This is a genomic window from Tropicimonas sp. IMCC6043 (genome assembly GCF_004146235.1).
Taxonomy (GTDB): Bacteria; Pseudomonadota; Alphaproteobacteria; order Rhodobacterales; family Rhodobacteraceae; genus Tropicimonas.
The window spans coordinates 1-46,227 of sequence record NZ_SELO01000031.1 but is presented as its reverse complement, the minus strand read 5'-3'; the positions used below and the strand labels follow the sequence as shown (position 1 = coordinate 46,227).

At 66.2% G+C, this 46,227-nt stretch carries 48 protein-coding genes and 2 pseudogenes; 29 read left to right on the top strand and 21 right to left on the bottom strand.

Features of this window, described 5'->3' with window-relative positions; translation table 11 throughout:
• Window positions 1-126 (top strand): annotated as a pseudogene (locus EU800_RS20165) (IS481 family transposase); the annotation flags it as partial.
• Between the two features lie 72 nt (window positions 127-198).
• Here the strand turns inward: EU800_RS20165 and EU800_RS20160 are convergent.
• The 6 genes from EU800_RS20160 to EU800_RS20135 form a co-directional block, all read right to left on the bottom strand.
• A complete protein-coding gene (locus EU800_RS20160) occupies window positions 199-618 on the bottom strand; it encodes a lasso peptide biosynthesis B2 protein (protein ID WP_129635121.1) in 420 nt (139 codons plus the stop codon).
• A 12-nt stretch (window positions 619-630) separates the two neighbouring features.
• Complete coding sequence (locus EU800_RS20155) at window positions 631-924, bottom strand: PqqD family protein (RefSeq protein WP_129635119.1); 294 nt, start codon at window positions 922-924, stop codon at window positions 631-633.
• Between the two features lie 63 nt (window positions 925-987).
• A complete protein-coding gene (locus EU800_RS20150) occupies window positions 988-2,127 on the bottom strand; it encodes a 50S ribosomal protein L11 methyltransferase (protein WP_165354763.1) in 1,140 nt (379 codons plus the stop codon).
• Between the two features lie 10 nt (window positions 2,128-2,137).
• Complete coding sequence (locus tag EU800_RS20145) at window positions 2,138-3,043, bottom strand: hypothetical protein (RefSeq protein ID WP_129635115.1); 906 nt, start codon at window positions 3,041-3,043, stop codon at window positions 2,138-2,140.
• A 92-nt stretch (window positions 3,044-3,135) separates the two neighbouring features.
• Entirely contained in the window at window positions 3,136-3,318 is a 183-nt protein-coding gene (locus tag EU800_RS20140) for a lasso RiPP family leader peptide-containing protein (protein WP_129635113.1), read from the bottom strand.
• A 194-nt stretch (window positions 3,319-3,512) separates the two neighbouring features.
• Window positions 3,513-5,312, bottom strand: a complete 1,800-nt coding sequence (locus EU800_RS20135; protein ID WP_242500646.1) for an asparagine synthetase B — start codon at window positions 5,310-5,312, stop codon at window positions 3,513-3,515.
• Between the two features lie 414 nt (window positions 5,313-5,726).
• Between EU800_RS20135 and flhA the strand changes: the two genes are divergently transcribed.
• Genes flhA through EU800_RS20115 form a run of 4 tightly spaced genes read left to right on the top strand, consistent with a single transcriptional unit; the run spans window position 5,727 to window position 10,051 of the window.
• A complete protein-coding gene (flhA, locus tag EU800_RS20130; protein WP_129635109.1) occupies window positions 5,727-7,820 on the top strand; it encodes a flagellar biosynthesis protein FlhA in 2,094 nt (697 codons plus the stop codon).
• Window positions 7,817-8,587: a flagellar biosynthetic protein FliR gene (locus tag EU800_RS20125; RefSeq protein WP_129635107.1), complete on the top strand. Its 771-nt coding sequence runs from the start codon at window positions 7,817-7,819 to the stop codon at window positions 8,585-8,587. Before flhA ends, EU800_RS20125 begins: the two co-directional genes overlap by 4 nt.
• Complete coding sequence (locus tag EU800_RS20120) at window positions 8,587-9,672, top strand: flagellar biosynthesis protein FlhB (RefSeq protein ID WP_129635105.1); 1,086 nt, start codon at window positions 8,587-8,589, stop codon at window positions 9,670-9,672. The genes EU800_RS20125 and EU800_RS20120 overlap by 1 nt, the downstream gene beginning before the upstream one ends.
• A gap of 7 nt (window positions 9,673-9,679) precedes the next feature.
• The gene (locus tag EU800_RS20115; RefSeq protein ID WP_129635103.1) at window positions 9,680-10,051 is read left to right on the top strand and encodes a hypothetical protein; all 372 of its coding nucleotides are present in this window, start codon (window positions 9,680-9,682) and stop codon (window positions 10,049-10,051) included.
• A 36-nt stretch (window positions 10,052-10,087) separates the two neighbouring features.
• Here EU800_RS20115 and EU800_RS20110 read toward each other — a convergent pair whose 3' ends face one another.
• On the bottom strand, window positions 10,088-11,422 hold the full coding sequence (locus EU800_RS20110; RefSeq protein ID WP_129635101.1) for a FliI/YscN family ATPase: 1,335 nt from the start codon (window positions 11,420-11,422) through the stop codon (window positions 10,088-10,090).
• A gap of 82 nt (window positions 11,423-11,504) precedes the next feature.
• On the opposite strand from EU800_RS20110, the gene EU800_RS20105 reads away from it, so the two are divergent.
• From EU800_RS20105 to EU800_RS20040, 14 genes are all read left to right on the top strand, one after another.
• On the top strand, window positions 11,505-11,888 hold the full coding sequence (locus EU800_RS20105; RefSeq protein ID WP_129635099.1) for a FlgB family protein: 384 nt from the start codon (window positions 11,505-11,507) through the stop codon (window positions 11,886-11,888).
• Window positions 11,889-11,900: 12 nt separating this feature from the next.
• Complete coding sequence (gene flgC, locus EU800_RS20100; RefSeq protein WP_129635097.1) at window positions 11,901-12,293, top strand: flagellar basal body rod protein FlgC; 393 nt, start codon at window positions 11,901-11,903, stop codon at window positions 12,291-12,293.
• A gap of 12 nt (window positions 12,294-12,305) precedes the next feature.
• Window positions 12,306-12,596, top strand: a complete 291-nt coding sequence (gene fliE, locus EU800_RS20095; RefSeq protein WP_129635095.1) for a flagellar hook-basal body complex protein FliE — start codon at window positions 12,306-12,308, stop codon at window positions 12,594-12,596.
• A 4-nt stretch (window positions 12,597-12,600) separates the two neighbouring features.
• On the top strand, window positions 12,601-12,867 hold the full coding sequence (locus EU800_RS20090) for a flagellar biosynthetic protein FliQ (protein ID WP_129635093.1): 267 nt from the start codon (window positions 12,601-12,603) through the stop codon (window positions 12,865-12,867).
• A 4-nt stretch (window positions 12,868-12,871) separates the two neighbouring features.
• Complete coding sequence (locus EU800_RS20085) at window positions 12,872-13,585, top strand: flagellar hook-basal body complex protein (protein WP_129635091.1); 714 nt, start codon at window positions 12,872-12,874, stop codon at window positions 13,583-13,585.
• A gap of 12 nt (window positions 13,586-13,597) precedes the next feature.
• Window positions 13,598-14,383: a flagellar basal-body rod protein FlgG gene (flgG, locus tag EU800_RS20080; RefSeq protein WP_129635089.1), complete on the top strand. Its 786-nt coding sequence runs from the start codon at window positions 13,598-13,600 to the stop codon at window positions 14,381-14,383.
• Entirely contained in the window at window positions 14,380-14,838 is a 459-nt protein-coding gene (gene flgA / locus EU800_RS20075) for a flagellar basal body P-ring formation chaperone FlgA (RefSeq protein ID WP_129635087.1), read from the top strand. The genes flgG and flgA overlap by 4 nt, the downstream gene beginning before the upstream one ends.
• Window positions 14,838-15,566 (top strand): flagellar basal body L-ring protein FlgH, encoded by a 729-nt coding sequence (flgH, locus tag EU800_RS20070; protein WP_129635085.1) that lies wholly within the window; start codon window positions 14,838-14,840, stop codon window positions 15,564-15,566. The genes flgA and flgH overlap by 1 nt, the downstream gene beginning before the upstream one ends.
• A gap of 10 nt (window positions 15,567-15,576) precedes the next feature.
• On the top strand, window positions 15,577-16,146 hold the full coding sequence (locus EU800_RS20065) for a flagellar basal body-associated FliL family protein (protein WP_129635083.1): 570 nt from the start codon (window positions 15,577-15,579) through the stop codon (window positions 16,144-16,146).
• A gap of 119 nt (window positions 16,147-16,265) precedes the next feature.
• Entirely contained in the window at window positions 16,266-17,327 is a 1,062-nt protein-coding gene (locus EU800_RS20060) for a LacI family DNA-binding transcriptional regulator (protein ID WP_129635081.1), read from the top strand.
• A gap of 88 nt (window positions 17,328-17,415) precedes the next feature.
• Window positions 17,416-18,165, top strand: coding sequence for a glycosyltransferase family 2 protein (locus tag EU800_RS20055; protein ID WP_129635079.1), 750 nt, complete (start codon window positions 17,416-17,418; stop codon window positions 18,163-18,165).
• A complete protein-coding gene (locus EU800_RS20050) occupies window positions 18,158-18,466 on the top strand; it encodes a lipid-A-disaccharide synthase N-terminal domain-containing protein (protein WP_129635077.1) in 309 nt (102 codons plus the stop codon). The genes EU800_RS20055 and EU800_RS20050 overlap by 8 nt, the downstream gene beginning before the upstream one ends.
• A complete protein-coding gene (locus tag EU800_RS20045) occupies window positions 18,441-19,922 on the top strand; it encodes a glycosyltransferase family 39 protein (protein WP_165354762.1) in 1,482 nt (493 codons plus the stop codon). Before EU800_RS20050 ends, EU800_RS20045 begins: the two co-directional genes overlap by 26 nt.
• A gap of 117 nt (window positions 19,923-20,039) precedes the next feature.
• Window positions 20,040-21,344, top strand: coding sequence for a UDP-glucose/GDP-mannose dehydrogenase family protein (locus tag EU800_RS20040; RefSeq protein WP_129635073.1), 1,305 nt, complete (start codon window positions 20,040-20,042; stop codon window positions 21,342-21,344).
• 115 nt (window positions 21,345-21,459) lie between these two features.
• Here the strand turns inward: EU800_RS20040 and glpK are convergent, their stop codons facing one another.
• Both glpK and glpD read right to left on the bottom strand, forming a co-directional pair.
• The gene (gene glpK / locus EU800_RS20035) at window positions 21,460-22,947 is read right to left on the bottom strand and encodes a glycerol kinase GlpK (protein WP_129635070.1); all 1,488 of its coding nucleotides are present in this window, start codon (window positions 22,945-22,947) and stop codon (window positions 21,460-21,462) included.
• A gap of 104 nt (window positions 22,948-23,051) precedes the next feature.
• A complete protein-coding gene (glpD, locus tag EU800_RS20030; RefSeq protein ID WP_129635068.1) occupies window positions 23,052-24,647 on the bottom strand; it encodes a glycerol-3-phosphate dehydrogenase in 1,596 nt (531 codons plus the stop codon).
• A gap of 180 nt (window positions 24,648-24,827) precedes the next feature.
• On the opposite strand from glpD, the gene EU800_RS20025 reads away from it, so the two are divergent.
• The 7 genes from EU800_RS20025 (at window position 24,828) to EU800_RS19995 (ending at window position 32,014) form a co-directional block, all read left to right on the top strand.
• The gene (locus EU800_RS20025) at window positions 24,828-25,586 is read left to right on the top strand and encodes a DeoR/GlpR family DNA-binding transcription regulator (RefSeq protein WP_129635066.1); all 759 of its coding nucleotides are present in this window, start codon (window positions 24,828-24,830) and stop codon (window positions 25,584-25,586) included.
• A gap of 102 nt (window positions 25,587-25,688) precedes the next feature.
• The gene (locus tag EU800_RS20020) at window positions 25,689-26,897 is read left to right on the top strand and encodes a hypothetical protein (RefSeq protein ID WP_129635064.1); all 1,209 of its coding nucleotides are present in this window, start codon (window positions 25,689-25,691) and stop codon (window positions 26,895-26,897) included.
• Between the two features lie 161 nt (window positions 26,898-27,058).
• The gene (locus tag EU800_RS20015) at window positions 27,059-28,138 is read left to right on the top strand and encodes a glycosyltransferase (protein ID WP_165354761.1); all 1,080 of its coding nucleotides are present in this window, start codon (window positions 27,059-27,061) and stop codon (window positions 28,136-28,138) included.
• Entirely contained in the window at window positions 28,135-29,325 is a 1,191-nt protein-coding gene (locus EU800_RS20010) for a glycosyltransferase family 4 protein (RefSeq protein WP_129635060.1), read from the top strand. The genes EU800_RS20015 and EU800_RS20010 overlap by 4 nt, the downstream gene beginning before the upstream one ends.
• Before the next feature lie 37 nt (window positions 29,326-29,362).
• Window positions 29,363-30,010 carry a hypothetical protein gene (locus EU800_RS20005; protein WP_129635058.1) on the top strand — a complete coding sequence of 216 codons (648 nt, stop codon included), beginning with the start codon at window positions 29,363-29,365 and terminating at the stop codon, window positions 30,008-30,010.
• Window positions 30,007-30,738, top strand: a complete 732-nt coding sequence (locus tag EU800_RS20000) for a hypothetical protein (RefSeq protein WP_129635056.1) — start codon at window positions 30,007-30,009, stop codon at window positions 30,736-30,738. Before EU800_RS20005 ends, EU800_RS20000 begins: the two co-directional genes overlap by 4 nt.
• A gap of 37 nt (window positions 30,739-30,775) precedes the next feature.
• A complete protein-coding gene (locus EU800_RS19995; protein WP_129635054.1) occupies window positions 30,776-32,014 on the top strand; it encodes a lipopolysaccharide biosynthesis protein in 1,239 nt (412 codons plus the stop codon).
• Between the two features lie 68 nt (window positions 32,015-32,082).
• Here the strand turns inward: EU800_RS19995 and EU800_RS19990 are convergent, their stop codons facing one another.
• Window positions 32,083-32,379 (bottom strand): DUF6477 family protein, encoded by a 297-nt coding sequence (locus EU800_RS19990; RefSeq protein ID WP_129635052.1) that lies wholly within the window; start codon window positions 32,377-32,379, stop codon window positions 32,083-32,085.
• Window positions 32,380-32,587: 208 nt separating this feature from the next.
• Between EU800_RS19990 and EU800_RS19985 the strand changes: the two are divergent.
• Together EU800_RS19985 and EU800_RS19980 are read left to right on the top strand one after the other, a co-directional pair.
• Window positions 32,588-33,733 (top strand): annotated as a pseudogene (locus EU800_RS19985) (DUF6456 domain-containing protein).
• Window positions 33,734-33,896: 163 nt separating this feature from the next.
• Window positions 33,897-35,225, top strand: coding sequence for an aspartate aminotransferase family protein (locus EU800_RS19980; RefSeq protein WP_129635050.1), 1,329 nt, complete (start codon window positions 33,897-33,899; stop codon window positions 35,223-35,225).
• A 15-nt stretch (window positions 35,226-35,240) separates the two neighbouring features.
• On the opposite strand, the gene EU800_RS19975 is transcribed toward EU800_RS19980, so the two are convergent.
• The 10 genes from EU800_RS19975 to EU800_RS19930 form a co-directional block, all read right to left on the bottom strand.
• Window positions 35,241-37,160 (bottom strand): PAS domain-containing hybrid sensor histidine kinase/response regulator, encoded by a 1,920-nt coding sequence (locus EU800_RS19975; RefSeq protein ID WP_129635048.1) that lies wholly within the window; start codon window positions 37,158-37,160, stop codon window positions 35,241-35,243.
• Window positions 37,161-37,280: 120 nt separating this feature from the next.
• Window positions 37,281-37,832, bottom strand: coding sequence for a biotin transporter BioY (locus tag EU800_RS19970; RefSeq protein WP_129635046.1), 552 nt, complete (start codon window positions 37,830-37,832; stop codon window positions 37,281-37,283).
• Window positions 37,833-38,462 (bottom strand): energy-coupling factor transporter transmembrane protein EcfT, encoded by a 630-nt coding sequence (locus tag EU800_RS19965; protein WP_129635044.1) that lies wholly within the window; start codon window positions 38,460-38,462, stop codon window positions 37,833-37,835. It lies immediately after the preceding gene.
• Entirely contained in the window at window positions 38,443-39,198 is a 756-nt protein-coding gene (locus EU800_RS19960) for an energy-coupling factor ABC transporter ATP-binding protein (RefSeq protein ID WP_129635123.1), read from the bottom strand. The genes EU800_RS19965 and EU800_RS19960 overlap by 20 nt, the downstream gene beginning before the upstream one ends.
• A gap of 79 nt (window positions 39,199-39,277) precedes the next feature.
• Window positions 39,278-40,729, bottom strand: coding sequence for an aldehyde dehydrogenase family protein (locus EU800_RS19955; protein WP_129635042.1), 1,452 nt, complete (start codon window positions 40,727-40,729; stop codon window positions 39,278-39,280).
• Between the two features lie 631 nt (window positions 40,730-41,360).
• Window positions 41,361-41,648 (bottom strand): 50S ribosomal protein L28, encoded by a 288-nt coding sequence (gene rpmB, locus EU800_RS19950; RefSeq protein WP_129635040.1) that lies wholly within the window; start codon window positions 41,646-41,648, stop codon window positions 41,361-41,363.
• Between the two features lie 147 nt (window positions 41,649-41,795).
• A complete protein-coding gene (locus EU800_RS19945) occupies window positions 41,796-42,383 on the bottom strand; it encodes an NTP transferase domain-containing protein (RefSeq protein WP_129635038.1) in 588 nt (195 codons plus the stop codon).
• Window positions 42,380-43,321 carry an XdhC family protein gene (locus EU800_RS19940; RefSeq protein WP_129635036.1) on the bottom strand — a complete coding sequence of 314 codons (942 nt, stop codon included), beginning with the start codon at window positions 43,319-43,321 and terminating at the stop codon, window positions 42,380-42,382. Before EU800_RS19940 ends, EU800_RS19945 begins: the two co-directional genes overlap by 4 nt.
• Window positions 43,322-43,381: 60 nt before the next feature.
• On the bottom strand, window positions 43,382-44,869 hold the full coding sequence (locus EU800_RS19935; protein WP_129635034.1) for a type VI secretion system contractile sheath domain-containing protein: 1,488 nt from the start codon (window positions 44,867-44,869) through the stop codon (window positions 43,382-43,384).
• A gap of 114 nt (window positions 44,870-44,983) precedes the next feature.
• On the bottom strand, window positions 44,984-45,379 hold the full coding sequence (locus EU800_RS19930; protein ID WP_129635032.1) for a VOC family protein: 396 nt from the start codon (window positions 45,377-45,379) through the stop codon (window positions 44,984-44,986).
• Between the two features lie 162 nt (window positions 45,380-45,541).
• Here EU800_RS19930 and EU800_RS19925 point away from each other — a divergent pair, with 162 nt between their 5' ends.
• Entirely contained in the window at window positions 45,542-46,033 is a 492-nt protein-coding gene (locus EU800_RS19925) for a cupin domain-containing protein (RefSeq protein ID WP_129635030.1), read from the top strand.
• Between the two features lie 93 nt (window positions 46,034-46,126).
• Here EU800_RS19925 and EU800_RS19920 read toward each other — a convergent pair.
• Window positions 46,127-46,227: hypothetical protein (locus EU800_RS19920; RefSeq protein WP_129635028.1), on the bottom strand; the 101-nt coding region annotated here is incomplete at its 5' end.

The following is a 46,227-nucleotide window of genomic DNA, read 5'->3' as shown; positions in this document are numbered from 1 at the left end:
TTCGCCCGAAGGCTCAAGACCCTCAGCGGTCTCACGCCATACGAATACATCTGCAAGATCTGGACTTCAGAGCCAGACAGATTCAATGTCGATCCGATCCACCAAATGCCGGGACTGAACACCTAGGGATGACGGGAATTTCCCGCAAGACTGCGCTGAACCCGGTTGAGCCTCTGGAGTCCGAAGCGCAGTCCGCCGCTATGGGCCGATGCGCTCCGCGCCCGCCTCTACAGTCACCAGAGACTCCATCGGTCCGCCAACGAGGCTCGTCCCGTCGCATTCGATCCAGGCATGGGCCTCGAAGGCCCCGGAGGGCAGGCGCCCGACCTGGAGATGGGTCCGGAACGGCAGGCCGCGGCGGCGCAGGATGCGGCCCCCGGCGGCACTCCGGACAAGGCAGTCGGTTCGGAAGGGCAACCATTTCGCGCAGCCGCCGAGCGCCCAGCGAAGGCCCTCGAGCCAGGCGCGCTCGGCGGGCTCAAGCGGCGTTGCGCCCGGGCCGGTGTCAAGCAGCGTCAATGCCACCCGTCCGGGCCGCAGCGCCAGCAACACCCGAGCCCGCAGCAGTTCCGCCGCGGCGATCGGAACGAGCCGGATATCACGGGTGACACGCGCCATCGACCGGCCGGTTCAACTGGTCTCGAGCAGCTTGTGCGCCGCCAGCTTGTCAAGGAAATCGCGGATGTCACGCTCGGCGACCATCGGCTCGACCTCAAAGGTGCCACAGACCTCAGTTGTCAGCGCATCGAGCGTCGCACCCTCGCCGGCCATCGCCTCCCAGATCACCGCGCCCACCGCGTCAAGCCCGAAATACATGCCCTCGTCGAGATGCAGCAGTACCGTTTCTGCGCCGACCTCTGTCGAGACACAGCGCGTCGTCTGCACGTAACGGGCTGGAACTGCGTGGTCCTCGGGCTCGGTCATGGGCTGTCCTCCTGGCGATATCTTCGGCCATGCCGGTGGCGGCTGCAAGCCGACGCTGCGTCGTCAACCCAGCAATGCCGTCATATCGCGGACGAAAGCGGCGGCTGCGTCGCTCGTTGCGAAAAGCCGCGTGTGGCGGGCCGCGAGAATGTCTGCGATCTCCGTCTCCGCCCGCCCCGCCTCGAGCAGGTCGAGAACCATGCGCGCGGCGTCCCGCCGCCCTGCGCCTGCGCCGCCCAGCATGGACGGCGTCAGCACTTCGCCTTGAGCCGACGCCTGCCGGAACCGCGCAAAGGCCGTCGCCTCGTTCCGCCGGAAAGCAGCGGTCTCCCAGGTGAAATTGTAGCTCCCCGCGCGCAGGCTGGCGGCGAAGGCGAGTTCGACCCGATCGCCATCCGCGAGGTCGAGCGCCCGCTCCAGCGGGAAGAAGATCTGTCGATAGACGAGGGGTGCGGCCCCGGGGCGGTTGGAGATTTCGATACCCGGTGCGATCTCCATGTCGAACCAGAGCGCCAGCCCGGCCGCGCGGCCGGGGCGCGACACGGTGAGTTCGGCTGTGCAGCGGAAATCGGCGCTGTCGATGCACGCATAGTCCAGCACCGCCAGGCACGCGGGATCGCCGAGGAGACTGCCCTCATCGATGCGCGCCGTCCGAAAGGAGTTGACCGCGAAGGGGTGACCAGCGGTGAGATCGATGCCGACAGCATTTTCCAGCCAGGGCACCTCACCGTCTCCCGACAGCCCGTCATCCTCGACCAGCGCCGCAAAGAGCCTGTCTCGTTGCGGAAGGAGCCGACCGCCGGGGGCAAGCAGGCGGTCGCGGGCGTCGATGATCGACGGGATATGGTTGCCGTAGAACGGCAGCGCGCCGCGCAGGTCTGACAGGATGACGTTGGCGGGCCTATCGGGCACATGGTCCGTCGATATCGCCTCGACGAAGCGGATCCGGTCCGCAACGCCATTCGCCTGCGCCGCGCGTCGGGCGATCTCGATCGCCGGATTCGGCTCGAGCGCGACCACCGAGCCCGCTCCGTATCGCGCGGCGAGGATCGCGAAGGCGCCGACGCCGGTGCCAATCTCCAGCACATGGCAGCCGGGAAAGACAACGGCCTCCAATGCGCGCCGGAAGGCATCGAAGCGCGGTGCGCAGGCGATCATCCAGCCGAATTCCGCGACGGAGTATTTCCTGCCGAAGCCGCTCATCCCGGTCCCCCTAGCCGGACGCCGCAGCATTCGGCAGCGGCGCGATCCCGTCGATAGTGTCCAGCACCGCCGCGCGGACCTCGCCGAGCCGGGCGAACTCACGCGGATAGTCCAGGCGGAAACAGGGAATCTCGGCAACCAGCCGCGAGATCCGCGTCATCTGGCGCGTCAGGGCGTCCGGGGCCACGACATCGATCTGGAAGCTCGCCCGGACCCATTCGACAAAGGCTTCGGCCCCTGCAAGGGGTGTAATCCGGACCGCCTCGGCGCCAAGATGCCCGAGAAAGAATGCCGCCCGGAGCGGGCGGGCGGAACTGCAAAACGGAAAATCGCGAGACGGCTGAATCCGCATCTTGCCGAGCAAAGTGTCGGCGCCGACGAGCGTACCCGACTGCGCACCGACGAGCGCCGCGACGCTCTCAGGCCGGAGCCTGAGCGAGGGCTCGACCGGCTCCTGCACATGGACACCATTCCCACGGCGCGTGAGGCAGATGAAATCGTCCGACAGGTAATCTTGGCCGTTGCGGCTGAACGAGGCCGCGAGCGTGGACTTGCCGAGACCGGATGCGCCGAGAAAGGCCACGCTCGCGCCCCCGACCTCGACCGAGCTGCCGTGATAGACCTGCCAGCCGGCCAGTCCGAGCATTAGCGGCCGGACCTGCGAGATGAAGAAATGGCGAACCAGGCGCTCCATGCCCTGCGCACAAGGATGAGCGATGCATCGCCGCCCACCATGCGCGACCACGATGTCCGCGATCCCGGGATAGCGAAGGAGAAAGCCGGATGGGTCGCGGTAGAACGCGACCAGCACCTGGTTGTCGGCGCCGACGACCCAGGTATGGAACGGATCCCCGTCGATCGGTTCCTGGCGGCGCAGTGTCGATATCTCGAAATCGAAAGCCGGTCTTTGGGTCATGCCATTTCCGTCCCCCAACCGCTCGCCAGGGCCACCGGACCGCAGGTCGGGAACCTACTGGAAGACGGACCTTCCGCTGAGGCGTCGGACGCCTAGAACCCCCTCCCGTTCTTGGAGCTTCCGTCACCGCCGCTGTTGCCCTGGCCGTGGGTGAGCTCGCGCACCGAACCGAACACGGTCAGTGTCGGCGGCGTGTAGGGCCGCTTGTCTGCCGGTGTCTGCATCTCTGTCTCGCCGGCACCGGATCTCTCGCGGAACACCGATCCATCAATCATTTCCAAATCTCCAAAGCCTTCCCGAAGACCACGAGGTCACTCTCCTCCATCCGGCCAAGCAGTTCCACCCCGGAAAAGCTGGGGACCGGGCGTTCTTTGTCCGGGTATACTCTCGCCCACGGGTGTCCGTCCACCATAGCGAGATCGCTGCCCCGGCTATCCGAGAGGTTTCTGGAAAACCACGACACCCTGTCTCACCCATACTGACCGCCGTCCTGAAGCGATGCACAGAAATACGCGTTCCAGATGATCCACGGCGCCAGCGATACGGTGTCCAGATCCGCAGCATCTGTCTTGAGTGCCGCGACATTGGCATGGGTCAGCCAGCCCATTCTCGAGCAGGTCTCGACCCATTCGGACCGGTGCTCGATTTCGGGTAGGTAAGAGCCGAAGGTCAGGTCGAAGACCGCCTTGCTCTGACGTTCGAGGAGTTTGTCAGGCAACAGCCCTTTCATGGCCTCGCGATGCAGTAGCTTGTCGCCTCGGCCACAGGCAAACAGAGCCGGGTCCGCAGCGAACGAGAACTCCACGATCTCTCGGGCGAAGAACGGGATACGGAGTTCGAGCCCCTCGGTCGCCGGATAGAGTTCCCAGTTATCGCCGCCGACACCGAGCATGGACCGCTCCAGGCAGTCCATCTTTTCGGCAAGCAGCGGCGCGCGCCGGAGCCGAGGGTCTGGTTGCGCCTCGTCCGGCACCCGCGCGCGCCGGATGATCGCCTCCGACAGGTAACGCTGGCGGGCCGAGAGGTGGAGCGGACGCCCGGTGAGGCGTCGGGGTATGTTGCGGAGTCCCTGCGGAAAGAACGGTCGGATCCCGTTCCAGAAGAGGCCCTTCAGCGCCTCCCCGAAACCGTCCCGGGCAGTTTCCAGCCGGAGGTAACGCAACAGCGCCGGCAGGTCGGCCCGGGAAATGGCCTGGGCGTAATAGCCACGCGAGCCGCTCAGCCATTCGTCGCCGCCGACGCCGCTCACGCAGGCCCGAGCGCCGACAGAGCGGGCGAAGTCGAAGGTGCCATGCTGGAAGATCCCGTTCGGATAGGGCGGCGGCAGGCGGTGACGCTGCGCATATGCTTCGCATTGCTCGAGGGACCAGGTGGCCCAGGGCAGTGGCCGAATAGGGCGGCCCACATGCTCCGCAACCGCCTCGACATAGTCCCATTCATAAGCCTTGGTGCCGGGCTCGAACCGCGCACAGACGCCGTGGATCTCGGGCGCCAGCAAGCGGCCCTCGGCCGCCAATTGGTCGGCAACCGCGAAAAGCGCCGAGGAATCGAGCCCACCCGAAACCTCGAAGACCAGCGGATGATCGCTGCGCGACATCCGTCGAACAGCGTCAAAGAGCAGCGCGCGATAGTGGTCGACATAGGAGCGCCGGTCCCGGTATCGGATCTCGGGCGCGTCAAGCGGGGTCCAGTATCGCGTGCTGGACGTCTCTCCCTGTGCAACGACCATCCGATGCGCCGGCCGCACCCGCCGGACACCCGCCCAGAGCGTCCCGTCGCTCGCCGGCCAGATAAGACGCAGATACTCGGCGATCGATTCCTCGTCGATCTCCTGCGGCACCCAGGGCAGCGCGTGCAGGGCTGCAATGTCGGAGGCGAAGGCGATGCAGCCATCGCCGACATGGTAATAAAGCGGCTTCGCGCCGATCCGGTCGCGCGCGAGAAGAAGGCGGCGGGCGCGACCGTCCCAGACCGCAAGCGCGAATTCGCCGTCGATCCGCGCCAGGCTCTCTTCGCCCCAGCGTTGCCAGGCAGCCCGGACAAGCGCCGTGTCGCTCGCCGCACCCGCCCCCTCGCCGAGCGCTGCTTCCAGCGCCTCGCGGTTGTCGACGCGCCCATGCATCAGCAACGCGGAGTCCGGGGTTTCGAGCGGCTGCACTCCTTCGGCCGCCGCCGGAACCGGATGTGCGTGACACCAGGCCAACAGGGCCGGTCCCGACCGCCAGCGGCGGCACCCGCCGGCCGCACGATGCGGCATCGCCGCGATCATTGCGTCCAACGCGCCGCCTTCCGGCGGTCGCGCATCGAATCTGACTATTCCGGCCAGACCTTCCAAGACATGCCTTTCATCGGGCTGCGGGTCGCCCTCCCGGAGACAGAGCGCGTCGGGTCCCCCCCGGCGGAATGTATCAGGTACCCGGGCGGTTGCCACCGCCCCAGGCGGCACCCTGGTCTGGCTTCAGGCGCGTGGATTCGCACACCCGGTAACTGCTCGTAAAGGCTGAGCCTGTAGCCAGAAGCGGGATGAACCAGAAAGGCGCTCCCCGATGTTGGAATCGTGTGACCAGCGGTGTCTCGAGACCACGCAATTTCGTTCCGGTTTGGTTGTGCTTCCGGCGGCACACGTCCGGGTCGCCAGCGTCCCGGGCGGCCCCGTACATGCTGACTGGCGGGACGGCGGGTGATGGATCAGCTCTCGTTCCGCAACGTCTTCAACCCGACCGTTCTGCTGGCGCTGGCGCTGATGGCGGTGATCGTCATGATGGTTCTGCCGATGCCGGCATGGGTGCTCGACATCGGCCTGGCAACGTCCTTCGCACTGGCTATCCTGATCTTTACCGTCACCCTCTTCATCGAGCGGCCACTGGATTTCTCGGCCTTCCCGACGATCCTCCTGGCCTCGCTGATGCTCCGGCTCTCGCTCAACGTCTCTTCGACGAAGCTGATCATCGGCCAGGGACATACCGGGGCCGCGGCGGCTGGCGACGTGATCCAGGGCTTCGCGATGTTCGTTATGAGCGGTAGCGTCTTCCTCGGGCTTGTCGTCTTCTGCGTGCTGCTGATCGTCAATTTCATCGTCATCACCAAGGGTGCGACGCGGATGGCCGAGGTCGGCGCCCGCTTCGCGCTGGACGGGATGCCGGGCAAGCAGCTTGCGATCGACAGTGACGTCGCCTCCGGCGCGATCAATCACGAGGAAGCCCGCGCCCGGCGCGAACGCGAACAGGCCGAGACGACCTTCTTCGGCTCGCTCGACGGCGCCTCGAAATTCGTCAAGGGCGATGCCATCGCCGGCCTGCTGATCACGCTCCTGAACCTTGTCATGGGTCTGGTGATGGGCCTCGCGATCCACGGCATGCCTCTCGCACAGGCGCTCGAGACCTATGCGATCCTGACTGTGGGCGACGGGCTCGTCTCGCAGATCCCCGCGGTCATCATCTCGGTGGCCTCCGCGCTGCTGCTCGCCCGGGGAGGTGACAAAGGCGCGACCGATCTCGCGGTCTTCGCCCAGCTCGGCGGCCACCCGTCTGCATTGATGACGGTCAGCGCGCTCATGTTTCTCTTCGCCCTGGTGCCCGGCTTCCCCTTCCTGCCCTTCGTCATCGGCTCGGCGGTTCTGCTTTTTGCCGGCCTCTCTCGTCTCCGGCGGGAGCGCGAGGCCGTTGCCGCAGCAGCAACACCGACCGAGGCAGCCGGGAAGCAGGCCCTTGCCGACAGGCCCATCGGCGACTTGCTCGACCTCGACGATATCCACCTCGAATTCGCGCCTGACCTCGTGTCGCTGGTGCTGGACCCCGGCACTGGACTGGACGCGCGGATCGCCAACATGCGCACCCATGTCGCCTCGCAATTCGGGCTGATCCTCCCGGAAATTCGCCTGACCGACAATGCCGCGCTGCCGCCCGGATCCTATCTGCTGCGCATCCAGGGGGTCGAACAGGCCCGCGACCGTCTGCGCCCGGACTGTGTCCTGGCCCTGCTGTCCGACCCGTCGGACCCTGCTCCGGCCGGCGAAAATGTCGCCGAGCCGGTCTACGGCGCGCCCGCGCGCTGGATCCCCCTCGACAGGCGCGAGGAGGTAGCGCTCGACGGCATGACGATCGTAACGCCCACGGAGGTGCTCGCCACCCACCTGCTCGAGATCATCAAGCGGAACTTCCCGCGGCTGATGACTCTCAAGGCGCTGCGACGCCTTCTCCGAGAGATGACCAATCTCTCCGACGCCGCCCGCGCCGACGCGAACCGAAAGCTGATCGACGAACTCGTCCCCGACCGTGTCCCGGTGGACCTGCTGCTGGCAGTGCTGCGGCTGTTGCTCGAGGAACAAGTCTCGATCCGAAACATGCCGCTCATTCTCGAATCGATCGCCGAGGCCCGCGGCAGTTTCAACTCGCCCGAGGCGATCTGCGAGTATGTCCGCCAGCGCCTCGGCTTCCAGATCGTCTCCGGTCTGCGGCGCGAGGACGGAACGCTGCCCCTCTTGCAGCTCGCACCGGAATGGGAGGACCGGTTCGCATCCTACCAGATCGACGGCCCGGGCGGCACGAACGAGGTCGCGCTGCCGCCGGAGGATTTCAGCCGCCTCGCCTCCGGCGTCTCCGAAAAGCTCGCCCGTGCCGCCGAGAACGGCATTTACCCGGCCCTCGTCACTTCCTCCCGCCGACGGCGTTTCCTCAACAGCGTGTTGACAGCCAAGGGTGTGAGTTCGACCGTGCTCTCCTTCGAGGAGATCGGCATGGACGCCCGGCCCTCGATGGTCGGAATGGTGCCGGCATGATCGCCCTGCCACCGGAGCTGCTGGCGGCGAGCCAACTGGCGCTCTTCAACGCCTTCGTGGTTTTCCTTCGTGTCGGCGGCGCGGTCGCTTTCCTGCCGGCTTTCGGGGAACGGCTGGTGCCGCTCCGGGTGAAGCTCGCCACAGCCTTCGCCTTCACCGCGATCGTCCTGCCGGCCGCGCCTAGTGCCTCCCTGCCGGCGAACGGAGTCGGTCTGGCGGCGCTCATCGGAACCGAGATCCTGATCGGCATACTGCTCGGCGTGTCGCTCCGCCTGATGACGGTGGCCCTGCAGATCGCCGCCTCGATGGCCGCACAGTCGACCTCTCTCGCACAGCTCTTTGGAGGGTCCGCAACCGAACCGATGCCCGCCATCGGCCATCTGCTCGTCTTCGGCGGCCTGGCGCTTGCCGTCATGGCGAATCTTCACCTGCGCTCCGCCGCCGCCATGATCGACAGCTACCGCCTGTTCCCGGTCGGCAGCCTGGTCGACTCGTCGCAACTTGCCGAGTTCGGCATGGCGCATGTCTCCTTCTGTTTCCGCCTCGCCTTCTGCCTCGCCGCCCCCTTTGTGCTCGCGGCGTTCATCTACAATCTCGCCCTCGGCGCAATCAATCGCGCCATGCCGCAGCTGATGGTCGTGCTGGTCGGAGCGCCCGCGATCACCGGCGCCGGCATGGTCATGCTGGCCCTGCTTGCGCCCTTCCTGCTGCAGGTCTGGCGCGACGCTTTTCTGGCCGTGCTCGCCGATCCGTTCGGGATGCGCTGATGGCCGAAGACGACGACGACAAGCAACACGAACCGAGTCGGAAGAAACTCGACGACGCGCGCAGAAAGGGCGACGTGCCGCGGTCACAGGACCTGAGCAGCGCGATTTCCTATGCAACGATCCTTATCGCTTTCATTGTCGCGGGCCCTTGGGTCACGATGCATTTTGGCGATCTCGGCATCTCGATCCTCTCCCGGATCGGCCACGCTTCGGCGACCCGCGCCCATCTCGGGTTGCCGCTGGACGCGCTGTCTCTCGGTCGCGAGCTTGGTCGAGGTCTGTTGCCGCTTCTGTTTCCACCGGGACTCGTGGTCATCGCCAGCTTGCTGGCCCAGCGCAGCCTCGTCTTTGCCCCGAGCAAGCTCGCGCCCAAGATCTCCCGGATCTCGCCGCTCTCCAATGCGAAGAACAAGTTTGGCCGCTCGGGCCTTTTCGAGTTCCTCAAGAGCCTGATGAAACTGCTGATCGTCTCCGGCGTTCTCGCGCTGTTTCTGTCCTCGCGCATGGACCGCATCGCCGCGGCGATGCGTGCCACCCCCGGCGGTGTGGCGCAGTTGATGGGCGCGCTCGCGATCGACTTCCTGACCATCGTCGTGCTGGTCTTCGCGAGCTTCGGCGCAATCGACCTGATCTTTCAGCATTCCGAGCACTTGCGGCGCAACCGGATGTCCCAGAAGGAGATGAAGGACGAAATGAAGGAGTCCGAGGGCGATCCGCACATGAAAATGGCGCGGCGCCAGCGCGCCCAGCAGATCGCGCTAAACACGATGCTGGTCGACGTGGCCGACGCCAATGTGGTCATCGTGAACCCCGAGCATTATGCCGTCGCCCTGAAATGGGACACCACTTTCGCGGGCCCGCCGATCTGCGTCGCCAAGGGCGTGGACGAGGTGGCCGCGAGGATCCGCGAGGCAGCGATCGCGGCCGGCGTGCCGATCCATCGCGACCCTCCGACAGCGCGGGCGATCCATGCCGCGACCGAAATCGGACAGGAGATCCACGCAGACCACTATCGCCCCGTCGCCGCGGCGATCCGGTTCGCCGACCGCATGCGCGCGGAGGCGCGCAAGCGCATGTTGGACTGAGGATGGCATGACACATCGGGCAAAGGATCTTGCAAGGCTCAAGAAGGTCACCGAGGCGGGCTGGCTCGCCGCGAGCCAAGCATTGCGCAGGAAAGCCGACGAGGAACGCGAAGTCGCGGCGCGGTTGGCCGATCTTGGACGCGACAGGGCGCAGTGTCTGGAGCTGATCTCGGGCGATCCGACGGCGGATGTGGCCCAGATCGCCACGACCGCGAAATGGTTGCGATGGTCGGATGCCGAGCGCGCCCGTCTCAATCTCCGTCTCGCCCGCATTCGCGCCGAGATGGCCCGCGAGCAGCAGGTCGCGCGGAAGGCGTTCGCCAGAGACCATGCGCTCGGCAAGTTGGTGCAGCAGCTTGGTCGCCCGGGACGGCCCTGACCGGAACCCCGCGCGACACGCACCACCACCGTCCCATCAGCTGAGCTTCAGCGCGCGCCGGCCAAGGATCTCGGACAGGCGACCGAAAGCGGCGTCCGGCCCGTCCGGCGACGCCTCGGCAAGGAAGGCGTCGAGCACCGGATAGACCTGAATGGCGGCATCGACCTCCGGATCACTTCCGGCGGCATAGAGCCCTGCCTGTATCATGACTTCCGCCCGATCATACGCGCCGAGCCGCCGGCGGGCGAGACCGATCAGGCGGTTCTGCTCCGCCGTGGCAGCCCCCGGAAGGCTCCGCGATACCGATCGCAACAGATCCACGGCGGGAAACCGCCCGCGCTCGGCGATCTGGCGGTCGAGGACAACGTGGCCGTCAAGCACGCCGCGCAGGATGTCGGCGACCGGCTCATCCATGTCAGAGCCGGCCACGAGCACGGTGAAGACGGCCGTGATGTCGCCTCCGGTCGACACATGGCCAGGTCCGGCCCGTTCGGCGAGCGACATGATCTGATGTGCCGTCGAAGGCGGAAAGCCCCGAAGCGACGAGGATTCGCCTGCCGCCAGGGCGATCTCTCGATGCGCCTCCGCATATCGGGTCACTGAATCGGCCAGGAAAAGGACATGCCGGCCCTGGTCCCGGAAATGCTCCGCGATCGTCATCGCCGTCCACATGGCGCGCCTGCGCGCCAGCGGCGGCTGGTCCGACGTCGCCGCCACGACGACCGACTTCCGCATGCCCTCGACCCCGAGATTCGAGTCCACGAATTCCCGCACTTCGCGGCCGCGTTCGCCGACCAGAGCGACGACCGCTACATCGCAATCGACGCCGCGGGTCAGCCTGCCAAGCAGCGTCGACTTGCCGACGCCCGAGCCGGAAAAGATGCCGATCCGCTGTCCCCGGACCAGCGGCAACAGCGTGTCGAACACCGCCAATCCTGTCGCCAACCGCCGTCCGAGCGGCCGCCGCTGCGTGGCCACCGGAGGTCGCGCGCGCAGCGGACGCTCCGTCAGGCCCCGACCGAGACTGCGACCGTCGAGCGACTGGCCGTATGGATCAACGATCCGGCCGATCCAGTGGTCCGATGGAGCGATGACCGGCGCCCCTTTCAAAACCACGGGGTCGCCGATCCGGATCCCCTCACCGGAGCCGTCCGGCAACACGGCCACGCCGTCTTCGGCGATATTCACCACCTCGCCGCGGAGCGCGCCGTTCCGGGTCTCGATTCGCACATGATCGCCCAGGGCCGCCTCGCGGTGCAGCCCGCCTATCGTCATCAGGCCATGCCCGGCAGCGATGACCCGGCCGACCGGACGCAGCGGCGTCATCGTTCGGACTTCGCAGGCCAGCGTCTCGAGGCTTCTGCCGTTCATCTTGCGTTCCCCTTTTGGTCGCAAACCGTTTCTAAACGATTCGCAGTTAAGCCTTGATTGAAGCCCGAGGGAGAAGCCCCCGATGTTGGACAGAATTGGCATCTTGCAGATGGCGCGGCAGTTGGCCGAGCATTCCGCCGCTCGTCAGTCGGTCGTGGCGCGGAACATCGCCCATGCCGACACGCCGGGATACCGGCAGCAAGACATTCCCGATTTCAGCGAGATCTATCGCAGCGCCGGTACAGGGATGCGCGCGACCCGGTCGGGCCATGTCAACCACACCGAGACCGGGGGGCGGGGGAAGCCGTTCGTCGTCGATGGCGGACCGGTCGCGCCCAACGGGAATACTGTCTCGCTCGAGGACCAGATCCTCGAATCGGCCGAGATCCAGCAGAAGCACGACATGGCGCTCGCGATCTATCGCAGCGGGCTCGGCGTTCTTCGTGCCAGCCTCGGACGCAGGTAGGAGGCGCGCGGCTTGAGTGACCTGTTGAACACCCTCGCGCTCTCGGCAAGCGGAATGAAGGCCCAGTCGACGCGGCTGAGGCACATCTCCGAGAACATCTCAAACACGGACACGCCGGGGTACCGACGCAAGATCGTCTCCTTCGAGGATGTCCAAGACCGGGCAGGCGGGCTTGACCTGGTCAGGACCGGCAATGTGCGTCTCGACCGGAGCGAACTGGAGCGGATTTTCGATCCGGCACATCCGATGGCCGACGAGAGCGGGCATTACGACGGATCGAACGTGGACCTGGTGGTGGAGATCGCGGACGCCCGCCAGGCGCAGAGAACCTATGAAGCAAATCTCAGGATGTTCGACCAGGCGAGGAAAATGACCTCGAGCCTGTTCGACCTTCTCCGGAAATAGCGGGAGTCCAGAATGGAGATCCGGGCGACACAGGCCGCGCGCGGCTACCAGGCGGCGAAGCCGGCACTCGACCCCTCGCTGCTCGCCGGGAAACCCGGGGAGAGTTTCCAGGCCGCGGCGGCAAATGTCGCAGCGTCACTGGGCCAGACCGAGGCGACCGCAAGAGCGGCGATGGTCGGCAAAGCCGACCCTCACGCACTGGTCATGGCCCTCACCCAAACCGAGCTCGCCGTCGAGACGGCAGCGACCCTGCGCGACAAGGTGGTCGAAGCTTACCAGGAAATCATGCGGATGCCGGTGTGATCCGATGAACGATGCAATCTACTTCGACACCATGCGCGAGGGACTCTGGACGGCGGTGATGATCGCCTTCCCGATCCTGTCGGTTGCGCTCCTGGCGGGCCTAGCTGTCGGCCTCTTTCAGGCCCTGACCTCCGTTCAGGAGATGACCCTGACCTTCGTTCCCAAGCTTCTGGCCATCGCGACCGTGTTCTGGCTGTCGATGACCTTCATGTCTCAGCAGCTCGTGAGCTTCTTCACCGGGCGCATCATCCCCCTGATCGCCGGGCTCTGATGCCATGAGCACAGGCTATGTCACGCTTTCCCGCCAGTCCGGCCTGATGCAGGAGATACAGGCGGTCGCGAACAACATCGCGAACATGTCGACCACCGGCTTCCGGCGCGAGGGAATCGTCTTCTCGGAATTCATCAAGGCGGGCGCCGACGCCAACCAGTCGGTCTCGCTCGCCGCCGCCCGCGGGCGCCATCTCGATCTCACGCAGGGCACACTGGAACCGACCGGCGGCGTTTTCGACGTCGCCATCGAAGGAGAGGGCTTTTTCGTGGTCGGGACGCCTGACGGCGAACGGCTGACACGAGCGGGTCAGTTCGTGCCCGGCGAGAATGGCGACCTGATGACGCCTGACGGACATGTCGTCCTCGACGAGGGTGGTGCACCGATCTTCATTCCTCCCGACGCCATCGGCCTCGCCATCGCCAGCGACGGCACGATCAGCGCCGAGGGACGTCCGATCGCGCGCTTGGGCATCTCAATACCCGCCGATCCGAGCGAGTTGAAACGCGAGGGCGCGACGCTGTTCTTCGCCGCGGGTGATCTGGAACCGGTCGAGGACGCTCGTGTGCTGCAGGGCTTCCTGGAAGGGTCCAATGTCAATCCCGTGGTCGAGATTGCCCGGATGATCGAGGTCCAGCGCGCTTACGAACTCGGTCAGTCCTTCACCGACCGGGAAGGCAAACGGCTGTCGAGCCTCATCGACATGCTCTCACGCTAAACGGAGGAGTTTATGCAATCGCTGAAGATCGCCGCCACGGGCATGTCGGCCCAGCAGATGCGGGTCGACGTCATTTCCAACAACCTCGCCAACATGAGCACGACCGCCTACAACGCGCGCCGTGCCGAATTCGCCGACCTGCACTACCAGCAACTGACCCGGCCCGGGACGATCAACGCCTCCGACGGCACGATCGTGCCGACTGGTGTCCAGATCGGCCTAGGCGTGCGCCCTTCTGCTGTGTCAGTCGACCACCGGCAGGGCTCGCTTTCGGCCACCGGCGGCGAGCTCGACATCGCGATCGACGGCGATGGCTATCTCGAGGTGACGTTGCCCTCCGGCGCGTCGGCCTACACGCGAGACGGCGGCCTGAAGCTCTCGCCCGAAGGGCTGATCGTTACCTCGGACGGCTATCCGGTGATCCCCGAGATCACCGTGCCCGACGACACGAGGAGCATCTCGATAAGCCCGGACGGAGAGGTCTTCGCATATTTCGACGGCGAGGTGGAGGCGGAATCGCTGGGGCAGTTCACGCTGGCGGATTTCTCCAACGAGAAGGGTCTCGAGGCAATCGGCGACAACCTCTTCCTCGAGACCGAAGCCTCCGGCCCGCCCCTGGTGACAGATCCGGGCGAGGACGGGCTCGGCACGATCCGCCAGGGATATCTGGAGGACAGTTCCGTCGATGCCGTTCGCGAGATCACCGATCTCATCCAGGCGCAACGCGGCTACGAATTGAACGCCAAGGTCATCACTGCCGTCGACCAGATGCTCGGCGCAACCACACAGATCCGATGAGACGCATCATCTTGCTCCCGATCCTGCTGCCGGCCCTGGCGGGAATGGCGTCGGCCGAGGCGCTCGTGGCCAGCCACACGATACGCAGCCGGACCCTCGTCACGGCCGAGGACGTCCAACTGGTGGCCGAGGACCTGCCCGGCGCCTTGACCGATCCCGCGGCGGCGATCGGCATGGAGGCGCGGGTCGTGCTCTACGCCGGCCGCGCCATCAGCGCCGAGGACCTGCAGCCGCCTGCCCGGATTGAGCGAAACCAGATCGTGCCCCTGGTCTTCGACTCAGGAACACTGGCGATCTCGACAGACGGCCGCTCGCTTTCCCGCGCCGCGGTCGGCGAGCGTGTCCGGGTCATGAACCTTCAATCCCGATCGACGGTGACCGGCACGGTCGACCCGCTCGGCCGGGTCATCGTCGACCCTTCGGTCGCGACATTCACTAACACGGAGATCAAGTGATGAAGACGGCCACGATCCTCGCGACGCTCTGCCTCGCGCTCATGTCTTGCGGACGCCTCGCCGACGTCGGCAAGGCGCCTGATTTCACTGATAATTCAGGAAGCTACGAACATCGTGCGATGTCGGTCATTCCGTTGCCGGACTCTGCTGAACCTGCCCGACCGACCGCGCATGCCTCGCTCTGGACCAGGGATCGCAATTCGCTCCTGGGCGACGACCGCGCCAGCAAGCGCGGCGACATCCTGACCGTGGTGATCGAGATTGACGACGAGGCGAAGATCTCCAATTCGACCGAACGCTCCCGCAAGGCAGGCGAGAAAATGTCGATGCCCGATCTGTTCGGCATTCCACAGAATCTGTCCGATCAGCTTCCTCCCGGCGCCAGTTTCGATCCCGCGGTCAAGCTCTCCTCGAACAGCTCCTCAGAGGGAGACGGCTCGGTCCAGCGTAGCGAGAAGCTGACCCTAAAAATCGCCGCGACGGTGGTCGAGGTGCTGCAGAACGGCGTGCTGAAGATCCAGGGCAGCCAGGAGGTACGGGTCAATTTCGAACTCAGGGAACTGCTGGTTTCCGGCTTCGTGCGCCCGGAAGACATCACGCGCAAGAACGAGATCACCTATGACAAGATCGCCGCGGCGCGGATCTCCTATGGCGGTCGCGGACAGATCACCGACTACCAGCAACCCAGGTATGGCCAGCAGGTGGCCGACATCCTGATTCCCTTCTGAGAGGCCCGACATGCGACTGATCTTCCCGATCGTCCTTGCCATGGCCGGCGCCGGCGCCGGCCTCGGCGCCGGGATCATCCTGAGGCCCGGTGCGGAAGCGACGGGCGAACAGGCCGCCGGTTCCGCGGAGCAACTGGACGGCCACGACGCAAGCAGGACCGAACTGGCGTGGCAGGATGCCGACCCCATCGTGGCATCGACGAATGACCCGCTTGCTGCAGGGACACCGGATCCCCACGCGCCAGCGGTCAGCGACACCGAATTCACGAAGCTGAACAATCAGTTCGTCGTTCCGGTTCTGCGTGATGGCCAGGTCAGGTCGATGGTGATCCTGTCGCTGAGCCTGGAAACACCGGTCGGGCGGCGGGAAAGGATCTTCGACCGGGAACCGCGTATCCGCGACACTTTCCTGCAAGTGCTGTTCGACCACGCCAATGCCGGCGGTTTCGACGGCGATTTCACCAACGGCGACAGGATGGACGTCTTGCGCGGAGAACTCCGGCGATCCGCCCGGCAGCTTCTCGGACCGGATGTCTACGATATCTTGGTGACGGACATCGCCCGGCAGGACCTCGGCTGACGGCGACCGCGCCCGGACCGAAGACGCCCCGCGCGGCCGCGCGGGAATGCCGCCGCGATCCGCAGGGACCACGCGGTATAGCGCTTTCCCAAGCCGACAATTGGCGCTAACACAACTGCATGAGTACCGATGATCCCTTCTCCGCCAGTGCAGCCGGCCGCAGGTCCGAGGCGCGCCGGCCGCTCACCCTGCGCGACGTCTCGGAAGCCTCTGGCGTCAGCGAGATGACCGTGAGCCGCGTTCTGCGCAATCGCGGCGATGTCAGCGCCGCGACGCGCGAACGTGTGCTCGCCGCCGCCAAGCAACTCGGATACGTTCCCAACAAGATCGCCGGCGCCCTCGCCTCGAGCCGCGTCAACCTCGTCGCGGTCATCATCCCGTCCCTCTCCAACCTGGTCTTTCCGGAAGTGATGAACGGGATCTCGAAAGTGCTTGAAGACACTGAACTCCAGCCCGTCCTCGGCGTCACTCATTACAGCCCGGAGCAGGAGGAAAAGGTCCTCTACGAGATGCTGAGCTGGCGACCATCGGGCGTGATCATCGCGGGTCTTGAGCGCTCGGAGGCGGCGCGGGCCATGTTGCGAAATGCCGGCATTCCGGTGGTCGAGATCATGGACGTGGACGGCGAGCCGATCGATGCGATGGTTGGCATCTCGCACCGGCGCGCCGGGCGGATGATGGCGCAGGCAATCGTCGAGGCGGGTTATCGCCGGATCGGATTCCTCGGCACCAAGATGCCGCGGGACTACCGCGCCCGCAAACGCCTCGAAGGCTTCATCGAAGCGCTCGGGGCCGCATCGCTCGAACTGGCGGACGAGGAGTATTACGAGGGAAGCTCCGGCTTCGGCAATGGTCGCGAAATGACGATGCGGATCCTCGAGCGCACGCCGGACCTCGATTTCCTGTACTATTCCAACGACCTCATCGGTGCGGGCGGTCTGCTCTACTGTCTGGAGCAAGGCATCGACATTCCCGGTCAGATCGGAATGGCCGGCTTCAACCGGGTGGAGCTTCTAGACGGGTTGCCGCGCCAGTTGGCTTCGATGGATTCCTGTCGGCAGGAAATCGGCGAGGCGGCCGCCCGGATCGTCGCCCAGCGCGCCGGCTCGGATACAGGAGGCGGCGAGCGTGTCGTGCTGACGCCGAAGTTGACGATGGGTGACACTCTGCTCCGGAGCTGAGGTGCCATGATGGACATGGCCGCGGTGATGCCGTTAAACGCCGGCAGGACCCGGCCGCTTCGGCCGGACGATGCACAGCGGGGCTGAGATGATCGATCTGTCGGTGGTGATCCCGATGAAGAACGAAGAGGCGAATGTCGAACCTCTTCTGGAGGGCATCGCCCAAGCCTGCGCTGAGGTCAGTCACGAAATCCTCGTCGTGGACGACGGCTCCGAGGACGGCACCGGCACCGCAGCCGGACGGATGAACGCCAGGCTCGGCAATGTCCGGCTGCTGGCGCACCCGCGTTCGGCCGGCCAGAGCGCTGCCATTCACAGCGGCGTTCTCGCGGCCCGCGGCCGGATCATCTGCACGCTCGACGGCGACGGCCAGAACCCTCCCTCGGAACTGCCCAAGCTCTTCGAGCCGCTGCTTTCCGACGACACCGGACGCCTTGGCCTTGTCGCCGGCCAGCGCGTCGCCCGGCAGGACACGCTCTCCAAACGCTGGGCCTCGAAATTCGCCAACGGTCTGCGCGGCTGGATCCTCAAGGACGGCACCCGCGACACCGGATGCGGCCTCAAGGGGTTCCGCCGGGACGCCTTTCTGGCTCTTCCCTATTTCGATCACATGCATCGCTACCTGCCCGCGCTGTTCCGGCGCGATGGCTGGGAGGTGCTACTAGTCGACGTGAGCCACCGCGAGCGGCAGGCCGGCCAGTCGAACTATTCAAACTTCCGCCGCGCGATCGTCGGCATCCCCGACCTCATCGCTGTCTCCTGGCTGATCCGCCGCAGAAAGAAGGCGCGGCCCGAGGAGCGTGACCTCGCGCAACAGGATGCGGCTCGCCATGATTGACCAGATCTTCCGCATCCTCGCCGTCGACAGCTGGACGGAGTTCTGGTGGGTGATGATCGGCCTCGGCGGGCAGCTGCTCTTCACCGCCCGTTTCCTCGTCCAGTGGATCGCCTCGGAGCGCGTCCGCCGCTCGGTCGTCCCGCTCGCCTTCTGGTATCTGTCGATCGGCGGCGGGCTGGTTCTTTTTGCCTATGCCGTCTACCGCAAGGACCCGGTCTTCATCCTCGGCCAGTCGATGGGGATCTTCATCTATGCCCGCAACCTCTGGCTCATCCATGCCGAACGCCGCACCATCGGCTGACGCGCGAGGCTGGCTGCGCCCGGCCGGCGCGATCGTCGTCGCGGTCACGCTCGCCCGGGTTGCCCTGCTGGCCTTCAATCGGACCGACCTCTTCGTCGACGAGGCGCAATACTGGCTCTGGGGCCAGAATCTGGCCCTGGGCTACTACTCCAAACCGCCGCTGATCGGCTGGACGATCCGCGCGGTCACCGAACTCGGCGGTTCGGACAGCCCGTTCTGGGTCCGTCTGGCCGCGCCGCTGTTCCACGGCGCGACCGCCCTGATCCTCGGCGCGATCGCCGCCCCGCGCGCCGGACATCGCGCCGCGATCTGGGTCAGCGCGACCTGGATCACTCTGCCGATGGTCAGCCTTGGCAGCTTGCTGATCTCGACCGACACGGTCATGGTTCCGTTTCTCGCGCTGGCACTTCTGGCCTGGCTCAAGGGGCTCGACGTCGGCGGCTCTCACCGCTGGGCCGCGCTCGCCGGGGTCGCCCTCGGCCTCGCCTTCCTCGGCAAATATGCCGCGATCTATTACCTCCTCTGCGCCGCCCTCGCCGCCGCGCTGACCTGGCACGCGCGCCCCGGCTGGGGGCCGGCCATCACCGGCCTCGGGCTGTTCCTCCTCACCATCTCGCCCAATGTCGCGTGGAACCTCGGCAACGGCCTGAGCACCCTCGCGCACACGCTCGACAATGCCGACTGGGTGCGCGACCCCGGCACGCGCGCGCAGCTCAACCTCTCCGGGCTTGCGGGATTTCTCGCCGCGCAGTTCGCAGTCTTCGGACCTGTCCTCTTCGCCGGCCTCCTTGTGCTGGCCGCCCGTCCTAGGCAGCTTGCCGCCGAGGGCCGGCTGCTCCTGCTTTTCTCGTTGCCCATTCTTGTCATCGTCTCAGCGCAGGCACTGCTCAGCGCGGCCTATGCCAACTGGGCCGCAACCGCCTATGTCGCAGGCACGCTTCTCGTCGTGCCCTGGCTGCTGGAGCGCCATGTCAACTGGCTCCGGGCCAGCCTCGCGCTGCATCTCGCGATCGCGCTCCTCTTGCCTCTGCTGACGATCCTTGGCACCGGACTGCGCGCGGGACCGGAGGGACAGTTGCTGCTCGAACGCTATCTCGGCCGTCGCGAAATGACCGCCGAAATCCTGCAAGCTGCTGCCGCCGCCGGCCTCGACACTGTCGTCGCGGACGATCGCGACGTGCTGGCCGACCTCTTCTACAACCGGCGCGACGACACCGTCGCCGTCTTCGCCCGCCCGGTCAACGGCCGGGCACCGAACCACTACGTGCTGAAACACTCGATGCCGCGCGACCTTGCCGGGCCGGTCCTGCTGGTCACACGCCAGGACGACCAGCCGAACGAATGCACTGGCGAAACCCTCGGCCGGATCGCGCCCGCGACCGGCGCCTATGCGGAAAGGTCGCAGAAACTCTTCCGCGTCGAGGCGCAATGCCTCGTCGGACGATCCTCGCCCTGACGCTACCGGCAGGTCGGATCGGCAACAAGTCGACCGCGCCCGCCCGGTCACATTGACACCGCGGGAACAATGGCCCATGCGCGGTGCGACAAAAACCAGCACTGCGGAGGCGGCGGTATGAAGATTGCGATGATCGGCACCGGATATGTGGGCCTGGTCTCGGGTGTGTGTTTCTCCGATTTCGGCCACGAAGTCGTCTGCGTAGACAAGAACCCGACCAAGATCGAGATGCTCGAGCGCGGTGAAGTTCCGATCTACGAGCCCGGCCTCGACGCGCTGATGGAGCGCAACGTCGCCGCCGGCCGGCTCTCCTTCACCGGCAATCTCGCCTCAGCTGTCGACGGCGCGGACGCGATCTTCATCGCCGTCGGCACGCCGACGCGGCGCGGCGACGGCCATGCCGACCTGTCCTATGTCTTCGCCGCCGCGGAAGAAGTCGCACAGAGCCTCACCGACTACGCCGTCATCGTCACCAAGTCGACCGTGCCTGTGGGCACCAACCGCAAGGTGGCGGAGATCGTCCGCGCCGCGCGGCCCGAGGCCGAGTTCGACGTCGCCTCCAACCCCGAATTCCTGCGTGAAGGTGCGGCGATCGACGATTTCATGCGCCCCGACCGAGTGGTCGTCGGTGTCGAGACGGAGCGCGCGCGGGAACTCATGGGCGAGATCTACCGCCCGCTCTTCCTGCGCGAATTCCCGATCGTCTACACCGACCTCGAATCGGCGGAGATGATCAAATACGCCGCCAATGCCTTCCTCGCGACCAAGATCACCTTCATCAACGAGATCGCGGCGCTCTGCGAGCGCGTCGGCGCCGACATCAAGTCGGTTTCGAAGGGGATGGGGCTCGACGGGCGCATCGGCAACAAGTTCCTGCATGCCGGGCCAGGCTATGGCGGCTCCTGCTTTCCCAAGGACACATCGGCGCTCGCGCGCATCGGCCAGGAGCATTCCGTGCCGCAGGAGATCACCGAGACGGTCATTCGAGTCAACGAGTCCGTCAAGCGGCGGATGATCGAGAAGCTCTGCGATCTCTGCGGCGGCAGTTTCAACGGCAGGATCGTCACCGTGCTCGGCGTGACCTTCAAGCCGAATACCGACGACATGCGCGAGTCGCCCTCGCTCACCATTGTGCCCGCGCTGGTTGGCGGCGGGGCGAAGGTTCGCGTGGTCGACCCGCAGGGCCGCCGCGAAGGCGAGGCACTGCTGCCGGGCGTGGATTGGGTCGAGGATGTCTACGAGGCCTCCGAGGGTGCCGATGCGCTGGTCATCCTCACCGAGTGGAACGAGTTCCGCGCGCTCGATCTGGAGCGGATCGCCGGCTCCATGGCCACCGCGCGCATGGCTGACCTCCGGAACGTCTACTCTGCTGCGGATGCCGAAGCCGCCGGGTTCGAAACTTACGTGGCGGTCGGCCGCTGAGGCCAGCGCGTTCGGTCCTGCCCGCTCGACCGGCAGCAGGACCGGCCGCGTCGCCAACCCGCGTCCCGGACATTCCCGGATCGGCCCGTCCTGAACCCGGTTCGCGCAGCAGCCGTCAGGCCGAGATCGCCGCCTGCACCGCCCGTTTCCAGGCCTCGTAACGCTCGTCTCGCCGCGCGTCATCGAGCGCGGGCTCGAAGCGGCGCTCCCGCGCCCAGGTCTCCGCAAAACCCGCGCGGTCGGGATAGAGCCCGGCCTCCATCCCGGCGAGCCAGGCCGCACCGAGCGCTGTGGTCTCGAGGATCTCCGGCCGATCGACCGGCGCACCGATGATGTCGGAGAGGAATTGCATCGCCCAGTCGTTGGCCGTCATCCCGCCATCGACCCGAAGCACTCCCGCCTCGCTCGCATTCGGCCAGTCAGCCCGCATTGCCTCCAGCAGGTCGCGAGTCTGGAAGCCGACGCTCTCGAGCGCCGCGCGGGCGATCTCGGCAGGGCCGGAATTCCGCGTCAAGCCGAATATCGCACCTCTGCATTCCGGCTCCCAATAGGGCGCACCGAGCCCGGTGAAGGCCGGCACGACGATCACCTGCTGGCTCGGATCGGCCGTTTCGGCGAGCGCCTGGCTCTCGGGCGCCGCGTCGATGATCTTCAGCCCGTCCCGCAGCCATTGTACCACCGCGCCGGCGATGAAGATCGAGCCCTCGATCGCGTAGGTCGGCTTGCCTCCGAACTGGTAGGCGATCGTGGTGAGCAGGCGGTTCCGCGAGGTGACGGCCGTGTCGCCGGTATTGAGCAGCGCGAAACACCCCGTCCCGTAGGTGGATTTCATCATGCCCGCCTCGAAACAGGCCTGTCCGATGGTCGCCGCCTGCTGGTCGCCCGCAACGCCGAGGATCGGGATCGACTCGCCGAAGATCTCCGGATCGGTCTCGCCGTAATCCGCGGCGCAGTCGCGCACCTCGGGCAGCATGGCCACTGGGATGTTGAGCAACTCGCACATCATCCGGCTCCAGCCACCGCTGTGGATGTTGTAAAGCAGCGTTCGCGAAGCGTTGGTGGCGTCGGTCGCGTGAACCTTGCCACCGGTAAGTTTCCAGATCAGGTAGCAGTCGACCGTGCCGAAGAGCAGTTCGCCCGCCTCCGCACGCTCCCGCGCGCCATCGACGTTGTCCAGCAGCCACTTGAGCTTGGTGCCCGAGAAATAGGGGTCGAGCAGCAGGCCGGTCTTCGCCGTCACCTCCTCCTCATGCCCTGCGGCGCGAAGCTCTTCGCAGATCCCGGCCGTTCGGCGGTCCTGCCAGACGATGGCCCGATGGATTGGCTCGCCGGTCTCCCTGTCCCAGACCAGCGTCGTCTCGCGCTGATTGGTGATGCCGATGGCGACCACGTCGGAGGGGTTCAGAAGCGCCTTGGAGATCACGTCCCGGCAGGTGCTGAGCACCGTGCCCCAGATATCTTCCGGATCATGCTCGACCCAGCCCGAGCTCGGGAAATGCTGCGGGAACTCTTGCTGCGCCACCTCCCGGATCTTCATGTCGCCGTCGAAGAGGATGGCGCGGCTCGAGGTGGTGCCCTGGTCGATGGCAAGGATGTAGGTCATGGGTCCGCCCTGTTTTCGGTTTCGTCCCACTCAACGCGGTCCTCGCGCGCGAGCCGGGGATATCGCGAAATCTGGCACGTCCCGCCGCCGGCGGAAAGACGTCTTCAGGCCGCGTCGGGCGAGGAGCTGCGCGCGGACGTCATAAAGGCCGCCACGTCCTTCGCCTCGGCCTCGCTCAGCCGGAGGCCGAGCTTCGAACGACGCCAGAGCGCATCCTCCGCGCTCCGCGCGAATTCCTTTTCCATCATCCAGCGGAGCTCCGCCTCGGTCAGGTTGTATCCGAAGCCCCTACCGAGGTCCGCCGCGCTCTCCGCCGCGCCGAGAATGTCCCACAGTTCAGTGCCATAGGCGCGCACCAGACGTTTCGCCCAGGCCGCGTCGAGGAAGGGATAGTCGGCCTGCGCCCTTGCGGTCAGGGCGGCGACACCGTCGACCGGGAAATCGCCGCCGGGCAGCGGCGCACTCGCCGTCCAGCGCCCGGTCGCTCCCGGCACATGCGCCGAGATCTTCTCCAGTGCCGCTTCAGCGAGCCGGCGATAGGTGGTTATCTTGCCACCAAAGATGGTGAGCAACGGCGCGCCGGCGGTGTCGACCTTCAGCACATAGTCGCGCGTGGCCGCGGTGGCCGAACTCGCGCCGTCGTCATAGAGCGGGCGCACACCGGAATAGCTCCAGACGATGTCCTCCTCCCGCACGGGTTGCCTGAAATAACTCGAGGCAAGATCGATCAGGTAGCGTTTCTCATCCTCGGTGCAGACCGGGGGAACATCCGGAGACGCGTGTTCCCGATCGGTGGTGCCGATCAGGGTGAAATCGCCCTCGTAGGGAATCGCAAAGATGATCCGTCCGTCGCGCCCCTGGAAGAAGTAGCACTTGTCATGGTCGTAAAGGCGGCGGGTGACGATATGGCTGCCACGCACCAGCCGGATGCGCGCCGGCATGTCGACATGCGCTACCCCGTCGAGCACCGCCTTTACCCACGGGCCGGCAGCATTGACCAGCATCGCGGCCTTCACCTCGCGACGCGCGCCCGTCTCGGCGTCCTCGAGCGTCACGCGCCAGACTGCTCCGTCCCGCGTCGCCTGCACGACCCTGGTGCGCGTCAGGATGTCCGCGCCACGGGCGGCTGCGTCGCGCGCGTTGAGCATGACAAGACGTGAATCCTCAACCCAGCAGTCGGAATACTCGAACGCCTTCGTGAATCGGTCGGCGAGCGGCGCGCCGGCCGGATCGCTCTTCAGATCGACCTGCCGGGTGCCGGGCAGGATCTTCCGTCCGCCGAGATGATCATAAAGGAAAAGGCCGGAGCGGATCATCCATGACGGCCGCCGGCCGCGAGTCCAAGGCATGGTCCAGCCAAGAAGTCGCGAGGCCGGCGTCTCGGCGTCGAAGCGCATCTCGGGATCGTAGGGCAGCACGAAGCGCATCGGCCAGGAAATATGCGGCATCGCGCGCAGCAGCACCTCCCGCTCGACCAGCGCCTCGCGCACCAGCCGAACTTCGAAATACTCAAGGTAGCGCAGCCCGCCATGGAACAACTTTGTCGATGCCGAGGAGGTCGCCTGGGCGAGATCGCCCATTTCGGCCAGCCCTACCCTCAGCCCGCGCCCGGCCGCGTCCCGCGCGATGCCGCATCCGTTGATTCCGCCACCGATGACGAAAACGTCGAATACATCCTGCGCCGCGCGCGATTGGGCCATGGCATACTCCGGGTGTGTCTGAAGACTGCCTTCCAACAGCACCATGGATCGGACCACCAGTCAATCGAAAATGCTCGTTTTTATTCGATTAGCAGCGACGCTCGGAGGTATCAGGCAGTTTTTTGGCCAGATCTGTACTTTCCTCTTCCCAATTGCGGATAAATCGAACATTTTCGCGCCATGGCGCAGAGCTTCCGACAGACCGATATCCTCGAACTGGCCCGTCAGCATGGCAAGGTGACCGTGGAAGACCTCGCGGCCCGCTTCGGCGTCACCCTCCAGACGATCCGGCGCGATCTGACCGATCTCGCCGAGGCGGGACAGCTCGAGCGGGTCCATGGTGGCGCAATGCTGCCCTCGGGCGTCTCCAACATCGGCTATGAGGACCGGCGAGACCTCAATTCCGCAGCCAAGGCGGCGATCGCGGCGCGATGCGCCGCCGAGATCCCGGATGACTGCTCGGTCTTCCTCAACATCGGCACATCGACCGAAGCCGTCGCGCGGGCGCTTCTGCGGCACCGCAACCTCTTCGTCATCACCAACAATCTCAACGTCGCGAATATCCTCGTTGCCAACCCGGACGTCGACATCATGGTTGCCGGCGGCATGCTCCGGCGCGCCGATGGCGGGCTCACCGGGGCGATGACCCGCGATGTGATCGAACAGTTCAAGGTCGACATCGCCGTCATCGGCTGTTCGGCGCTCGACCATGACGGCGACCTCATGGATTACGACGTCGAAGAGGTTCATGTCTCGCAATCGATCCTGCGTCAGGCGCGGCGCAGCTACCTCGTCGCCGATCATTCAAAGTTTCAGCGCAACGCGCCCGCAAGAATCGCGTCATTGGGCGAGATCGACGGATTCTTTACCGACCGGCCGCTGACGCCCTCGCTCGACCGGCTCTGCCGCGACTGGGGCACCTCGGTGGTGGTCGCCTGACCAAACGCTACGGCGGGTCCGACGAAAGACTCCTGTATTCAGGGGCAGACAGCGCCCCGCCTGCGAGGCTATGAAGGACGCCGGTCCCGCTGGTCACGACGTATGAAGCATCTCCGACTGATCCTGATCGCGCTCTTCCTCACCGCCAGCCTGCGGCTGGTGCCGATGCCGCTCAGCGACACGGTGCGGCACGGTTTTCTCGCGACGCTGGTCCTGCTCTCGGGCATCAACGGACGGCTGCGGCTCAATATCGGCTTTGCGCGGCGAATCCTGCCGCTGGTGGCTTGCCTGGTCTTCGCGTCGCTCTTCGACCTCATGTTCCGGGAGTTCGGCTTCTACTCGATGTTGATCTGGGCTCAGTTCCTCTCCGGCCTGTTCGTCGCCAACACGGTCTACGCGCTGCGGCCGGACGACATGCGCAGGCTGCTGCTGCTCTGCGTCGGCATCCTCATCCTGCAAGGCATATACCTCAAGCTGGCGCCGGACAGCTTCGCCGCCCGCGGCGCGGCGATCGGAATCACGGATTCCTTCACGCTCTACGGCGTCTCGCTCAAACGCTTCTACTTCGCCTATTTCCAGCCGAATTCTGCGGCCTATGCCATCTTCTACATGTTGATCTGCTGGTTCGTGACCGGACAGAAGACCCGGATTCCCCGTCTCCAGTTCATCTCCGTCGCGCTCATCCTCGTCACATTTGTGATTCTGACCCAGAGCCGCGGCGCGATCCTGCTGCTCGCCGGCTTCCTGCCGGCCTGGTATCTCTCGTTCCGTTCCTCGGCAGCCGTCACCTTCGTTGCGGTCGGCGGCCTGCTCGGCCTTGCGATCCTGCCGCTCTCGGAGGCGTTCCGCGCACTCTGGCTGCTCCGGGAAGGATCCAATGCCGAACGACTGGCGGCCCTGGGCGACTATTTCGAGCTCATCTTGGCGAACCCGCTCAACGGGCTCGGGACAGATGCCATCGTGCGCCGGACCGAGGATATCGGGCTGACGCCGTCGCAGGTTTTCTTCGTCGAATTGCTGGGCACCTACGGGGTGGTCTTCGGCGGCTTCATCGTAGCCTACCTGGTCTACGCGCTGATCCTTCGACCGGCACCGTTGCCGATGCGCGTCGCCGGCCTCTTCGGTATTTCCGTGAGCCTTTTCAACAACACGCTGATGACGACCTGGGCGTTTTTCCCGCTCCTCGTTCCGGTGATGATGACGACCTGGCCCCGCCGATCGTCCGGTTTCCCGGACCCGGTTCACCGACGCGCTGGCCACAGCGCGCCGGAGCCGGCGACGCCGAAGCCCGGTACCCCGGCATCTCCCTAGACGCAGTCCCAGCCCCCCGCTATCACCCGCCCATATACCGCAACGACAGCATCGCCCGCAGCACACACATGGTCCCGATCGAGAGATCTTCACGGCAGCGCACGCCGGCATCGTCCGTTCAGGCCGACGCCGCGAAGGCTCCGTCCGCGCCGGTTCGGACGGTGCTGCACGTGATTGCGCATATGGAAAAGGGTGGTGCGGAGCGCCAGCTCAATCTGCTGGTCCATGCCTCCCGGCATCGCCATGTCATCGCGGTTCTGGCGGGCAACGAGCGCCCCTCGGTCGCCGAAGTCGAATGCCTGCCCAGCCTCGGGCTGCGCGACATCTATCGGCGTATCCGCGGCATGATCGGCCGGCACGAGGTCGATATCGTCCAGCTTTGGCTTCCCGACCGGATGACGATCCCGGCGATGGTCGCCGCGCGTGCGGAAGGGCGGATCATCATCAGCGGCGACCGGTGCAAGGCCCGCAATTCCGGACCCGGCGCGCTCCGCGACCGCTCGCCCTATCTCTGTCACCTCGCGGCCGAGCGGATCGTACCCAACTATCCGCATCTGCTGCCGCGCCTCTCCCTGCGCCGCGCCCTGGGCTTCCCGAAACGAACGCAGGTGATCTTCAACGGGATCGAGACCGTGCCGCACGTGCGTCCGATCGCCAAGGTTCCGGACCGCCTGCTCTTTGTCGGCCGGCTGGTCAGGGTCAAGCAGGTGCCGCTGATCGTGGAGGCCCTGCCTGCGCTGATGCAGGACCACGGCATCACCGGGCTCGACGTCGTCGGCGAGGGCCCGGAAAGCACGCGCATCGAGGCGCGCGCGGCCGCGCTCGGCATCGGCGCGGCCGTTCGGCTTCACGGACGGCTGAGTGACTGGGGCGAGCGCTTCGACCCGGCCGATCACATGCTGGTGCTGCCGAGTTCGACCGAGGGAATGTCCAACACGATCTTCGAGGCGATGGCCTTCGGCTTCCTTCCATTCGTCAGCGAGAGCCCCGAACTCGATCTCATTCTCGACGGCTGGGACCCGCGCCCGGTGACGATCGACCACAAGGATCCGGCGCGCCTCGTCCGGGAGGTGGGTGCCATCCGCGCGCTTCCGGCGTCCGAGATCGAGGCGCGGGTGCGCGGGTTGCAGAAACAGCTCGACCGCTTCTCGGTCGCGCGCATGGCCGCCGCCTATGACAGTCTCTATGACGAACTGACGGGGGCTGGCACCGTCGCTGCACGGCCGGCGAGGGCCGCATGAAGGCCGCAACGTCTCCGCTGCCGGTGCCCGATGGCCGTGTGATCTTCTTCATTCCGCTGCCCGACAGGGCCAAGGGCCTGAACGGCGCGGTGCTCGCGGCCCAGACGGCGCTCGAGGCGCTGTCGGAGGCATGCGAGACAGAGGTGGTGGAAATGCGCTATCGCTGGGTGCACATACCCGGCACGCGGCGCTCGCTCCGGTCCCTGCTGGCGAAGCTGACCGACCACCGTGCCTCGCTCGCCGATCTCGGCCTGGCGCTGGGAAGATCGCGCCATGTCCCCGTCACTCTCTTCATCATTGCCGCCAGCACGCTTGGCGGCACGATCCGCGATGTGCTGTCGATGCGCTTCGCGCTGCGGCGGCACAAAGACCTGCGAATCGTCCTGAGCTCGCATAACGGGGATTTCTTCAATCCGAAGGGACGGCTGCGCACCCGGCTGCGGCGGTGGCAGCTCGCTACCTGCAGCCGCTCGATCTGTCTCAGCCACCGGCTCCTGCCCGCGCCGGATCTCCTCCTGCGGGTGTTGCCGCCCGAGCAGGCGGACAAGCTCCGCGTCGTTGCCAACACGGTCGATCCCGACATGATCGCGACGCCGGACGAGTTGGCCGAAAAGGCGCGGCACCGTGGCCCGGTCCATGTGCTCTATTTCTCGAACTTCATCCCTTCCAAGGGATACCGTGTCCTCGGAGCGGCGATCCGGCGCATCGCAGATGCGGGCCATCTCGAGTCGTTCCGCTTCACCTTCCGCGGCACATGGCCGGTGCCGGAGCTGGAGGCGGAGTTTCGCAAAGAGCTTGGCCACGACATCCTCGCCTCCGGCCGGGTCGACATTGGCGGCGCTGTCTGGGAACGGGCCGAGGCGCGGCGATTGATGCTCGACGCGGATGTCTTCTGTCTGCCGACCTCCTATCCGACCGAGGCGCAGCCGCGTTCGGTCCTGGAAGCGATGGCGAACGGCTGCGCGATCGTCGCAAGCGCGCATGCCGCTATCCCCGACATGGTGACGTCCGGGGAGAACGGCCTGTGCAAACGCGATATCGGAGCCGAGGACATCGCCGCCTTCCTCCTGACAACCGACCGCGAAACGCTCGCCGCCCAGGGGGCCGCCTCGCGCACGCGCTTCGACGCGGACTTCTCGCGGGAGCGGTTCCGGCAGGCCAGGATGGACGCCGTTCTGTGCCGATGAGACACTCACCCATCCGCCCCGAACAAGGCATGAGAGCATGACCCTCCTCGACAACCCGCATCTCTTTGCGCTGACCGCGCGGATCCGCAACGCCCAGCTCGGTCAGCATATGTGGGTCACGCCGAACTGCGACCTCGTGATCGAAGGATACCCGCGCTCGGCGAACACGTTCCTGCACCGCATCCTTCGGGCCGCTACGGGGAATCAGCTGAGGATCGCGCATCACGTCCACCGGGCCCAGCAGATCACCATGGCAATTCGGTACGACCTGCCAACCTACGTGCTCTTCCGCCACCCGCGCGATTGCATCGCGTCCTGGCTGGTCTGGGATGCGCGCCGCACCGCGGCCCGAAGCCTCGATCTGTACATCGCCTATGCCGAGACGACGCTGGAGCTTATGGGAGCGCCCAGCCTGCGGGTCCTCAGCTTCGAGGATGTTGTCGCCGCGCCGAGGCAGGTCGCGACAGCACTCCTGGAAGATGCCGGGCTCGCCTATGAGATTTCCGACGAACTGATCGCATCGGCGACGCGGGACGACCGGAAGGAACGTCACCTCAGCTCACGTCCCAACGCCGAAAAGGAGGCGCTAAAAAGCAAATTCCTCGACGAGATCGTCGCTTTGCCGCGGTTCGACGCAGCGGTGGAGCTGTTTCGCCGCTGCGAGGCCGCAAAGTGGCGCCCATGACGATGCGGGTCTACTATCTGGTCGGTCAGCCGCGCTCTGGCAGCACCTTTGTGGGCGACTGGATCGCGCGGCGGCTCGAGGCCGTGAACGCCGGCGAGGTCTGGCAGACGATGCTCGCGGCCGGCCGGCTCACCGATCCGACCTTCGACGCGCGGAGCGAAAGATGGGGCAAGCCGGAGTTTCGCGCTGCAAAGCGTGCCGAGATCGAAGCAGATCCCTTCTGGGCAGAGGTCCTAGCGCGGCCGGAGGGAGACCCCTACGCGGCGCTGCTCTCCGTGGGCGGGAAAAAGAGCGATGTGCTGGTCGACACCTCCAAGACGGACCACGCCGTGGAACGCTACCGGGCGCTCGGCTGCGACGTTACGGTGGTCCACACTATCCGCGCCTTTTCGACCTGGGCGGCCTCAGTGCGGAGATACCGAACCCAGTACGACCAGACACCAAGATCGCGGGCGCGTTTGCTCCTAGCCTATCTGCGCCGCAACAGACAGTTCCGCAACTATCGGCGCACCGGACCCTACATCCTGGTGCCACAGGAAAAGCTTGGCCGACTGGAGGCCGTTTTCGATTTCCCAGCGGCGGCAAGTGGCCCCGAAGGCGCGTATCTGCGCTGCGAGATGTTCGGTACGCCCAGCTTCCGCACCAGTTTTGATGCCGACCGTGCCGATGTGCGGGTCAGCCCGGCGGACCGGCTGCTCTACGCCCTTGTCGGATGTCTAACTTCATGACAGGAGGGCGCGGCGCAGCGACAACGCGAGACGAGCCATGGCGCCGCTGACGATTATGACTGCGATCGCAGGAATTCAGGCGATTGGCGCCGCGTTGACCTTTGCGACAATCCTGCTCCTGACCGCGCTCCTCGGACCGGAGCTCTATGGCCGCTATGCCTGGGTCATTTCGGCGGGCGGCTTGGCGTCGATCCTTTTGAAGCGCGGCTATCAGACCACACTGGTCACAGATTTCGCCCCGCTCGATCTTGACGCCGACCGGCGGCCGGCGCCCGTCGCCAATACCTACGCGCTCTATATCTGCGGAACGCTGGTCGCTTTCGCCATCGCGATCTTTGCCGGCCCGGCGGTGGCGACTCTCGCCCGGCCCGAACTGCTCTGGGTGGCGCCGATCGGTGCGGCTGTCTCTGCCCAGACCATCGCCGACGGAATCCTTCGCGCCGCCGATCGGGGCACCCGCAGCCAGTTCGTGACCCAGATCCTGCGCACGGCGTTCCTGCTCGCCGGTTTCGGCCTGCTGGCCGTCTCGGGCAGCCGTTCCGTCGCCGCCTTCCTGGCGGTCTATGCACTGGCGAGCCTCGTCGCGGCGCTCGTCTACGTCCTGCCCTTGCTGCCCGAAGCGTTGCGAAACCGCTTTCGCGGCGGGCTTGTGCGTGGCAACGCGGCGCATTTCCAGGTCGCAGTCTCTCGCAGCATCGGCGCGCATCTTCCGGTCTTCGTCACCGGGTTCTTCGTCGAGATGGACCAGCTTGCCTATCTCGCGATCGCGCTGCGCTTCAGCAACCCGATCTCGTTCGGCGTCATTGCCAGCCGCGCCTTCTACGGCGCCAAGATCAATCGTCACGTGCGGAGTGGCGCGCTCCGACTGGCGCAAGAGGATTTCCGCATGGCGGCACGGTTCTCGTTCGCGGTGGCACTGCTCGCGGCCGTCGGCGTGCTGGTCCTGATCTACGGGCTGAGCTTGTTGCAGATGGGGCCGCTGGCCGGGTTCGAGGACAAGGGGCTGCTGTTTCTCACGCTCTGCCTCGTTTCCCTCCACCAGCTGGGCCTCTCCGCCTTCGGCCCGGTGCAACTGACGGCGATCCAGCTCGGTACCGAGCGATATGTGCGCAACCTCAACCTGGCGATGATTGCGGCGCTGGCCGTCGGCCTTGTCCTCGCGGGCCTCTCCGGCAAAGTCTGGATCTCTGCGGTCGTTCTGGTCGGCTACGGCTTCGGCATCTCGTTCGGCCTCGCCGCCAGGACCCGTGCCGAATTCCGCAGACAACTGGGCTGAGCCTCCGCCCGGACGGCGGTGCCGGACGACAACGGCGCGCGGACGGAGGCAGATCGCGACGTGGTCTTCTAGACTGCCACCGGACCGCGCGCGAAGAGCGCACGCGCTTCCGCCATAAGCGCGGTCAGGGTCGCGACATGGCGGCTTGGAAGATAGGCCGAGTCATGTGTCTTTCGGCTGTATTCGAGCTCGGCCTCGAGGTCCATCAGCCGCGGCAGGGCACGCTCCGGGATCAACAAGGCCTCGCCCTGAGTGATCCGCTTCAGGTCGCGATTGCGATCGTATCCCGACTGACCCAGACGCGCCGCACGGATCAACAGTCCGGGGCGGCGCATCTGGGCGAGGGCTTCGGTGACGTTTGTCATGTCAGATCTCCGTGGATGTCGCGAAACCGTGGCACAGCTCGCCGCGATGTTGCGGTTCTGTGGATAAGACCGCACGGGATCGTCAGAATTGTTTGCGATTTTTAAACAATTCTGCCCTCAGGTTCTGATTTTAACCTGTGAGTAACCAATCTGACCCTAGTGGTTGGATGCCCGGAACAGCAGAGGATGGGGTCGTCGAGAGGTCAAAATGACGGGACACAGAACAGAAGATCGGCAGGGCCAAGTGCCCGGTTGGGTCCCGCAGGCCGCCATGCACTACCTTCGACACACCGAGCAGGGGCTGTCGATCCGAGAGGTCGCCCGTGCCGAAGGTTGTCATGCCTCGACGATCCTGCGTCGTATCCGGCGCTTCGAACAGCGGCGGGACGACCCGCTGGTGGACGAGGCTCTGGCGCATCTGGGCAAGGCGCATTTCAGGACCTGCAACGACACTTCAGGCTCCGAGGATACCGCCCCAATGTCCGCACATTTTCCCGCCGTAGACACGCCCGGTCGCAAGGTTTGCGACGAGACGACCGTGAACCGCGAAGCCCGCCGGGTCCTGCGCCGCCTCGCCGAGAGCGGCGCGGTTCTTGCCGTTGCGACGGACATGGAAAAGGCTGCGGTGCTGCGCGAGATGCCCGACGGAAGCACCAACCGGACCGCGGTGGTCGATCGCCACGTCGCGCATGCCTTCGCGCTGAAGGACTGGATCGCCTGCAAATCCGCCGGGAGGGTGGCGAGCTACACGATTACCGCGTCGGGTCGTTCGGCGCTCTAACGGTTGTTGAGCGAAGACAGCGCGAAGGCCGGCGGTTTTGCCGAGGCGCCGACGCCGTTCGGCGACCAGCATCGCCAGTGGGGCCACAAGGTCGTGCTCGACGAGACGGAGTCCGACCGCCCGCGCCGGGTGCGCTACAACATGGCCGAAAGCCCGGTGGTTGCGCTGGCGCGCCGGCGCGAAAAGGACGGTACCCGCTTTCTCGAGCCGGAGCATGTTGCCGCAGCCGAGCGGCTGCGCGAGGATTTCGAGCTGGCGCAGATGGGTCCGCGGGTTGCCCAGAACTGGGAGCGCTTCCTGACCGGAGGTGCCCGCGGCGGCTTTGCCGGACGGGATCCGGTCTCGGGCCCGGAAGGCGCGCGTGACCGCGTCGAGCGCGCACTGGAAGAACTCGGCCCCGGACTTGGCGACATGGTGCTGCGCTGCTGTTGCTACCTCGACGGACTTGAGGCGACAGAGAAGCGCCTCGGGTGGTCCGCCCGATCGGGCAAGATCGTCCTGCGGATCGCACTGCAACGGCTGGCGCGGCACTACGAGGACCAGTACGGCCCGGGCCGGGGCATGATCGGCTGACACCGCCGCGCGGATGAGGTGGGGTAGGTCCGGCGGGCCGAGAAGGCAAGACTTGTCCGCTCGGCCCAGACCGCTGCCCGATCCGGACGCCCTCCATTTCGCTTTCCGACCGCGCCGGAATCGGATTTGATCGGACAGGTCCGGTCAACCTCCGAGGTGCGCCATGAGCCATGTTTTTCCCCGTCACACCAAGTCCCTCCCGCCCGTCGCAACGCGGGGCGAGGGCTGCTACCTCTTTGATGCCGCAGGCAAGCGATACCTCGATGCCTCGGGCGGCGCGGCGGTTTCCTGCCTTGGGCATGGCGATCCCGAGATCATCGCCGCCGCGCAACAACAGCTCGGCCGGCTCGCCTATGCCCATACCAGCTTCTTCACGACGGAACCTGCCGAAGAGCTCGCTGATCTCCTCATCCGCCACGCGCCGGGCAATCTCGACCGGGTGTACCTCGTCTCGGGAGGCTCGGAGGCCACGGAATCGGCGATCAAACTTGCGAGGCAATACCATGTCGAGCGCGGCGAACCGCAGAGGCGGCACATCATCGCCCGCCGGCAGTCCTATCACGGCAATACACTGGGAGCCCTCGCGGCCGGTGGCAACGAATGGCGGCGGCAGCAGTTCTCGCCGCTTCTGGTCGATGTCCGCCATATCTCGCCCTGCTACGAATATGTCCTGCGCGCTCCCGACGAGAGCGCCTGGGAGTATGGCCAGCGTGCCGCCCGGGAGCTCGAGGACACGATCCTCGAACTCGGCGAGGACAGCGTCATTGCCTTCATGGCCGAGCCAGTGGTGGGCGCGACGGCCGGCGCGGTGCCGGCGGTCGACGGATATCTTGCGCGCATCCGCGAGATCTGCGACCGCTATGGCGTGCTGCTGATCTTCGACGAGGTGATGTGCGGCGTGGGCCGGACCGGGCACCTCTTTGCCTGCGACCACGACGGCGTCGCCCCCGACATCCTCTGCATCGCCAAGGGTCTCGGCGCCGGCTACCAGCCAGTCGGCGCGATGCTCTGCACCGCCGAGATCTATGTGACGCTTGAAAACGGCTCGGGTTTTTTCCAGCACGGCCACACCTATCTCGGCCACCCGGTGGCCGCCGCAACGGCGCGGGCGGTGCTGACGGCGATCCTCGAGCGCGGCCTCGTGGCGCGCGTGCAGGAGATCGGCGGCCAACTCGACGCGGCGCTCCGGGAACGCTTCGCGGACCATCCGCATATCGGCGACATCCGCGGCCGCGGGCTCTTCCGCGGCCTCGAACTTGTCGCCGACCGCGACAGCAAGGCGCCGTTCGCCCCTGCGAAGCGGCTCGCGGCGCGGATCAAGTCCGCCGCGTTCGAGGCCGGCCTGATCTGCTACCCGATGTCGGGGACGCGCGACGGCAAGCTTGGCGACCACGTGCTGCTGGCGCCGCCGTTCATCCTCGAGGAGGCGCAGATCGGCGAGCTGATCGACAAGCTTGGCGGCGCGATCGAAAGCGCGCTCGCCGCCACCTGACGTTCCGCCTGAGGATCAGGCCGGTACCTTGGGCACCAGCGTGTGCCGGGAGAGCGCGCGGGTTAGCGCCACGACCAGTTCGGCCCGGGAAATCGGCTTCACCAGCCGAATTTCGTCCGGCCGCGCCGCCGCGTTTCGCATCGCCTCCTCGTTCGGATAGCCAGACATGAAGATCACCGGCAGATCCGGCTGCTGACGCCGGAGATGGGTGGCGAGTCCGGTGCCCTGAATCGTGCCGGGCATGACGATATCGGTCAGCAAAAGGTCGAACGGACCCGCGGTCTCGAAGAGCCGCAGCGCCTCGGCGCCAGAGACGGCGGCCACGCAATCGAGACCGAAGCCCCGCAGCCGCCGCTCCAGCATCTGCATGACCAGCGGTTCGTCCTCTACCAGAAGCACACGCCCGGACAAAAGCGCCTCCGGGCTCACGCAATCCGGTGCGCTGTCCCGGACCGGCTGTGCGACGGCCGGAAAGATCATCGAGACCGTGGTGCCCTGACCCGGATCGGAATGGATCCGCATGCAGCCATCCGTCTGCGACACGAACCCCCGGACCATGGGAAGGCAAAGGCCGTTGCCGCCCGCGCCCATTTCTTGTGTGACAAAGGGGAGGAAAACGTCGGCGAGCCGATCTGAGGGAATGCCGTTGCCGGAATCAGTGACTGAGACCACGACGTACCGGCCCGGCGGGAGAGTTTCCTGGTCGACGCAGACGCAGGTTCCCGAGAGCTCGCGGTTCTCTGTCTTGATCGTGAGACGCCCCGCGCCGCTCATCGCCTCGCTGCCATTGGCGACAAGGTTGAGCAGCGCGTTCTCGAAATTCGCCGCATCGAGGTTGACGGTCCAGAGGTCCTTTCCCATCCGGATCTCGAACGAGATCGCCTCCGGCAAAAGGCGCCCAAGGATCTCCCGCATGCCGTCGATAATGCGGTTCAGATCGACCACACCCGGCGCGAGATCGGCCCTTCCGGCGAAAGACAACAGCTTCCGGGTCAGGTCCCTGCCCCGCTGAACCGCCGCCATCGCCGCGTCGATATGGAGCGCCCTTTCGGCCTCGCTTCCGGCATCGCGGACCAGTTCGAGGCTGCCCAGGATCACCGAAAGCAAGTTGTTGAAGTCATGCGAGACACCGCCGGAAAACCGGCTGACGATCTCCTGCTTCTGCGCCTGTGCGAGGCGATGTTCGGCCTCGGCAAGCTGGGTGATGTCCTGGACCTCGCCGACTGCGCCGATGACACGTCCCTCGGCGTCAAAACGCCGGAAACCGGAGAGTTCGCAATGCCTAATCGTCCCGTCGGGCCGAAGGACCCGTATCCGGACAGGGGCAAGCCGGCCCTGTTCGCTCGACACGTCGCGAAACAGCCGGCCGACGATCTCCTGCACCCGCGAACGATCCTCGGGATGGAAGAGGTCGGCAAAATTGTCCATCCGTGGGTGAAAGGTTCCCTGGGAAACGCCGAAGAGGTCATAAAGCTCCGGCGACCAGGTCACATTTGGCTGGCCGCGCGTGATCTCCCAGGTTCCGACATCGCCGCCCGACGCGTCACGTCGACACATATCACGGGTCTCGCGCAGGTTAATCTCGCGTGCGAGGCCGACAAGCCGTCGCCCGCCTGCTCTTCCTGACGTGTCGCAGCGCCCAAAGAGCCGGAGCCACCGCTGCCCTTCACCCCGCTGCGCGACTTGGAGGCGCTCGTCCACAGGCGCGCCGGATCGGAGGGCTTCGACGAAGCGTTCGAAAAGACCGGCCGCGTCCTCCTGCCCGAGGAACACGCCTTCGAGCGGCACGAAGTCCGGGCCGCCGGTGCCACCGCCAGCCGGATCGAGAAACGTTCGCGATATCTCGATTTGCGCCGTGCCGAGCGTCCAGCGCCAGGGAACCGCACCGCTGGCACGAATCGCCTCTGAAAGTTCGTTCGAATCCGGAAAGGACATGCCTTGAAACTGCCCGGTAGCCTCGCGAGCATTGAGCGCACGTTCTCCGGACAGATCAAGCGGAACTGGAACAAATGGTAAACACCCCCGGTCGTCTGAGCGGCAGGGGATGCGGCCTCCTCAGCCGGCCGGGCGGCTGGCGACCAGCCCCGGGCGGGCTCTTGCCAGCGCGGCGGTGATCGCACCGGCCAGCACCGCCTTGATGAGATCGCCGGGAATGAAGGGTAGCATCGACACTGCGGCCTTTCCGGCCGACATGTCGAGCATTACCATCATGCCGAGAATGCCGGGAATGTAGAGCACCGGTATACCGCCAAGAGCGGCCGAGATGCCAGCCGCCGGCCCGACCGGGAGCGACGACAACCGGGCGGTCATCCAGCCGATGACGAGGGCAGCGAGCGGGAAGCCCACAAGGAAACCGACCGTCGGACCGGCGAAGACCCCGAGGCCGCCACGGCCGCCGGCCAGCAGAGGCAGGCCAAGCGCGACCATCAGGAGGAAGAGCATCACCGCAAGCGCGCCGCGCCGCGCTCCGAGCACGGTGCCGCAGAGCATCACGCCGAGGCTTTGCGCGGTGATCGGGATGCCCGTCATCAATGTGAGCTTCGGTACCAGCCCGAGAACCGCGATCAGCGCGGCAAAAAGGGCGACGAGAGCGATATTGCGTTCCATTCAGGTCTCCAGATCGTCGAGGTCCGTATAGGTGGCGAGGTCGGCGCGGGCGCGAATGGCCTCGGCCACGCGGGTTGCGTCGTCGATCGCCACGAGAAATATCGGCGCCAGCACCTGCCAGCCGGGGCGCCGCGCCGAACGCGCGCGCCAGGCGTCGAGCAGGCGGCGGGTATTCTCCATCATTACCGGCACAAAGCGGATGACAAGGGCGATCGCAAAGGCGATCTGACCGGTTTTCAGCCCGAGCCGACGGAACGGGCGCAGCAGCCGCATCACGAGGTCGATGGCATCGTCGAGCCGTGTCGTCATGGTGACGAGATTGGCCAGCGCGACCGCCGAGAGCAGCCGCAGACAGACCACCAGTCCGTCGCGCGGCGTGCCGAGCAGGCCGTGCCAGAGCCCGACGATGACAAGAAAGAAGAGGAGCGGGCGCAGGGAGCGGAGCCCCTGACTAAGGAAATCGGGCCCGACACGCAGGTAGAGCGCCGCCACGCCGGCCAGCGCGGCAAGTTGCAGCGTCAGGCTTTCGGCCAGGAAGAGCGCCACCGTGGCCAGCGACAGGGCGCCGAATTTCGCGCCGGCCGGCAGCCGGTGATAGGGCGTGTCGATCTCAGAGACCAGCGTCAGCATCGCGCGCCTCCTCCGCCGTCATCGCCGAGAGATAGGCCGCGAGCACCGGTTCGGCCGGACCGTCGCGATGGACCCGGCCCGCCTCCACCCAGATCACCCGCTCGTATCCCGCCAGCGCTGCCGTGTCGTGTGTGATGTGGATCAGCGTCGGCGCGAGCCTTTCGAGCTGCCGCTGCAGGCTCAGCGTGGTCGGGATGTCGAGCCCGGTAAAGGGTTCGTCGAGAACAATCAGCGCCGGTTCCATCACCAGTACTGCCATCAGGCAGATGAGGTGTTTTTGCCCCTGGCTCAGGGTCTCGACGCTGCGCGTCTCCCAATCCGCCTTGCCGAATCGCGCGAGGATCGTTTGCGCCGCCTGCCGCGCCTCGGCGCGGCTCCGCCCCTGTTGGCGAAGGCCGAAGGCCAGTTCCTCGCCAACGGTCGGAAAGATGATCTGGTGGTCGGGGTTCTGGAACAGGATGCCGATGGTGCGGATCGCCGCACGCCGGTCGCGTGCGACATCGACCCCCATCGCATCGACACTGCCGGAGTCGGGCGCCAGCAGGCCGGTCATCACCCGCGCCAGCGTGCTCTTGCCCGAACCATTGCGCCCGACAATGCCGACGCGACGCTCCGTGATGGCGAGGTCGATACCATTGAGCACCGCGCGTCCGCCAAGGGTCAGAGACACCTCCGTCAGACGCAGGCCCTTGCCCGGAGCCGGCCCGGCCGCCGTGAACACCGCATCGCCACCCATGTCGGATATCGTCTCGCGCTTCATCGCGCGCGCTTTACACGAACCTCGCGGAGATGTCGAAGCCCTTTCGCCGCCCGGGTCATCCGTGCAGGCAGGCGACCGTCTTGAGCTGGGTGAAGGAATAGAGCGCCTCGAAACCCTTCTCGCGGCCATGCCCGGACTTGCCTGTGCCGCCAAAGGGAAGCTCGACACCGCCGCCGGCGCCGTAATTGTTCACGAAGACCTGGCCGGCCCGGAGCCTCTTCGCCAGCCGCATCTGCCGCGCGCCGTCGGCTGTCCAGACTGCCGCGACAAGCCCAAGCCCGGTGCCGTTGGCGATCGCCACGGCCTCGTCGTCGTCCGAGAAGGGCAACAGCACCTGCGCCGGGCCGAAGATCTCTTCCTGCGCCAGCACATGGCCCGGCGCGATGCGCGAGATCAACCGCGGCGCGACATAGTGGCCACCCGCCGGGGCGTCGGGGACGATGCGCCCCTCGGCGAGAATCTCGGCCTCCGCGCCGAGTCGGAAATACCCTTCCACGATCTGCTTCTGCCGCGCCGAGACCAGCGGCCCGACCTCGAGATCCGCCAGCGCCGGCCCGACCCGCAGCGCCGCGTAGCGCTCGGCCATGCGAGAGGCGACCTCGTCCATGCGGCTCTCGTGGACCAGGATACGCGAGGCGGCCGAGCAGGTCTGACCGGCATTCTGAATGCCAGCGTTGACGAGGAAGGGCAGCGCCGCGTCGATATCGGCATCGCCGAACACAAGCTGGGGCGACTTGCCGCCAAGTTCCAAAGTCACCGGCACGACATTCTCCGCCGCCGCCTTCTGCACGGCCTGCCCCACGGCCAGCGATCCGGTAAAGGAGACATGGTCGATGCCTCTGTGACCGGCGAGCGCAGCACCCGCCTCCTCGCCGAGCCCCGGTACGACATTGATCGCCCCCGCCGGCAGCCCGGCCTCCTCGGCCAGCCGGGCGAAGGCCAGCGCCGTGAGGCAGGCCTCCTCGGCCGGTTTCAGCACCACCGCATTGCCGGCGCAGAGCGCCGCGCCGACCGAGCGACCGATGATCTGCATCGGGTAGTTCCATGGGATGATATGCGCGGTCACGCCGAGCGGTTCACGCAGCGTATAGACGGTATAGCCATCCATGTAGGGAATGGTCTCGCCCATCAGCTTGTCGGCGGCGCCGGCGTAGAATTCCATATAGCGAGCCAGCGCCAGCGCATCGTTCCTCGCCTGTGTGAGCGGTTTGCCGACATCGAGTGCCTCCAGCCGGGCGAGGTCGTCGACCCGCGCCAGAACCTTCCGACCGATCGCGGCGAGGAGCCGCCCGCGTTCGGCCGCCGGTGTCCGGCCCCAGGCGCCATCGAAAGCCGCGCGAGCGGCGTCGACGGCAGCGTCGATCTCGGCCGCGCCGCCGCGCGCGATCATGCCGATCTCCTCCCCGGTCGACGGATCTTCCAGCGGAAGCCGTGTTTCCGGCGCCACCCATTGCCCACCGATGAACATTTCGGCGCTGTCGAACCAGCCTGCGCTCGCCTCTGCCATGACCTGATCTCCCCTGTTCTCTGCCCGATACGGAAACAGGGGCAGGCAATCCCGTCCCGGACGTGGTGTCAACGCTCTCCGGTGCCGCGGAGCCGGGGCCACGACAGCTGGCAACAGTGAGTTTCCGAAATACCCGGAGAGACCGCGCGACTGCGTGCGGGGCACCTTTTCGCCGCAAACCGCCCGTCCGGCGGAAACGGTTGAGCCGGGATCGGGTGGATCGCAGCCGGACCGGGACCCAATCCACTACCCGGTTTCGGTTCGCCGCCACACTTGTGAAGGAAGCAGTCACAAGTGCTGCGTTGTTGCCTGCTTGCGCCCGGACTAAGGCGAAGCGGTCGCAAACATGCCCGCTTGCGAGTGGATATTCGCGCCGGCCAAGAGCCTTTCATGTTTATTTTGGCTGTGTGGCTTAACGCGTGTTGGTGTCCGGGGTGTCCAGTCTTTTCTGGTCCTCGGGCACCTTCGGTTATCCTGGTGCCGAACGCCCCTGCCCGGTCGGCCGACCAAGACCAGATACCAGTTCGGCACGGCGTTGGACATTCATCGAGCCGGTCCCAGAAAGCCCTCCCAAACGAAAAGACCCCGCCGGACAGGCAGGGCCATTTCATCGTCGCTTCAGGCGTCGCGCTCAGGCGGTTTCGGCGGCCTTCGCGATGTCCTTCTTGATCTTCAGCGCCTTGGCCGAAAGATCCGCATCGCTCGCCTTGGCGAGGAAGCCGTCGAGCCCGCCGCGATGGTCCACCGAGCGCAGCGCTGCGCTGGAGATCTTCAGCTTGAAGCTGCGCCCGAGGGCGTCGGAAATCAGCGTCACATCCTGTAGATTGGGCAGGAAGCGGCGCTTGGTCCTGTTGTTGGCGTGGCTGACGTTGTTGCCAACCATCGGGCCCTTACCGGTCAGTTCGCAGACACGCGACATGGGTCTTTCCTCGACTTTCGAATGACAATAGCAGCACCCCCCGATCCTTGAGCTTTATCGGAGGCTCGAACCGGGGTGCCGCGAATTCCGTTTGGGCCTTTAATTACATGCCGGGGCCGGTGTCAACCCGATTCCCCCGGCCCCGGATCACGGCGGTTCGTCGGACCGGCCGAGGGCTTCCAACGCGGCAATATCGTCGGGCCTGTCGATATCGGCAAGGAGCGGCGCGGGCAGGCGCACCAGCGCCTCGGGCGGCAGTTCAACGAGCAAACTTCCTGCCCCGCGGTCGCCGTCGAGCGCAGTCAGCCGGTCGAGCCAGGCAGCGGAGAAACAGGCCGGCGGCATCCGCCGGTCCTCGTCGCTGGCCGCACTGGCGCCGCCCTCCACACATGCGGCGAGGATCTCCGCAAGGATGCCATGGCGCATCAGGGGCATGTCGGCGAGGCTGACCAGCAGCCGCTCCGCCCCGAGCGCCTGCGCCCGCGCAGCTCCGAGGCGCAGGTTGTCGCCCAGCCCCGCCTCTGTCCCGTCGGCGTGCAGGATCTCGAACCCCGCGAAGAGCGCGGCGACCTCGGGGGCGGATACCACCGCAAGCCGGTGGTCGAGCGGCACGCCCCGCATCGCTTCGGCGGCCCAGGCCGCAAGCGGCTTTCCCTGGACCCGCGCGAGCAGCTTGTTCTCCGCTCCGAAGCGCCGGGACTGCCCCGCTGCGAGGACGAGTCCGACTCGCCTCATCCGCCGCGCGCCCCGGCCTCAGCAAGAATCTCGGCCAGCACCGAAACTGCCAGCGTGCCGGCGTCCCGCGCCGATGGGATGAGCCCGACCGGCCCGAAGAGCCGCGCCCGCGCCGCCTCCGGGACGCCCATCGCCTCGAGCATCAACAGCCGGGCGTCGCGCGCCCGCTGGCTGCCCTGAGCGCCGATATAGAAGGCCGGTGTTTCCAGCGCGCCTTTCAGGATTGGCGGTTCCCAGTCGTGGTCGTGGAAGAACAGGATCACCGCAGTGCGATCGTCGATGTCGAGATCGCCCGGCATCTCCTGCACCACGAGATGCCGCGTCGCGCAGCCGTGCGCTGCGGCATCCAAGAGGGTCTCGTGATCGGGCGAAAGGATCAGGTTCGGATAGCCGGCGGATTGCACGAGTGCGGCGAAGGTGCTGGCCTCCGGCCCCTTGCCGAAGGTCACAAAGCGAATGTCGGGCAGATACCGGGTGCGGAACAGGTCGCCGTCACGGCCTGGCTCGCCCGCCCGCGCCAGACGCATCGCCCCGCTGGCGGTATCGATTTCCAGCACGCGGACTTGCCGCGCATGCCGGTCCTTCACAAGTTGTGACAGCACATCGCGGTCCGGATCGGGAATCAGCAGGATGTCGAGCCCGCCGCCGCAGGGAAGCTGAATGTCGAGGAAGGGCGAACCGCGCCCGTATCGGATCTGTCGCGGCCTCCCCTGCTCCAGCGCCTCCAGGGCGTGCAGCGCGATATCGGCCTCGACGCAGCCCGAGGACAGCGTCCCGGCGCGCTGGCCATCAGGAAACACACACATCGCGGCGCCGACCGGCCGGTAGGACGGTCCGTCGACCCCCACAATCATCGCAAGAACGGCCGGCCCGTGGTGAGCCAGAAGCGCTGCGAGAGGGTCCTTAACCGGCCCCATGGCTGGGTTGTGTATCGTCATCGCCTGTCCGTGTCCTTACGTCAGTCTGGTCCCACGGCAGCGAATCGGCAAGCCCGGCGCTCAGGTGGCGAACGGCCCCAGGCGCCCTTCCGCGTCGCCATCCGCAATGGTCTGGAACCAGGGCAGACGCACCGCGTTGCCATTGCGCATTGCGACGAGCGGCACCGGCCCGAGCCGCACCAATGATTCTGCCGCTCTCTCGGGCAGGAGCGCCTCGGCGCAGGGCTTCATCTGCGGCACACCATCTGCCTCGTAGGAAACCAGCGGAAGGTCGCCGTAGTCACGATTGGCATTCAGCCGCGCGGCCCAGCCGTCCCGCGCATAGCTCTGCGCAATCAGCACGGTCGCCAGCAGCGCCGGAGCGCCCCAGAGAAATCCGGCCTGGTCCTCGGCCGGGCGCTCCAATTCCTCGAAGGGAAACGCCTCGACGGGGTCGAGCCGCTTGCCGTAGGGCGTGCGCATCAGAAAGCGCGGAGCGAAGACGGCAATCTGGCTGGCGGCGGCGCCGGCGCGCAGCGCGGTCCAGCCGACATCCGGTGCGCCAAGCGACTCGGGCGCATCCGCCAGCGCCTGCCAGCTCGTCGCGCCAACCATTTCAGGCGTGAGCGATGCCAGCACGGCAGCCCCGGTCCGGCCCGCAAGCGCGCCGAGCGCGTCGAGCAGGCGGAGGTCGTCCGGCGCAGGACCAAAGGCGATGTCGCTGACGAGAAGGGACAACGGCGCCTCCTCGCGCTGTTCGACCAGCCGCCGGAAGAGCAGCGACTGCGTGGCCTCAGAATCCTCCGGGCCAAGCGCCTCGACGAGTTCGGCCTTCGAGACGTTCCAGAGGAAGATCTGCAACTCTTCGTCGGTCTCGACCTGCGAGATCAGCATGTCGAGCCCCCGCCAGGAAGCTTCCAGCGCCTGGAACCCGGGATCATGCAGGATGGCGCGCATCCGGGTGGTCGCCGCCGCGTCGATGGCCGCGACATAGTGCTCGGCCCGCGGGTCGGATTCCGCAACGATATGATCGGCGACGGCCTTCTGGATCAGACCGGTCAGGAAGCTGCTCTGCGGAGCCTGCGCGGTCGGCGTGGCCGTTGCGCCAGAGGATTTGCCGAAGAGCCGCGACAGCGTGTCGTCATCGGATTCGGGCGATGGCTCGGGACCGGGAGCCTCCGCTGCCGGGGCATCCTGCAACATCGCCCGCACCTCCTGAGCGGCGGCCTCGAAGCTCGACGGGCTTTTCAGGCGTCGCTTGAGATCCTTCAGCTTCTGGAACTCCGGCAGGACGCGAAAGATCTGGTCGGGATGGAAATCTTCCAGCTCGCGGATCTCGATCCCGCCGGAATCGGTCGGAAGGCTCGGCCGCTCCGCCCCGAGATAGTCCTCGAAACGGTCGATATCCATCGGAACGATCGGGCGCGTCTCCGCCGGTTTGTCGGCGCGCGAATTGCAGGTCTCGCCGAGATCGGTCATCAGCAGGATGCGCAACGGCTGGCCGGGAGCCGGACGGCTGGCGGGATCGGGTCGGCCGAATTCCATAGAGAATCGGAGCGGATTGGACATGACGAGCCTCCTCGGATCAGGGCGTCCGTATCAATGCTACTCCCTCACCCGACGCGTTCCAGAAAATTCGTGGATCCGGTGGCCAAGTCCTGCCGGGGCGTCAGTAAGTGCTTCCTAGACCGAGACCGGCGCGTGGCAAACCACCTCGATATTATTGCCGTCGGGGTCGAGCACGAAGGCGCCATAATAGTCGGGGTGGTATTCGGGACGAAGCCCAGGCCCGCCATTGTCGCGGCCGCCCGCCGCCATCGCGGCCTCGTAGAAGGCGTCCACCAGCGCCCGGTTCGCAGCGGCAAAGGCCACATGCACCGGCCCGCCGGGCGCACGACCGTCGCCGATCCAGAAGCTGGGTTTGCCGGCCAGTCCGAAGCCCACATGCGCGCCATGGCCGCCGGTCATCTCGTTGGTGACCTCCATCAGCGGCTCGATCCCGAGTGGCGCCAAGGCGGCAGCGTAGAAGGCCCGCGATGCGGCAATATCCGAGACTGGCACACCTATATGGTCGATCATCGCTCATCCCTCCCGATCCGATTCTTCCGGGCTCAGGATAGACCCGAAACAGGTCACGCGCCACGTGCCGGACACCACGGCCGGGGGAGGACAATCGGCCATTCGGATCGGACCGCTTCGCCGCTAGGATGGGCGGCAGGACCGACCTCAATGGAGAGACAGATGCCGGGTGAAACCTATCTTGTGACGCGTGAGGAGATCGCCGCGATGGAAGGCGTGCGGAAGACGCATTTCCTCAATCCGGTTGCGCGGCGGGTGAACAAGTCGCTCGGCGATCTCGCGGGGATCACCGGCTTCGGCTTTCACATCATCGAGGTCGCGCCCGGCGACGAGACCACGGAACACCATCGCCATTACCACGAGGACGAATGCGTCTATGTCCTCTCAGGGCAGGCGACCGCCGTGATCGGCACGGAGGAGCGGCCAATCGGACCTGGCGATTTCATCGGCTATCGGAAGGGTGGCCTGGCGCATTCGATCCGGAACACCGGAGACGAGACGCTCCGCTGCATCGTCGTCGGCGAGAGGCTTGCCCACGACGTGGGCGATTACCCGCGACAGGGAAAGCGGATCTTCCGGAATGCCGGCATGGCCTGGAACCTGGTCGACCTGGACGCCATCGAGGAGCTTGGCGGCAGCGTTGGCAGGAAATAGCGGCGCCGGACATGCCGACACCGGCGCGATGGTCATAGAAAATGAGAAGGGCCGCCCCGGAGGGCGGCCCCGACATCTCGCATCGAGTATGTATTACTCGATGATCTTGGAGACGACGCCGGCGCCGACGGTGCGACCGCCCTCGCGGATGGCGAAGCGCAGCTTCTCTTCCATCGCGATCGGTGCGATCAGCT

What these genes read in the sequence shown, in the direction of transcription:
- flhA (WP_129635109.1), top strand. Translation starts at nt 5,727, where the DNA reads ATGGATCAGCTCTCGTTCCGCAACGTCTTCAACCCGACCGTTCTGCTG.
- EU800_RS20000 (WP_129635056.1), top strand. Translation starts at nt 30,007, where the DNA reads ATGACGATGCGGGTCTACTATCTGGTCGGTCAGCCGCGCTCTGGCAGC.
- EU800_RS19945 (WP_129635038.1), bottom strand. Translation starts at nt 42,383, where the DNA reads ATGAGGCGAGTCGGACTCGTCCTCGCAGCGGGGCAGTCCCGGCGCTTC.
- EU800_RS19960 (WP_129635123.1), bottom strand. Translation starts at nt 39,198, where the DNA reads ATGGGTGGCGATGCGGTGTTCACGGCGGCCGGGCCGGCTCCGGGCAAG.
- EU800_RS19990 (WP_129635052.1), bottom strand. Translation starts at nt 32,379, where the DNA reads ATGACAAACGTCACCGAAGCCCTCGCCCAGATGCGCCGCCCCGGACTG.
- EU800_RS20160 (WP_129635121.1), bottom strand. Translation starts at nt 618, where the DNA reads ATGGCGCGTGTCACCCGTGATATCCGGCTCGTTCCGATCGCCGCGGCG.
- EU800_RS20010 (WP_129635060.1), top strand. Translation starts at nt 28,135, where the DNA reads ATGAAGGCCGCAACGTCTCCGCTGCCGGTGCCCGATGGCCGTGTGATC.
- EU800_RS19980 (WP_129635050.1), top strand. Translation starts at nt 33,897, where the DNA reads ATGAGCCATGTTTTTCCCCGTCACACCAAGTCCCTCCCGCCCGTCGCA.
- flgA (WP_129635087.1), top strand. Translation starts at nt 14,380, where the DNA reads ATGAGACGCATCATCTTGCTCCCGATCCTGCTGCCGGCCCTGGCGGGA.
- EU800_RS19965 (WP_129635044.1), bottom strand. Translation starts at nt 38,462, where the DNA reads ATGCTGACGCTGGTCTCTGAGATCGACACGCCCTATCACCGGCTGCCG.
- EU800_RS20110 (WP_129635101.1), bottom strand. Translation starts at nt 11,422, where the DNA reads ATGAACGGCAGAAGCCTCGAGACGCTGGCCTGCGAAGTCCGAACGATG.
- EU800_RS20120 (WP_129635105.1), top strand. Translation starts at nt 8,587, where the DNA reads ATGGCCGAAGACGACGACGACAAGCAACACGAACCGAGTCGGAAGAAA.
- EU800_RS20155 (WP_129635119.1), bottom strand. Translation starts at nt 924, where the DNA reads ATGACCGAGCCCGAGGACCACGCAGTTCCAGCCCGTTACGTGCAGACG.
- EU800_RS19930 (WP_129635032.1), bottom strand. Translation starts at nt 45,379, where the DNA reads ATGATCGACCATATAGGTGTGCCAGTCTCGGATATTGCCGCATCGCGG.
- EU800_RS20105 (WP_129635099.1), top strand. Translation starts at nt 11,505, where the DNA reads ATGTTGGACAGAATTGGCATCTTGCAGATGGCGCGGCAGTTGGCCGAG.
- flgH (WP_129635085.1), top strand. Translation starts at nt 14,838, where the DNA reads ATGAAGACGGCCACGATCCTCGCGACGCTCTGCCTCGCGCTCATGTCT.
- EU800_RS19975 (WP_129635048.1), bottom strand. Translation starts at nt 37,160, where the DNA reads ATGTCCTTTCCGGATTCGAACGAACTTTCAGAGGCGATTCGTGCCAGC.
- EU800_RS20150 (WP_165354763.1), bottom strand. Translation starts at nt 2,127, where the DNA reads ATGAGCGGCTTCGGCAGGAAATACTCCGTCGCGGAATTCGGCTGGATG.
- EU800_RS20060 (WP_129635081.1), top strand. Translation starts at nt 16,266, where the DNA reads ATGAGTACCGATGATCCCTTCTCCGCCAGTGCAGCCGGCCGCAGGTCC.
- EU800_RS20115 (WP_129635103.1), top strand. Translation starts at nt 9,680, where the DNA reads ATGACACATCGGGCAAAGGATCTTGCAAGGCTCAAGAAGGTCACCGAG.
- EU800_RS19935 (WP_129635034.1), bottom strand. Translation starts at nt 44,869, where the DNA reads ATGTCCAATCCGCTCCGATTCTCTATGGAATTCGGCCGACCCGATCCC.
- EU800_RS19940 (WP_129635036.1), bottom strand. Translation starts at nt 43,321, where the DNA reads ATGACGATACACAACCCAGCCATGGGGCCGGTTAAGGACCCTCTCGCA.
- EU800_RS19970 (WP_129635046.1), bottom strand. Translation starts at nt 37,832, where the DNA reads ATGGAACGCAATATCGCTCTCGTCGCCCTTTTTGCCGCGCTGATCGCG.
- EU800_RS20005 (WP_129635058.1), top strand. Translation starts at nt 29,363, where the DNA reads ATGACCCTCCTCGACAACCCGCATCTCTTTGCGCTGACCGCGCGGATC.
- EU800_RS20090 (WP_129635093.1), top strand. Translation starts at nt 12,601, where the DNA reads ATGAACGATGCAATCTACTTCGACACCATGCGCGAGGGACTCTGGACG.
- EU800_RS20065 (WP_129635083.1), top strand. Translation starts at nt 15,577, where the DNA reads ATGCGACTGATCTTCCCGATCGTCCTTGCCATGGCCGGCGCCGGCGCC.
- EU800_RS20145 (WP_129635115.1), bottom strand. Translation starts at nt 3,043, where the DNA reads ATGACCCAAAGACCGGCTTTCGATTTCGAGATATCGACACTGCGCCGC.
- EU800_RS19955 (WP_129635042.1), bottom strand. Translation starts at nt 40,729, where the DNA reads ATGGCAGAGGCGAGCGCAGGCTGGTTCGACAGCGCCGAAATGTTCATC.
- glpD (WP_129635068.1), bottom strand. Translation starts at nt 24,647, where the DNA reads ATGGCCCAATCGCGCGCGGCGCAGGATGTATTCGACGTTTTCGTCATC.
- glpK (WP_129635070.1), bottom strand. Translation starts at nt 22,947, where the DNA reads ATGACCTACATCCTTGCCATCGACCAGGGCACCACCTCGAGCCGCGCC.
- EU800_RS20020 (WP_129635064.1), top strand. Translation starts at nt 25,689, where the DNA reads ATGAAGCATCTCCGACTGATCCTGATCGCGCTCTTCCTCACCGCCAGC.
- EU800_RS20055 (WP_129635079.1), top strand. Translation starts at nt 17,416, where the DNA reads ATGATCGATCTGTCGGTGGTGATCCCGATGAAGAACGAAGAGGCGAAT.
- flgG (WP_129635089.1), top strand. Translation starts at nt 13,598, where the DNA reads ATGCAATCGCTGAAGATCGCCGCCACGGGCATGTCGGCCCAGCAGATG.
- EU800_RS20140 (WP_129635113.1), bottom strand. Translation starts at nt 3,318, where the DNA reads ATGATTGATGGATCGGTGTTCCGCGAGAGATCCGGTGCCGGCGAGACA.
- EU800_RS20025 (WP_129635066.1), top strand. Translation starts at nt 24,828, where the DNA reads ATGGCGCAGAGCTTCCGACAGACCGATATCCTCGAACTGGCCCGTCAG.
- EU800_RS20045 (WP_165354762.1), top strand. Translation starts at nt 18,441, where the DNA reads ATGCCGAACGCCGCACCATCGGCTGACGCGCGAGGCTGGCTGCGCCCG.
- EU800_RS19995 (WP_129635054.1), top strand. Translation starts at nt 30,776, where the DNA reads ATGGCGCCGCTGACGATTATGACTGCGATCGCAGGAATTCAGGCGATT.
- rpmB (WP_129635040.1), bottom strand. Translation starts at nt 41,648, where the DNA reads ATGTCGCGTGTCTGCGAACTGACCGGTAAGGGCCCGATGGTTGGCAAC.
- EU800_RS20125 (WP_129635107.1), top strand. Translation starts at nt 7,817, where the DNA reads ATGATCGCCCTGCCACCGGAGCTGCTGGCGGCGAGCCAACTGGCGCTC.
- EU800_RS20085 (WP_129635091.1), top strand. Translation starts at nt 12,872, where the DNA reads ATGAGCACAGGCTATGTCACGCTTTCCCGCCAGTCCGGCCTGATGCAG.
- EU800_RS20040 (WP_129635073.1), top strand. Translation starts at nt 20,040, where the DNA reads ATGAAGATTGCGATGATCGGCACCGGATATGTGGGCCTGGTCTCGGGT.
- EU800_RS20135 (WP_242500646.1), bottom strand. Translation starts at nt 5,312, where the DNA reads ATGATCGCGGCGATGCCGCATCGTGCGGCCGGCGGGTGCCGCCGCTGG.
- fliE (WP_129635095.1), top strand. Translation starts at nt 12,306, where the DNA reads ATGGAGATCCGGGCGACACAGGCCGCGCGCGGCTACCAGGCGGCGAAG.
- EU800_RS19925 (WP_129635030.1), top strand. Translation starts at nt 45,542, where the DNA reads ATGCCGGGTGAAACCTATCTTGTGACGCGTGAGGAGATCGCCGCGATG.
- EU800_RS20050 (WP_129635077.1), top strand. Translation starts at nt 18,158, where the DNA reads ATGATTGACCAGATCTTCCGCATCCTCGCCGTCGACAGCTGGACGGAG.